This window comes from [Haemophilus] ducreyi (genome assembly GCF_900109315.1).
In the GTDB taxonomy this organism is placed as follows: domain Bacteria; phylum Pseudomonadota; class Gammaproteobacteria; order Enterobacterales; family Pasteurellaceae; genus Haemophilus_B; species Haemophilus_B ducreyi.
This window is the reverse complement of the sequence record NZ_FOJC01000003.1, coordinates 115343-173013: the sequence shown is the minus strand read 5'-3', so window position 1 is coordinate 173013 and position 57671 is coordinate 115343. Positions and strand designations below refer to the sequence as shown.

The window sequence follows — 57671 nt, the reverse complement described above, 5'->3', positions numbered from 1 at the left end:
ATCATCAAGACGCACACGGCATTGACCATCGTCAGTTTATGAGTGGTGTGCTTGCTGAATATCAGTTGATTTTAAGCGAACTTAAAGAACGTTTTAACTTAACTGATGAGCCGATAGGCGATAACTTACCTGAATGGGCAAGAAATGAATATGCTGACGAGCCTACCGTTGAACCGAGCTTAGCGGCGATTTTAGATGAAGTCAGTGAAGCGGAAATTGTGGAGTAAGGACAATGCAATGGCAATTTTACCAAGTGTGCTATCCCACTGGGCAAACCGTGTGGAGACAGCAAAGTTTGGCGAGACGGAGAAAGAGATTCGTGCTGGCTGTGAGCAAACAGGGTTAAGTCGAGCGACTTTCTTACGCCAAATAAAACCCTACCGCCCGAAAAGTAATCGTAAAGTGCGGTCGGATAAAGGCAAACATCAGCTGGAAAAAACTGAACTGGATTTGATTAGTGCCGCTTGGCTGCACCTTAGACGGAAAAACGGCAAGACGATGAACACTAGAACGAGTGTTGGATATTCTGCGAGCGAATCAGCGTATTAAAGCAGAATTTATTGACGAGAATACTGGTGAAGTTCGTCCTTATTCGGCAAGTTCTGTAGAACGTGCATTACGCAATGCCAATTTACACCCCGACCAGTTGTTACGCCCAACGTCTGTGGTGCAGTTGCAAAGTAAGCACCCGAACCACGTGTGGCAAATCGACCCGTCGTTGTGTGTGTTGTATTACTTAAAAGAGACAGGCAAAGGTAATGGCTTGTGTATTATGGAAGAAGGTGAGTTTTACAAAAACAAGCCTGCTAATGTAGCGAAAGTAGAACCGCAACGAGTATGGCGATATGTGATAACGGATCACACATCAGGCGTGATTTATGTGGAGTATGTGTATGGAGGTGAAACAGCAGAAAACGTGAGCCAGTGCTTTATTAACGCTATTCAGCCGAAAGCCAACAAAGCTGAACCGTTTTTCGGTGTACCCAAATTTTTAATGTTTGACCGTGGTACCGCGAATACTTCACAAATGTTCAGCCACTTATTGCATCAACTTGATGTAAAAGTGGAAATTCCAAAAGCCCATAATGCCCGAGCCAAATGGCAAGTGGAAAAAGGCAACGACATTGTTGAACGGCAATTTGAGAGTGGGCTGCGGTTTATGAATGTATCGGGGCTGGATGAGTTAAATCAACTGGCTCACCAATGGATGCGGTATTTCAATGGGAAAGCAGTGCATTCACGCCACGGGCGAACACGTTATCAAATGTGGCAACACATTAAAGCTGACGAATTGATTATTCCACCCAGCCGTGAAATTTGCCAAGAATTGATGATTACTGCTCTTTCGGAACGAACGGTATCAGACAAGCTCGAAATCAGCTTTGAAAGCCGTCGTTATGATGTGCGAAATGTGCCTGATGCTCGTGTTGGGGAGAAAATCACAGTAGGCAAAAATCCATATCGCCCTGAATGTGTACAAGTACAATGTTTTGAGCGTGTCGTCGATGAAGGCGGCTTGGAAAGCGTGAAACCTTACTGGGTAGTCGTTGAGCCTATTGAAGTCAATGAATATGGCTTCAGAGTGGATGCGGCAATGATTGGCGAAGAATATAAGGCACAACGCAAAACAGCATTTGAGACCAACAAAGAACAGGCTGAAAAATTGGCTTACGGTGTAGACAACGAAGACGATTTGAAACGAGCTAAAAAGGCAAATAAACCGTTATTTAACGGTGAAATTAACCCTTATAAGCATATCGAAGAAACCGATCTAAATTGGGTTATGCCGAAAAAAGGACAAGAACACGAATTGACTACTAATGCTCGCAGAGTTGAGCAGAAGCCGATGTCAGTTGTGGAATTTGCTAAAGCGGGTAAAGCCCGGTGGGGCAAATTATGGACTGGAATCAGCTATCAATGGGTGGCTGGGCGTTATGGCAAGAATGTATCAATAACTGAAGCAGAACGCTTATTAAGCTTAGATTTCCCTGCTTTTAAAGCGGAGTTTGCTGCGCCAACGCCTGAAAACAAGAGCAAAATTGATCGTAGTTTGCGATTGTTAGCCGCATAAATTTTGATGAACGGAGCCGAAGATGTGTTGAAGTTAAAACAGGTGCTAATTGATAAAGGTATAAGCCTGCGTGAATTGGCAAAGAATATGAATGTGTCGCCTGCAACGGTATCACAGTTGATTAATCATAATCAGCGGGTGAAACAATGGGCGGAATTTGAAAAGAATTTGGCAACGAATTTAACCGCTCTTGGGGTGACCCAGCCGTTAAATGAGTTGTTGAAAAACGAAGCGGCAGGGGCAAGTTTGGCGACCGAGCCTGCCGCTTCCATCCCTAAAACCATAGATGAAATTAAGGACGAGATTATGTTACTCGCAAAACAAACTTTATTTCCAGCCACAAAGAAACATTTTGGCTTATTTCGTGATCCGTTTGCTGAAGATATACGCAGTGCGGATGATGTTTTTGCCACGCCGGATATTCGTTATGTACGTGAAGCTCAATTCCAAACCGCTAAGCACGGCGGTTTTATGGCAGTTGTTGGTGAAAGCGGTGCCGGCAAATCTACTCTGCGCCGTGATTTGATTGATCGTATTAACCAAGAGAACGCCCCGATTGCAGTAATTGAGCCGTATATCATCGCAATGGAAGATAACGATGCCAAGGGTAAAACCTTGAAAGCAGCACATATTGCCGAAGCAATTATTTCTACCCTTGCCCCTTTGGAAGGTGTGAAACGTTCGCCGGAAGCACGATTCCGCCAGTTGCATCGAGTTTTGAAAGAGAGTTGCAAGGCAAGGTATAGCAATGTGTTGATTATTGAAGAAGCACATAGCTTACTGATTCCTACTTTGAAACATTTAAAACGCTTTTTTGAATTGGAAGACGGCTTTAAAAAATTGCTTTCCATTGTTTTGATAGGTCAGCCGGAGCTGAAATTAAAACTCTCGGAACGCAATACCGAAGTCCGTGAAGTAGTACAGCGCTGTGAAATTGTGGAGTTAATGCCCCTTGATGCAGAGTTAGAAGCTTATGTGGCATACAAACTGGAACGAGTGGGCAAAAAGCTAAGTGATATTTTTGAGGAAGATACCTTTCTTGCTGTTCGCCAACGTTTAACTGCAACCAACCACAACAAAACCACCACAAGCCTGCTTTATCCATTAGCAGTAAACAATTTACTGACAGCATCAATGAATATGGCAGATAGTTTAGGTATTCCTAAAGTAGACGGACAGGTGGTGATGAATGTGTAACAAAGTATTAAAAACGATTTCTCGTCGAGATAAAAATCAGTTTTTGGCGTGTTGCAATGAGTTTGCTGAGCTAACCAAAGATTCGCCTGAGGCTATTGCTGCTGCCTTAGCACAAGGCATTCAGCAATTTGATTTTATTGAAGATAAAGACGGCAAATTGAATATTCGAGCTGAACTTTATGATAAAGATGCAGCGTTTTATCCCAATGCTAGTGAAATTAAGGAGACAGAAAATGGCGAAGAAAGCAGTGAGAATTAAAGCAGATGTTCACGAATTGAACTTACAAACTCAAGATGAAGTGGCATTGGCAATTAAGGAAATCGGTGATTTAGAACGTGAGCAGGTAAGACTTTCTACCCTACAAGCGGATGAGAAAGCAGCGATTGATGAAAAATATACGGCTGAATTGACCGCACTTAAGGAGAAAGTGAAGCCATTACAAAAGGCGGTACAGGCTTATTGTGAAAGCCGTCGGGACGAGCTAACCAACGGTGGCAAGCAGAAGACGGCTTATTTCAACACAGGTGAAGTGCAATGGCGTGCGAAGCCGCCAAAAGTTAGCATTGCAAGTGTGGTAAAAGTGATTGAAGCCATTAAAAATACGGGCTTTTTACAGTTCTTGCGTGTGAAAGAAGAAATCAATAAGGAAGCGTTGCTTGCTGACCCCAAAACGGCTCGCTCAATTAGTGGTATTTCAATTCGTGAGAATGAAGAAGAGTTTGTGATTAAACCTAATGATGAAGAGATTCGGAAATGACGGACAGAAATGCAATTAAAGCCATATGGCAGCAAGAATATGATGATGCTTCACTTGCTGCCGCAGAAATGGAACGCAAGGGCGATTATTACCTAGCAGTCAATTTGTGGAAAGTGGCACAGGAAAAAACGCTGAATTTAACACAGAAAAACTGGTGTAAACATCGAGCAAAATACTGCGAAAACTGGGCAGGAAAAAAGGAGAAAGACAATGATTGATACCCTTGAACAACTCAAACTACAAATTCACGAAGCCGTGGTGCAGTTACAACAAGCGGAAAAATCCTTGGATAAGCAAGAAATGATTCGCGCTTCTATTTATGTGGGGAATGCGAAGGGGATTTTGATGAAGTTAGGGGGGAAGTTGAGATGAAAAAATATAGTGTTAAATTCCATGTTAACGTTCAACCTGAAGAAGATAATTTAGGGATCAAAGCAAGTATTGGAAACGCTACTTTGCCACCGCAACTTACAGAAATTATGTCAGATTTTTTGGTTAAAATCCCCGTTCTGATTAGAACAGGTTGGTTTATTATCATTGATAAATATCCTGAGGCTGAAAATGACTTTGATGTTGAACTTAGTTTTGATTTTGAAAAAGATGAAGACAATGAATGGGCTGCTTCTGGTCATGTGGATAATGTTGATAAAGTGGATTGCCTAATATTTGGGATGGCGAAAATGATTATGCAAGAAGATCCTATTATTGATGAACTCATTGAAAAGAATTTGGAAGAATTAGATTTGCCCGATCACATACAACACTTTGACCCTACTTGTTAAACGATAAAAACCACCTTCGGGTGGTTTTTTCATATATGGAGAACAAAAATGAAAGTGAAATGTAGTGCCTGTGGTGCGGTGCATTCGTTAGATGCATTAGTAGCAAATCAGGCGGCAAGTGATGCTTTAAATACGGCGTTAATGGTGAATGGCGAATTGGGCAAGGCGTTAATTGGTTATTTGGGCTTGTTTCGCCCTACCAAAACATCTCTTACTTTTGACCGTGTCGCAAAGCTCTTAAATGAGCTTACGCCGATGATTCGTGAGGGCAAAATTCAACGTGATGGATGTGAGTTTTCAGCCCCCTCGGAAAGCTGGATTTATGCGATTAATCAGATGTTGGCAAGTCGGCAGACGTTGAAATTGCCGATGAAATCTCATGGTTATTTGTTAGAGATTATTGCCAGTTACAAGCCTGCTAGCACAACAGTGGCTTTGCACAATTTTGAGCAAAATCGACCGCTTGCAAGCAGTAAAATGAATGCAGTGAAAGGAGCGTTGGAATGGGGAACGAATGGATAAAACCGATTTTAGGCAAAGGATTTGCCGTGTTGCTAACGTTACGGCTGAAAAATTCGCCAACGGAGGATATGGTGAAGCCAACACTAGAAACGTGGTTTCAGGTGCTGACTTATAAGAAAAGCTGGGTGCAGGAACTAGACCAAGTGCGGTTTGAGCAGGCTTTTATGTGGATTTCGCAAAATTGTGATTGGTTTCCAACGCCTAAAATATTTTTAGATGCGATGCCACGGCGTGCAGTGAAAGAACTTCCACCCCCCACCGCCAAAAACAGCTGAAGAACAGGCTAAATTGGACGAAATTGCAGTGAAAAATATTCAGAAATTGAAACGATTATTAAGGGGATGTTATGCGAAATAAACTGTTGCAATTAGTACATATTGGGAAGAGTCAGTTAGGAATGGATGATGAAACTTATCGTAGCCTACTTTCTCAACAATTCTACCAAAATTCTGCAAAAAATATAAGCTATTCAGAGCTGATTAAATTAGTAAAATTATTGCAGGATAAAGGGGCTAAAATTCAGCTACCAAGAAGCAAATCATCGCTTTCACCTATTCAGCGTAAGTTGTGGGCGATGTGGAAACAAATGTACGCTGATGGAGTAATTGATGATGGTTCTTCTCGTGGGCTGAATAGCTTTGTGAAGCGGTCGTTAAATGATGATGCGCCGTGGAACGAGCTGACAAATTCACAAGCCACCTTGATTTTAGAAAATTTGAAACAATGGCAAAAACGAGTAGGTAAATAAAATGAATATCGCCAAATTTGACAACAATACTCTTTAAGCTACAAGCTCTAAGTTGTTGGCAGATTTGGCGAACCATATCTCTAATATTATTGGTTTATATAAATTAGGAAAAACAAGATGATTACTCAAATGGAAATAGCACGACATGAGCTTTTACGGGATATTGAAGATAATGTGAATACGCTATGCCAAAATTACAATCTTGATGTAGAAATTTGTGAACAAATTTCAACTGGTGTTACTGATTTCTTAGCTGAACATTATGCTGGACAAGTCATTTCTTTTCCTAAAGATTTTTATTATAAAATCGCTCAACGAGATTTGGATATTTATAATGATTTTACCGGTAATAATTGGTTCTTTTTAGTTAAAAAGTATGGTATGACGAAATCAGGTATTCGTAAAGTCATTAATCGTGTACGAAAACGTATAGTGAAACATCAACAACCAGATTTATTTTGCGAATAAAAAAACAGCTTCACTATTCTAAAATGAAGCTGTTTTACTAAATTTACTTTCTAATTTCCTTTTTCATATTTTGTAATAGCCTTTCATTTTTCTTGTCCCACTACTACACGTTGCTACCCACCAAGTCCCATTTATCTCAGTTAGATTCTATTATTTATATTACTTAGTTTTAGCGGTTTAAATTTGAAAGAATTTTGCTAAATTAGTCCGCTTGCTGATTTTTATCATAGCCAAAAAATAGATTTTAGTGTAGAGTAAGCTCCCGTCCTGATAGTTTGATTAAAACTATTCATTCCTATTTTCTTATCTATTTATTAATCATCGAAGGCAATAAAATGGCAACGAATTATATTTTCGTGACGGGCGGTGTTGTTTCATCTTTAGGCAAAGGTATTGCCGCGGCATCACTCGCATCTATTCTTGAAGCTCGTGGTTTAAATGTTACCATTATGAAGCTTGATCCTTATATTAATGTCGATCCAGGCACTATGAGTCCTACCCAACACGGTGAGGTTTTTGTTACTCAAGATGGTGCGGAAACTGATTTAGATTTAGGCCATTATGAACGTTTTATTCGCTCAAAAATGAGTAAAGCAAATAATTTTACTAGCGGTAAGATTTATTCAGAAGTATTACGTAAAGAACGGCGTGGTGATTATCTCGGTGCGACGATTCAAGTGATTCCGCATATTACTAATGAAATTAAAGCGCGTGTAATTGAAGGTGGTAAAGGTCGCGATGTTGTGATTGTGGAAGTGGGGGGCACTGTTGGCGATATTGAGTCCTTACCATTCTTAGAAGCATTACGTCAGCTTGCTGTAGATGTAGGCCGTGAAAAAACATTGTTTATGCATTTAACGCTAGTGCCATATATTCCAACAGCGGGTGAAGTCAAAACTAAACCAACGCAACATTCCGTGAAAGAATTACTGTCAATTGGTATTCAACCAGATGTGTTAATCTGTCGTTCAGACCGTACAATCCCCGCAAATGAACGTAAAAAAATTGCTTTATTCTGTAATGTGCCAGAACGTGCGGTGATTTCATTAAAAGATGTTGATTCGATTTACCGTATTCCAGAATTATTAAAATCACAAGTTTTAGATAGTTTTGTTTGTGATCGCTTCCGTTTGGAATGCTCAGAAGCAGATTTAAGTGAATGGGAACAAGTGCTTTATCGTCAAGCAAATCCAACCGGTGAAGTGACCATTGGGATGGTCGGCAAATATGTTGAATTACCCGATGCGTATAAATCGGTAAATGAAGCATTAAAACACGCCGGTTTAACCAACCGCTTAAGCGTTAATATTAAATATATTGATTCACAAGATATTGAAACAAAAGGCACAGAATTATTAGATGGCTTAGATGCGATTTTAGTCCCGGGTGGTTTTGGTTATCGTGGTGTGGAAGGTAAGATCCGTACAGCGCAATATGCAAGAGAAAATAATATTCCTTATTTAGGTATTTGTTTAGGTATGCAGATTGCATTAATTGAATATGCGCGTAATGTAGCGGGCTTAACTGAGGCAAATTCATCGGAATTTGATCCTGCGTGTAGCCAGCCAGTGATTGGTTTAATTACGGAATGGCAAGATGAATCAGGCAATGTTGAAACACGTACAGATAAATCAGATTTAGGTGGTACAATGCGTTTAGGTGCACAGCAATGCCATTTAATTGAAGGAACTAAAGCTCGAGAAATCTATGGCGCAGAAGCGATTGTTGAACGTCATCGCCACCGCTATGAAGTGAATAATGTATTATTGCCAACTATTGAAGCGGCGGGATTAAAGGTAAGCGGTGTCTCAGCGGATCGCAAATTAGTTGAAATTATTGAAGTGCCAAACCATCCTTGGTTTATCGCTGCTCAATTTCATCCAGAATTTACTTCGACTCCTCGTGATGGGCATCCATTATTTGCAGGTTTTGTTGCCGCAGCAAAAGCATATCAAGATTCTCGTAAAGCATAATAGTTAAGTGAGGTTGCACAAGCGGTCTGAAATATACTTTTTGGTTAAAAAAGCAAATATTTCGACCGCTTTTGTGATCTAGAGGTTAATTGACAGGTAAAAGGAGCATTTATGTCAGATCCACATATTACATCACCAATGGATTTTTGGGATTATCTTACTGTGATTACTTATCGACTTGGTTTTGTCTTAGCGAGCATAGCATTATTACTTTTTCCTTATTATATTGAGCTTGCGTACTCTGGATTATTAATCGCCGGCACAATGTTAGCATCATCATTGCATTTATATATGAAAAATATTCGGTTGGTTTTTCAATTTAGTGTATGGATCGGCTTGCTATGTCAGGTGTTTGGCTTACCAACGTTAGCTTTGGGCGCAATACTATTAGTGATCGGTGGCTTAAGTTATAAAGAATATTTCTGTTTCCGCATTTGGGGATTGAATTTTCAACCCTTATTAATGGCGTTGCTTTGGTTGGCGGAGTGTTTATCTCAATCGATGTTGATTAACCTTAGCAGTTTAGCGAGTGGTATTTTACTGATTCTACTCAGTATTCAAAAATGGCGTATGCCGTTACATTTTGATATTGGTGATAAGACTAAGTATCAAATTTAATTATTATTTAAGCAATATTATGGATTAACAACGGTATGTTAACGAAAAGTGTCGCAGTTATCACCTCCACCATTGGTCGCCCAGAGTTAGAAAGAGCGATTCAATCAGTACAGCAACAGACTTATCCCTGTCAGCATTATGTATTTGTTGATGGTGTGCAGTTTGCTGAGCAAGCAAAGCAAATTTTAGATAAATATCCACAAGTAATTGTTACTTATCTCCCGATGAATACCGGTGCAAATGGTTGGTCGAATAGCAGTATTAATGCGATAGCGCCTTTTTTAGCCAAAGAGGATATGATTTGCTATCTTGATGATGATAATTGGTATGAGCCAAATCACGTAGAGACTTGTTTAACTTGCCTGATGCAAAACCAGTTAGACTATGTTTATAGTTATCGTAACTTAATTAATTCAGTGAATAATCATTTTATTTGCCGGGATACGTTTGAATCTGTTGGGCCTAATAAAGCCTTAAAATTAGACATAAGCTCAAATATGTTGAATATTGCCGGCAGTATTCAACTTCATAATGAAAATCATATTGATACTAATACCTATTTTTTAACCAGAAAAGTGGCGCTTGAAGCTAGTCAATATTGGTATTCTGGTCGTTCAAATGATAATAATGTATCAAATTGGTTATTGTTTTCTGCCTATAAAGGTATTTGTACTAAAACCTATAGCGTGAATTATCTTTTTGATCCAACAACGTTTTTTAATACGTTTTATCAAATGATTTGCCAAAATGCACCGCTCAATAGTAGCGAACAAGACAAAATGGCGATCTTAGAAGCATTAATTCGTGCAATTAGTGATAGTCAAGCGAGTGATTAATTATCAAAAATTGTTAAAGCAATACTAACGTTGGCGAGCATACCCAATTGCCGTCCCTTAAATTAAGGGAAATAGTAATTATTCAGTGACAAAACGAAGCGCTTGTTCGACAACTTCAATCCCTGCGCCTTGTTTACAAGCGTTTTCACTTAAATGCCGTCGCCATTGACGCGCACCTTTACAATTTTGGAATACGCCTAACATATGTCGCACAATATGATTGAGGTAAACGCCTTTTGATAATTGTTGTTCAATATAAGGCAACATATTTTCTACAGCGGTACGTGCGGTGATAAGCGGTTGGTTTTGATCAAATAATTGTTGATCGATCTCCCCTAATAATGCCGGGTTTTGATAAGCTTCTCGCCCAACCATCACACCGTCAACTTTGGTTAAATGTTGTTTTATTTCATCAATTGTCTTAATACCGCCATTGATTGAAATATTTAACTGCGGAAAGTCACGTTTTAGCTGATACATTCGTTCATAATCAAGCGGTGGAATTTCTCGGTTTTCCTTAGGGCTTAAACCAGATAGCCAAGCTTTACGTGCGTGGACAATAAAATCTTGCGAATAAGGTTGGATTTTGTCAATAAAATCACATAAAAAAGCATAGCTGTCTAATGTATCAATACCAATCCGATGTTTAACGGTCACCGGAATATCGACCACATCTTGCATTGCTTTAATACAATCCGCGACTAAATCAGCATTAGCCATTAAACAAGCACCAAACATACCATTTTGAACCCGATCAGATGGGCAACCAACGTTTAGGTTAATTTCTGTATAACCACGTGCTTGTACTAATTTTGCACAATTAGCCAGCTGAGTTGGATCACTGCCGCCTAATTGTAAGGCAACAGGCTGTTCTGCGGGATCATACTCAAGTAAATCATATTTAGCGTGAAGAATCGCCGGCGCAGTAATCATTTCCGTGTAGAGTAAAGCTTGTTGGCTAAATTGACGATGAAAATAACGACAATGGCGCGTTGTCCAATCTAACATTGGCGCGACCGCAAAACGGCCGCGATAAAATTTGTTATGCATAAATTTAAACGTATACTAATAATAAGCGGGCTTATTTGCTGATTTTTGGCACAAAAAGCGCGCTTGACTTCATTAACTAACAGTCGATTATACGCTAAAAGCTTATTGATTTCATCGCCTTATCAACATAAAGCAATGCGCTATAAACTCAGTCTAAAGCGATATTTTAGATTTATCATAATGCTAACTTGCGTTAAAATAAGATAAATTTGACCGCTTTATGCGTGGAATGATGGATAATCAGGGAGATAAAAATGGTTTCAGGTTTAGCACAATACGGTGTGATTGATTTACACTTACATTTAGATGGTTCTTTATCACCTGCGTGGATGATTGAATGGGCTAAAAAACAAGCGGTTAATTTACCCGCGAGTACAGCTGAAGCATTAACTGCTTATGTATCAGTCCCACAAGATTGCAGTGATTTGAATGAGTATTTACGTTGTTTTGACTTGCCACTTTCTTTATTGCAAACACCAGAAGCATTGAGCTCAGCCGTTACGGATTTGATTCAACGTTTAGATCAAGATGGTTTAGTCTATGCAGAAATTCGTTTTGCTCCACAACTACATACACAACGATCAATGTCACAAGAAGATGCGGTTAAAGCCGCATTACGTGGCTTACAAGCGGGCTTGGCTAGTACAAGTTTGTTTAAAGCAAATTTAATTTTATGTTGTATGCGCGCGGCAGATAATAGATCAGTAAATTTAGAAACAATTTGCTTGGCTAAACAGTATTTAACTAAATATGAAGCCGGCGTGGTCGCGATTGATTTAGCCGGTGCAGAAGGATTGTTTGCTACTCAACATTTTCAGCAAGAATTTGATTTTGCTAATCAACATGGTGTGCCATTTACCATTCATGCAGGCGAAGCTGCCGGTGCAGAAAGTGTCCAACAAGCGCTAGATTTTGGCGCTACTCGCATTGGTCACGGGATTCGGGCTATTGAAAGCGAAACGGTAATGAAGCAGTTAATTGATAAAAGAACACCGCTAGAAATGTGTCCTTGTAGTAATTTGCAAACTAAAACAGTCGCACAATTAGCAGACTACCCATTACGTACTTTTTTAATGCGTGGCGTAGTAGCCACTTTAAATACTGATAATATGACCGTTTCACAAACCTGTATTCAGCAAGAATACCGTTTATTGGCTGAACAATATCAGCTGTCAATCTCAGAAGCAAAACAGCTACTATTAAATAGTATAGCGGCCGCTTTTTTATCAAATGAAGATAAAAAAGCCTTGTTAGCGCATATTCAACAACGTTACCCTCACTCATTTAAATAATAAAGCGGTTATTTTTATTGATTTAGGCAACAGAAAGCACGCTATTGCTGATATGCATTAGCGTGCTGTTTTATTTGCGCATCCAGCGGATTAGTAGTAAGAGTGTTCACCTCGTTGATGCTCAGTTACATCTTTCACACCCTTGAGTTCAGTTGGAAAGGTTGCTAATAATTGCTTTTCTATTCCTTCTTTCAAGGTCACATCAACCATTGAACAACCATTACAACCACCGCCAAATTGTAGAATGGCATATTTATCTTCAGTTACTTCAATCAAGGTAACTTGTCCGCCGTGACTGGCTAATTGAGGATTGACTTGTGTTTGAATAACATAATCTAACCGTTCAATGAACGGTGCATCGTCTGCAATTTTACGCATTTTTGAATTTGGTGCTTTGAGCGTTAGCTGAGCGCCCATTTGATCAGTTACATAATCAATCTCAGCATCGGCTAGAAATGGCAAACTAAGCTCATCAACAAAAGCAGAAAAACCGGTAAATTTAAATTCTGTATCGGTTTCTTCAACCGCATTTGATGGGCAATAGGACACCCCGCATTCAGCACTTGGTGTGCCGGGATTGACTACGAAAATGCGAATATGGGTATTAGGTTCTTGCTGTTCTAATAGACAGCGGAAATGTGCTTGCGCAGCCTCTGAGATTGAAATATGAATGATTTCTTGTTGTTCCATTTTTGTATCCAAACGATGAGATTAACTTGACTAAAATTATCAGCCATTGTACGTCTTGTAAGCGACTTTTTCTAGCCAAAATTTTGCAAATCGACAGGTTAAAGGCTATGGCATAAGACTATGCGAAATATTAAAAGGGAATAGTGCGTATTTAAATCAACGTTATTTACTACTTTTGAGTTATGGTTAAGCTATGCCCGTAATAAATATTTGATTTATTTCAAATTTTCAAGGGCTAATCGGCAAAAATAGCCGGTTTTTGTAGAAACTTAACCGCATTTTAAGGTAAAATAGCGCCTTTATTTTTGCTTGTAAAATAATTGCAAGATAACAACTAAGATTTGAGAGCTTTATGTAACTTTTTAGAAACAGGTAGGGGAATTCATTTGTTACTAAATGACCGTTACGACTCAATAGAAGCGATTGCGATTTTCGCAATCTTATTTTTTAACCCAAAAAAGTAGTGCAAATAATATGATTACAATTAAAAAAGGCTTGGATTTACCTATTGCAGGTTCGCCAGCACAAGTAATCCATAACGGCAATACCGTTAATGAAGTTGCGATGCTTGGTGAGGAATATGTGGGTATGCGTCCTTCAATGAAAGTACGTGAAGGAGATGTAGTGAAAAAAGGTCAAGTACTTTTTGAAGATAAAAAGAATGCTGGCGTAGTTTTTACCGCACCTGCAAGTGGTACTGTGGTTGCGATTAACCGTGGTGAAAAGCGTGTTCTTCAATCAGTCGTGATTAAAGTTGAGGGTGATGAACAAATTACCTTTACTCGCTATGAAGCAGCTCAGTTAGCTTCTTTGTCAGCAGAGCAAGTGAGAGCTAATCTTATTAACGCTGGTTTATGGATAGCGTTCCGTACTCGTCCATTCAGCAAGGTTCCTGCTGTAGATGCGACACCTGCCTCGATTTTTGTGAATGCAATGGATACTAATCCATTAAGTGCAGATCCTGCCGTCATTATCAATGAATATAAAAATGATTTTGAATATGGTTTAACTGTATTAACTCGTTTAGGTGTTAAGGTGAATTTAGTCAAAGCAGCGGGTGTAAATATTCCTACTGTAGATGGCATTACTGTACATGAATTTGCAGGTAAACATCCGGCGGGCTTAGTGGGTACACATATTCATTTTATTGATCCTGTTAACTTAACTAAAACTGTGTGGCATCTAAATTATCAAGATGTAATTGCTTTCGGTAAATTATTCACAACCGGTGAGTTATTTACTGATCGTGTAGTTGCTTTGGCAGGGCCACAAGTGAAAACACCTCGTTTAGTGCGCACTCGTTTGGGTGCAAACCTTTCTCAATTAACGACCGGTGAATTAAACGCGGGCGAAAATCGTATTATTTCTGGTTCAGTATTAAGTGGTGCTACTGCAAGTGGCCCTGTGGATTTTTTAGGTCGTTATGCATTACAAGTGTCAGTGTTATTAGAAGGGCGTGAAAAAGAGCTATTGGGATGGGTTATGCCTGGCTCGGATAAATACTCAATTACGCGTACTGTATTAGGACATTTTGGTAAAAAATTATTCAATTTTACGACGGCTGTCCACGGTGGTGAACGGGCAATGGTGCCAATCGGTGCTTACGAACGTGTAATGCCGTTAGATATTATTCCAACGTTATTATTACGTGATTTAGCTGCTGGCGACACAGACTCAGCCCAAAATTTAGGCTGTTTAGAACTAGATGAAGAAGATTTAGCTCTGTGTACCTATGTTTGTCCGGGCAAAAATAACTACGGTCCTATGTTACGAACAGCGTTAGATAAGATCGAGAAGGAAGGGTAATAAAATGGGTTTAAAAAATCTTTTTGAAAAGATGGAACCTGCGTTTCACAAAGGTGGAAAGTATGAAAAATGGTACACGCTTTTTGAAGCCACATATACTATTCTTTATACACCGGGTACAGTGACTAAAAAAGACTCACATGTACGTGATGCGTTAGATTCTAAGCGAATGATGATTCTCGTATGGTTAGCGTTATTTCCAGCCATGTTCTGGGGAATGTATAACGTCGGTGGACAAGCTATTCTTGCTACAAGCCATCTAGGTTCATTAACAGATTCAATTACAAATAACTGGCATTATGCTTTCTCCGAGGCTGTGGGGGCTACATTAACTGCTGATGCAGGTTGGGGAAGTAAAATGTTGCTAGGCGCAACCTATTTCTTACCAATCTATTTAACTATCTTTTTAGTTGGTGGTTTTTGGGAAGTTGTCTTTGCGATGGTTCGTAAGCATGAAATTAATGAAGGCTTTTTTGTTACCTCAATATTATTAGCATTAATCGTGCCACCTACATTGCCATTATGGCAAGCGGCGTTAGCGGCTACTTTTGGTGTCGTGGTCGCAAAAGAAGTATTTGGTGGTGTGGGTAAAAACTTTATGAATCCGGCGCTTGCGGGGCGTGCGTTTTTATTCTTTGCTTATCCTGCACAGATTTCGGGCGATTTAGTATGGACAGCCGCTGATGGTTTTTCAGGCGCAACTGCACTTTCACAATGGGCACAAGGTGGCCAAATTGCACTTAAGCATGCAGTAACCGGTCAAGAAATCACTTGGATGGATGCTTTCTTGGGGAATGTTCCTGGCTCTATCGGTGAGGTTTCTACCTTAATGTTGATGATCGGTGCGGCAATTATTGTGTTCGCTCGTATTGCATCTTGGCGTATTATCGCCGGTGTGTTAGTCGGTATGGCTGCAACGGCAACCTTATTTAATTTAATCGGTTCAGAAACAAACCTATTATTTGCAATGCCGTGGTATTGGCACTTAGTGTTGGGTGGTTTTGCATTAGGTATGTTCTTTATGGCGACTGACCCTGTGTCTGCTGCGTTTACCAATAAAGGTAAATGGTGGTATGGCGCTTTGATTGGGGTAATGTGCGTGGTTATTCGAGTAGCGAATCCAGCATATCCAGAGGGTATGATGTTAGCAATTTTATTCGCTAACTTGTTTGCTCCTATCTTTGACTATTTAGTTGTTCAAAGCAATATCAAACGTAGAAAGGCAAAGGCGGCATAAAATGGCTAAATTTAATAAAGATAGCGTAAGCGGTACTTTAACGGTTGTTGTGTTATTAAGTTTAATTTGTTCTCTGATTGTAGCAAGTGCTGCCGTGTTGTTAAAACCAACACAAAATATTCAGAAACAACTTGATAAACAAAAAAATATCTTACAAGCGGCAGGTTTAATGCATGAAAATACCAATGTGCAAGAAACCTATGCTAAGTTCATTGAGCCAAAAATTGTTGATTTGGCAACAGGTGATTATGTTGAAGATGTAGCAAATTTTGATGCAAAAGCATTTGCAAAAGATCCCGCAACAAGCGTAGCAATTAAACCAGAAGACGACAAAGTAAATATTAGAATGCGTGCTAAATATGCGGAAGTATATTTAGTTAAAGATGAAATGGGCCAAACAACGCAAGTAGTGTTACCTATGTATGGTAATGGTTTATGGTCTATGATGTATGGTTTTGTGGCGGTGCAACCTGATGCGAATACGGTGAATGGTATTACTTATTATGAACAAGGTGAAACAGCCGGTTTAGGTGGGGAAATTGCTAATACTAATTGGCAAAAAAACTTTGTTGGTAAGAAATTATTTAATGCCAATAATGAAGTTGCTTTAACGATTGGGAAAGGCGCTTCAGCAGATAAAGAGCATGGTGTTGATGGTTTATCCGGTGCAACTTTAACGTCTAAAGGTGTCGATAATTCATTTAAATATTGGTTCGGTACAAATGGCTTCGGTCCATATTTAGCTAAATTTAAAGCAACTGCAGGGGCGAACTAATGGCAAATAACAATCTTAAAAAGTTATTGTTATCTCCAATCTCAGATAACAATCCAATTGCATTACAGATCTTAGGTATTTGTTCTGCGCTTGCTGTAACTACACAGTTACAAACAGCATTCGTAATGGCCATTGCGGTGAGTTTAGTAACCGCATTCTCTAGTATGTTTATTTCAATGATCCGTAACTATATTCCAAATAGTATTCGTATTATTGTACAAATGGCAATTATTGCTTCTTTGGTTATTCTTGTAGACCAAATATTGCGTGCCTATGTTTATGACTTATCGAAACAGCTTTCTGTTTTTGTTGGTCTTATTATTACTAACTGTATCGTTATGGGACGTGCAGAAGCATTTGCAATGAAATCAGCTCCGCTTGAAAGTTTTGTAGATGGTATTGGTAATGGCTTAGGTTATGGTGCGATGTTAGTTATTGTCGCTTTTTTACGCGAATTAATTGGTTCAGGTAAAATCTTTGGTGTTACTGTTTTACAAACTATCCAAGATGGTGGTTGGTATCAAGCGAATGGTTTATTCTTATTAGCACCAAGTGCGTTCTTTATCATCGGTTTTGTGATTTGGGCGATCAGAACTTGGAAACCAGAGCAAGTGGAGAAATAAGATGGAACATCTTTTAAGTATCTTCGTTAAGTCCGTATTTATTGAAAATATGGCGCTTTCTTTCTTCCTTGGCATGTGTACATTCCTTGCGGTGTCTAAGAAAGTTTCGACCGCTTTTGGTTTAGGGATTGCGGTTATTGTAGTATTAGGCATAGCTGTACCTGTAAATCAACTTGTTTATACTCATATATTAAAAGACGGTGTATTAGTTGATGGCGTAGATTTAAGTTTCTTAAACTTCATTACTTTTATCGGGGTCATTGCCGCACTTGTTCAAATCCTTGAAATGATTTTAGACAAGTTCTTCCCTGCGCTTTACAGTGCACTAGGGATTTTCTTACCGCTTATTACGGTAAACTGTGCGATCTTTGGTGGGGTATCATTTATGGTTCAACGTGAATATGATCTAGTTGAATCAGTAGTTTATGGTATTGGTGCCGGTACGGGGTGGATGTTAGCAATTGTTGCCCTTGCTGGTTTAACCGAGAAAATGAAATATTCAGATGTACCAGCAGGGTTACGTGGTTTAGGCATTACATTTATTACTGTTGGCCTAATGGCATTAGGTTTTATGTCTTTCTCAGGCATTCAATTATAAGGAGCATATCGTGGATAATAATTTTATTTTCGGTATTATCGCATTTACTGCTCTTGTGTTAGTGCTTGCAGTGATTATCTTATTTGCGAAATCAAAATTAGTCGATTCGGGCGATATTACTATCTCAATTAATGATGACCCTGAAAAAGGCATTACCCTACCAGCCGGTGGTAAATTATTGGGCGCGTTAGCTAGCAAAGGCATTTTCGTTTCATCCGCTTGTGGCGGTGGCGGTTCATGTGGCCAATGTAAAGTACAAGTTAACTCCGGCGGTGGTGAAATTTTACCAACTGAGCTATCACATATTTCTAAGAAAGAAGCAAAGGAAGGTTGGCGTTTAGCTTGTCAGGTTAATGTTAAATCCTCAATGGATGTTGAATTGCCTGAAGAGATCTTTGGTGTTAAAAAGTGGGAATGTACAGTTATTTCTAATGATAACAAAGCAACTTTTATCAAAGAGCTTAAATTACAAATTCCTGAAGGGGAAGAAGTACCATTCCGAGCAGGTAGCTATATTCAGATTGAAGCTGAACCGCATACAGTTAATTATAAAGACTTCGATATTCCAAAAGAATATCACGAAGATTGGGATAAATTTAACTTATGGAGCTATGTTTCAAAAGTCGATGAGCATATTATTCGTGCTTACTCAATGGCTTCCTATCCAGAAGAAAAAGGCATTATTATGCTGAATGTACGGATTGCAACTCCGCCACCACGCCAACCAGATGCACCTCCAGGTCAAATGTCTTCATATATTTGGTCATTAAAAGCGGGTGATAAAGTAACTATTTCAGGCCCATTTGGTGAGTTCTTTGCCAAAGAAACCGACAATGAAATGGTATTTATTGGTGGCGGTGCAGGTATGGCACCAATGCGATCGCATATTTTTGACCAGTTAAAACGTTTAAAATCTAAACGTAAAATGTCATTCTGGTATGGCGCACGTTCTAAACGTGAAATGTTCTATGTAGAAGATTTTGATCAACTACAAGCTGAAAATGACAATTTCAAATGGCATGTAGCACTTTCAGATCCACTCCCTGAGGATAATTGGGACGGTTACACAGGCTTTATTCATAATGTGCTTTATGAGAACTACTTGAAAAATCACGAAGCACCGGAAGATTGTGAATACTATATGTGTGGTCCACCAGTGATGAATGCCGCAGTGATAGGTATGCTGAAGAGTTTAGGTGTTGAAGACGAAAATATCTTATTAGATGATTTCGGTGGTTAATTTGCTTTAATACACTATGATAAAGCGGTACGATTTGTAAACTTTTTTGCATATCGTACCGCTTAACGCATTTAATGGCTAATAGATAATTGATTATCAATTAATTTTATATGAGGAAATCAGGTGAAACTTAAATCTCTAATGTTGGTATGTGTCGCGAGTTTATCGTTTATTCTGACCGCTTGTAATAAATCTGCAGAACAAATTACTTTACAAGGTAAAACAATGGGGACCACTTATACAGTCAAATATATTGATGATGGTAAGATCGCTAATTTACCTACCGCTGAACAAGTAAAAAAACAGTTAGATGATGTTCTTAAAGTCGTTAATGATGAGATGTCTACTTACCGACTTGATTCACAAATCAGTCGCTTTAATAAATTACGTGAAGTTAATACTCCGTTTGAGATTTCACCAGACTTTGCTACAGTGGTGGCAGAAGCTATCCGCTTGAATAAAATTACAGAGGGCGCATTAGATGTGACTGTAGGGCCTTTGGTAAATTTATGGGGTTTTGGACCTGATCGGCGGTTAGATAAACAGCCATCAGCTGCACAAATTAATCAACGTGCTGCTTTTGTGGGCATTGATAAATTAGCCTTGAATATTGAGCATAAACCAACATTGACTAAATCAGTCCCCAATTTATATTTAGATTTATCTTCGATTGCCAAAGGGTTTGGTGTAGATAAAATTGCGGATCAACTAGAAATGTTAGGCTTAGAAAACTATTTAGTTGAAGTGGGCGGTGAATTACGTGGCAAAGGAAAAAATTTGCAAGGCTTAAATTGGCAGATTGCGATTGAAAAGCCAAATTTTGAGCAAGGGCAAGCGGTGCAAATAACGGTGCCATTACATAATTTAGGCATGGCAACGTCAGGTAATTATCGTAATTATTTTGAAGATGAACAAGGTAATCGTTTATCGCATATTATTGATCCGAAAGCATTAAAGCCAGTGAATCATAAATTAGCGTCCATTACGGTGTTAGCCCCTACATCGATGACAGCGGATGGTTTATCAACAGGCTTATTTGTTTTAGGTGCAGAAAAAGCGTTAGAAGTTGCAGAGCGTGAAAAATTAGCGATTTTTTTAATTATTAAAAATGGTGACGGCTTTGAAACACAAATGTCGAGTCAGTTTAAAAAATTAATAGATCAAAAATAGTTGGAGTAACAATGGAAACATTATTATTAACGTTTGGTTTTTTTATTTTAGTGATTTTTGCGATGTCGATCGGCTTTATTATTAAAGGTAAAATAATCAAAGGAAGTTGTGGTGGTATTACGGCATTAGGTATGAAAAAAATGTGCGATTGTGAAGAGCCTTGTGATAATTTGAAAACAAAAATTATGGAAGGCAAAGCTGATCCAGCAAAAATCGCACAGTTTAAGAAAAAAGTAGCGTCGTTTTACGAAGTCAAATAGTTTATTGATTCATTTAAATTAATATTAAAAGCGTGGATTTTCCACGCTTATTATTTTAGAACTGTTTACTGATACTTAATTTAATATTTCGTCCAGTACCCGCCGCTAACTCACTAAGATAAGGACGATATGATCGATTTAATAAGTTATCGACAGTGAATTGAATGCGTAAATGTTTGATTTGTTTAGGTTGCCAAGTCGCGAAGATGCCGTGTAAAGCATAACCGCTTGATTTAGGTAATGCCCAATGGCTTGCCTCTTTATCTTGATCTGTAGGGGAACGATCTTGACGTCGAACAAACTCACTTTTCCATCCTAACGTTAAATTTGTATCAGGAATATGGCTACCTAAAGTAACAACGGCTTTACGCGGAGGAATTTCTGCAATCCAGCTTGTACTGGCTAGCCAAGGGTTTCTTGGTGATGCTAATCGTTTTCCTATTGTATGTGAATAGCTAAGATTGGTGAACCAATAAGTTGAATCATAATTCGCTTCTAACTCAAATCCTTTAATTTGATAGCCGGGTAAATTGCGGTAATTGCCGATTTTTTTGCTACAAACATCATTCTTAGCACCTTGTGCACTTTCAAAGCAGCGGATTCCTCGAGTTTTAAAAATCTCATCTTTTCCTTTATAGTAAAAGAAAGTTGAGTTAAAACTTAATTGATCGTTGTTTGATAAAATGTGATCGAAATGTATCTGCTTTCCTACGCGTAACTGTGTGATACGTTCTTTTTTGAGGTCTAACGAGCTTGCTGTCGGGCTTGAAGTTGCTTTTGCGTATTGTGTTTCATATTGTTCATCGATAACGGGTGCGCGCCAAGTGTTACTTATATTGCTGAATAAATTTAAGTAAGGAGTTAGTTTATAATTCAAACCTAAGTAAGAAGACCAGCCCGGATAATGTTTACTGCTGTAATCATGCCCTGCGGCCGGATCATTATAAATAGTAGCTATATTAGGGTTGCCTATATTTTTCACATAATCATAACGAGTACCTATGCTAACCGTTAGGTTGTGAATTTTTATCTTATCCTGTGCGTAAAATGCGTGTGTGTATTGACGCCCTGATGGCATATAATAGGGTTGGAAATATCCATGGTTATATTCTGCATTTTTGATTTTACTCGGATCAAAAATAAGCGTTTGTCGTTTATGTTTTACCCATTGTAAACCGACTAAAAGTGTATGAGATGTTTTTGCCACATTAAACAAACTAGTATTGTTAACATCGAATGTTAAATCGGTATAACGCGTCCAGCTTTCATTACCTAAGGAAGCTGAGAATAATTTTGAAGCTTCTTCTGGACGTGTATCATGTTGAGCTGTGCTCGAGTGGCTGAGCTGTGCGACAGTATTAATCCAAGGGTTATTTTCAGGTAAGAATTGGTATTGTAATGAATAGCTTCTATCTTGCTGTTCTCGTGCGACAAGTTTACGTTTCCACGCCAAGTCTAAGCCATATTTAGTAATTTCTGCTTCAGTTGGACCCGGTAAAAGATCACGTTTGGCTGCAAAAGGCTCCCAACCATTATGATTTCCGTGTACTTTAGAAAAAGCCAGTAGTTGCGATGGTGTTAACCACCAATTGACTTTAGCTAAGAAATTCGCTTGATTATTTGCAGAATATTTGATCGGCGTTTTATCTGCGCGTTTGTAATCATGAGCACGTCGTACAGTCGCGTAAACTAAAGCATCTATATTCTTTTGATCATTTTGCATGAATATAGCGCCGCTAAAGGTTCTTTGATTATTGTTGGTGTTATACCCATATTTTAGTAATCCGCCTAACAGCTGATTTTCTTGTAGGAAATCTTTTGCATTTTTTGTCTCAAGTTTAATGGTCCCAGCAAAACCGCCATTGCCATATTGTGGGTAGTGGTTGCCTTTATCAATAGAGACGCGACGTAATAATTCTGGCTCAATAAATAATGATCCTTGTTGGTATTTTTCAAAATTTTTTGTGGTACCATCGACTTGAACTCTAATGTCTTCGGTATCGCCCATTCCTCGAATATTGAGTGTTTGCCCACTTGGGCGGAATCCACCAGCCATACTGACACCAGGTACTGTATTCACCAAATCAGCCACATTGTCTGATTGCTTTTGATCAATTTCATTTTGAGTAATGATTGATCGATCAGGTTGTCGTTCGTGATGGCCGGGCACGGTAATGACAGATAGAGATATATTTTTGGGATTATCCTCGGCTATAGTATAGCCGTGCAATCCAATAAAGAATGTTAGCGTAGCGCATTGCTTTTTCATCTTCATTTTATGTTTCCTTTATGTATGAATAAAACGTATTTTGTCAATATATCATTAAATTGGTAACAATTATCATTTTTATCCATAAATGCAAGCTTTTTTCAATCCGGGTCAAGAATGTATAGCGGTTTTTTAACCTAAAATAAGATATAATGAGGAATGAGAATACGTATAGGTTCATATATCAATGAGAAAACATATGGCATTAAATTCTATTACTTATCAAAAATGCTTTCATACTTCTGCGCAACAATATGCGGACAATAAAAATAAGAAAGTGATTATTGGCATGTCAGGTGGTGTAGATTCTTCGGTTTCTGCCTTTATCCTTCAGCAACAAGGTTACCAAGTTGAAGGTTTATTTATGAAGAATTGGGAAGAGGATGATGATACCGATTATTGTACCGCAGCGGCGGATCTAGCGGATGCACAAAATGTGGCAGATCGCCTAGGCATTAAGTTGCATAAAATTAATTTTGCGGCGGAATATTGGGATAATGTTTTTGAACATTTTTTAGCAGAATACCAAGCAGGTCGAACGCCAAACCCTGATATTTTATGTAATAAAGAGATCAAATTTAAGGCATTTTTAGAATATGCTGCGGAGGATTTGGGGGCAGATTATATTGCAACAGGGCATTATGTCCGCCGTTCGGCAGATAATGAAAATGCACAATTATTGCGTGGTTTAGATGCAAATAAAGATCAAAGTTATTTTTTGTATACGTTAAGCAATCAGCAAGTGGCGAAAAGTTTATTTCCAGTAGGTGAGATTGAAAAACCGATTGTTCGTCAGATTGCAACTGATTTAGGATTGGTCACCGCGAAGAAAAAAGATTCAACGGGGATCTGCTTTATCGGTGAGCGTAAATTTAAGGAATTTTTAGCGCGTTTTTTGCCCGCTCAACCAGGTGATATTAGCACGGTGGAAGGAGAAATTGTAGGTCGGCACGATGGCTTGATGTATTACACCTTAGGGCAGCGTAAAGGGTTAGGGATCGGCGGTGTAAAGGGGTTGAGTGAAGATCCTTTTTATGTGGTTGAGAAAGATTTAGTGAACAATGTATTAATTGTTGCACAAGGGCATGATAATTCAGCGTTATTATCGACCGGTTTAATTGCTAATCAATTACATTGGGTCGATCGTCAAACTATAGGTGACACACTACGTTGTACGGTCAAAACTCGTTATCGTCAGACGGATATTGCTTGTCTAGTCGAACCCATCGATGCTGAAAATATTCGTGTTATTTTTGATGAACCACAAATTGCGGTAACGCCAGGGCAATCAGCCGTATTTTATCAAGGTGAAGTATGTCTTGGTGGGGGAGTGATTGAAGAGCAACTTAAATAATTACTTTCGTTAACAAGCGGTTGGATTTTGCAAATAATGAGTAAAATCTGACCGCTTTTTTATTGCCTTAACGTAAATTTACCGGAAATTGTTTGGGAACAATAAAAATGGCAGGCGCTACGATAATTGCCATCAGCCAAAAAGCAAAATTAGGCAAGTCTTGATAAATAGTGCCAATGCTAAAAGTAAAAATCGCCATAAAACCACAATTAGATAAGGCAAAGTAAAGCCCTTGTAATTTGGTTACTTTTTCAAAAGGCTGCGTTGAAATGTAACAAATCATTGCATAATGTGCTACTCCAAAAGTTAAGGCATGCAATGTTTGCGAACAAAACAGTGCAACAATATGGGTTGTAGAGGCTAAGATCGACCAACGAATAATTGCTGCGATTGAGCTTAAAATCATCAAATGTTGAATTCGCCAAGATTTGAATAACTGATTAGCAAATAAGAAAAAGATGATCTCTGAACAAACAGCAGTACCCCATAAAAAGCTACTTGTTTGGGTTGAAATGCCCACAGTAGACCAATGAATGGTGCTATAAGTGTAATAAGCAGCATGCGATCCCATAATTAATGAAATAGCAATCATCATTCGTAAAGTTGTGGGTTGTTTTAAAATTTGCCAATAAGTTAAGTGACAAGCGGTCTGATTTTGTGCATTTTTTACAAAATGTTGTTGCGGAGTAAGTAATTGACCGCTTCCTAGTAAAATGAAAAAGCCTGCCATAATCCAAATGATCACTTGTTCACCCCACCAGTTTGCTAAATAACCGGTGCTTAATGAACCTACTACAAAAGCAATCGAACCAAACAGTCTAGCTTTGCCATAATCTAAGCCAATTTGTTTCTGCCATAAAGAGGCAATGCTATCGCTAATCGGCATAGTTCCAGCATTGAAAATATGAAATAGCATTAATGCAGGAAAAAGTAACCAAACTGAATCGACAGTATAGGCAAGCAAGATAATTGTCACGATATTGAGCAAAGTTAAACGGCGTAAAGTCGGAATTAATTGATTAGCTTGTTTTGCCCATTGTGATGACAACATACCGCCCGCGAAGCGGAATAAATAACCAAATGAAGCCAATAAGCCGATCATTTCAGTGGTATAGCCGTGGTGTTTTAGCCAAACCGGTAAAAAGGGCATTAATACCCCATATGCACAGAAAAAGCCAAAAAAGTTAAAGGCTGTCCATTGAAAAGGGGGTCGGTTTGATCATAATACGTGTTCCATTTGGGTGATTTGATGAAATGCAGACTAGCAATTGTTATTCACGACTCAGGAAAAATTTTGCTTTCTACGATTTTTAATGGCGATATGCTAAACTGATACTATTCTACACCCTAAAAGGATTCTCAAAAATGTTTTGGTTTAAAAATGTTATGATTTACCGCTTAACAAATGCGCTGCAATTAGCAAGTAATGAGTTGGAACCATTATTGCAACAACATCGCTTTATTGGGTGTTCTCAAAGTGAGATGAGTAAATTTGGTTGGACAGCACTGCTTGCGAAGACTGAACAATTACATTTTTGTCAGGCAAAACAATTTCTACTGATTTCACATAAAGAAGATAAATTATTACCGGCTAATGTGATTAAAGCAGAAACGAAAGAACGTATTGCACTTTTGGAAGAAAAAGAAAATCGTAAACTGAAAAAGACAGAAAAGCAGGCGATTAAAGATGATGTCATCGCCATGTTATTACCACGGGCTTTCAGTAAGTATCAATTCACCGCTATTTGGTTAGATTTAGATGCACAATTGGTTTATGTTGATGCGGCTTCAAGTAAGCGCACGGAAGCCAGCTTAGCATTATTACGTAAAACATTAGGCTCATTACCGGTTGTCCCCCTTTCATTTGTGCAGTTACCTGCCGAAGTTATGACAAATTGGCTAGCTAAAGGGCATACGCCAAACTGGCTAACGTTATTAGAAGAAGCAGAATTAAAATCTTTTGAAACAGAGAGTGTGATTCGTTGTAAAAAACAAGAGCTTGAGTCAGATGAAATTTGTTACCATCTACAAGCGGGTAAATTAGTGACTAAATTAGCGATTGAGTGGGAGAACCATTTTTCTTGTGTATTAAATAATGATGCAACACTCATTCGCCTTAAGTTTGCCGGTGAGATAATCGAAAAAAATGATGATATCCTCAAAGAAGATATTGCTCAGCGTTTTGATGCTGATTTTTTATTAATGACAGAAGAACTTAGGTTATTTACGCAAAAACTCATCGAAGAATTTGGTGGCATTAAAGAATAAAGTAAAGAAAATAGCAGAAAAGTATCGCTTAATATCAAGCTTTTATTATGCTTGATTAGATCAAAAGCGAAGTGTTGCCCACTGCTTGAGTGGGCATTTACTCATGAGCATTATGCCGCTTGACGATGATAAAAGCGTAAACTATGTTCCTGTTGGCGGGCAGAACTAAAGGCGGAAACCCGTTTTAAATAGCCAATGACGCGTGTGCCGTAGTCAATATTTGCTGAACCACATTTTCCACAATGATGCAGTGTTCGTTTATCAATATAATGGCATTCATTACAGATAGTTATTTTGACATTGACACAAAAGTAATTACAGCCAGTTTTTGCTGCAATATCTAATAGTGAGCGATAGCCTACTTTAGAAAGTGATTCATCTAAATTGAGATGAAGTGCAGAGCCACCATCTAACCACTCAATTAATTGCTTACCATGTAATAAGAATTTATCGAGCGCATTAATTTGTTGATCTTCGACTAAGTAGAAATATGAATTATAGCAATCACGAGGAACGAAATAGCCGTCTTGTTTATCCCATTTAGCGTTTTTCACGCCTAGATTTTCAGCAGGTACAAACTCCGTGTTAAATTTTACTCCATATTGTTGTGAAGCGGTTTGATTTGCTACAAAAATAACGTTTAAACGGCTTTGCACAAAATCAATATATTCTTGATTATAACCAACGGTTAATCCTTGGGATTCTGCCGCTTCTGCCATACCATTTATGCCGATCGTTAAGAATTGTTTATCTAACGTAATAAAACCCGCATCATACGCCGGCAACATACCTGCGGCTAAATAGTCTTCCATTAATTTACGGTAAGCGTATTGATATTTATGAATTTTTTCCACTTCTTTTGCCAGATCGCGTTTATCTTGCACTAAGCGGTTCATATTGATGGTAATTACGTTAATTGAACCAGTAGCAACACCGCCCGCACCAAGCGAATAGGAAAATGTATGATCCGCGATTTCATTGCGTAAACGACAGCAAGACGCTAAAGAGTCAGGATTATCTGATTGGTAGATAAAGAATGAATTACCTTGCGAAAGTTCTTCTGCCATTTGATCAGCAAATTGATTATCTTTGCATTGGCCGTGCTCTGTGAGCATAGCTACGGTGATAACAGGAAAAGTCAAAATGGCTTTAGTTCGTTCTTGGTTAAACCATTTCATAAAGAAAAGTTGTAATTTCGCGGTTGTTTGCCAGTTTGGTCGTTCAAAATCAGGGAAAACAAACTGGCTAAACATAGCTTCAAAATAATATTTATCATATAAGGAAATATTCCAAAAGACGCTTTGATAACCACGCGCAGCGGCGGGTTGGTTAATACTATAGACAACTTGTTGTAGGTGGTTACAGATTTCTTGCTTATGCGTTTCAAGATAGTCATCGCCAAAGTCTTTACGTGCAAAATAGTCAAAGTAAGTCAGAAATTCAACCGTGGCCACTGCACCAGCAAATTGTGAACTCACGGCAAATACAAAGTTAACAAATGAACCACAAAATGAAGCCAAATGTTTCGGTGCTTTTGATTCTCCGCCAAATTTAGTTAAACCATATCGCAAAAAAGGATACATAGTAACGGAAACACAATAAGGCTTGAGACTGGTTTCATCATGGACATAGATTTCGTGATGTTCAATTTGACGTAAGTACTCACTCGCTAATTCAGCATCAAATAATTCAGCAATTTTATTGCTTACTTTGGCACGATTAATCTGTACGAAAAAATCTTTCATCATTTCGTTTTCCATCGTGGCAATATTTTTTTGTGTAATGTTCGCATTTGCATCCATTTTCGAACCGTCTGCTGCATTTTTGGCATTCAAATATTGTTCAATAAAGTTTAATTTGTCTTTGAGTTGATTTGGTTGTAAACGAATCATTAGCGTTCAAACTCCTTGATAAATAGATGGTTTAGATTCTCGCCCGTGCGTAAATCTATAAAATGTTGATTAGTTGTCAGGCTTGTTAAGCCACCACGTTCTGCAATCCAACGACCTGTTTTCAAATAGGTTAATTCAGCTAACAAGTCGGCAGGCAATTCGAATTGTTCTAAACCAGTGTAAAGGCAAGTGTGTAAACCTTGTGCTTTGACTAACTTGAGTAGCGATAATAATTTTTGGAGGTGCCATTCACCTCCCATAAACAATACACAACTAATTAAGCGATCATATTTTGCCAAACATTCAGCCAGGTAACTTTCAGTTAAAATTTGCCCGCTACCAGCTTTCCAGCTATCGCTACTATGGCAACCTTTGCAACCTAATGGACAGCCTGTAATTAAGAATGCGAGTGACGTTTCTCGTGGCACTTCTTGCCAAACGATTTGTTCTGAACAAAATCTGATGCTATTCATTTGTTATAAAATTGTTACTATATATAGTTATTTGGTTTGTGTTTAAACACAATATATTGTGTATTTTAGGTGTTTTTGGCAAAAATGAAATTGGAATATTTTACGTAAAGGGCTTGCAATTTTTTTAGATAAATAAAATCAAACAGATAGAAAATTGTAAATTTTGCAGATCTAAAACCGTTGTGTGCCGAATAAACAGACTTTGTTTAAAAAACGAAATGGCGATACCGCATTATTTTTATTGTCGTAGGTAGCAAAAAACGGGATAATAACAACCTTTTTTAGCTAATTATCTTGAAGCGGTCAGATTAGTAAATAATCACAAAATGGCCTCATAGTTTTTGCTTGCTAGATTTTAATTGTGGATTTTATGGTCGATTATATTCTGTTAGTGATCAGTACAGCCTTAATTAATAACTTTGTACTTGTGAAGTTTTTAGGGCTTTGTCCATTTATGGGCGTATCAAAAAAAGTGGAAACCGCAATTGGTATGGGAATGGCGACTACTTTTGTGTTAACACTTGCTTCGTTATCTGCTTATTTAGTTGAAACGTTTATCTTGATCCCATTAGATGCACAATTCTTGCGAACTTTAGTGTTTATTTTGGTTATTGCAGTTATTGTGCAATTGACGGAAATGATCGTACATAAAACGAGCCCAACGCTATATCGTTTACTCGGGATCTATTTACCCCTGATTACTACAAATTGTGCTGTGCTTGGTGTCGCATTATTGAATGTGAATTTATCGAATAATTTAATTGAGTCTGTCTTATATGGTTTTGGTGCAGCGGTTGGTTTTTCATTAGTGTTAGTCTTATTCGCAGCATTACGTGAGCGTTTAGCTGCCGCGGATGTGCCTCGTCCTTTCCAAGGAGCGTCGATTGCCTTGATCACGGCAGGTTTGATGTCTTTGGCGTTTATGGGCTTTACGGGCTTGGTGAAACTCTAATGTTAGATCTTTCAATTATTGCTTACCTTTTAATTGCAATTTGCTTAATTGCACTGATTTTTGGTGCGTTATTAGGCTATTTTTCCGTTAGATTAAAAGTAGAAGCAGATCCTATTGTCGATCAAATTGATGCTATCTTACCACAAAGCCAATGTGGGCAATGTGGATATCCCGGCTGTAAGCCCTATGCAGAAGCCATTGCTAATGGTGATCAAATCACTAAATGTGTGCCGGGTGGACAGCCATTAGTGGTTAAAATTGCTGAATTGATGGGCGTTGATGTCCCGTCAATGGATAATACCGCTGTACCAGAAGTAAAAGTTGCGCTGATTCACGAAGATATGTGTATTGGTTGCACTAAATGTATTCAAGCTTGCCCGGTAGATGCGATTATCGGTACTAATAAAGCAATGCATACTGTCGTGGCAGATCTTTGCACCGGTTGTGAATTATGTGTTGCCCCTTGTCCGACAAATTGTATTGAAATGATAAAAGTCAAACAAAATCCACGTTCTTGGAATTGGCAATTTAATCCAGATTTAATTATTCCGATTGTGAATACTACGGAATTACAAAAAAAAATGATTGTGGGTAGCGCTAAAGGAGAGATACAGAATGATTAATCCAAATTTAGTGCTTGAACGTATTCGCCAAAATAAAAAAACGGGTCAATTGTGGACATATCCGGGCGGTATTCACCCCAACCAAAATAAATTGCAATCCAACCAAAAACCGATTCGTAGCTTGCATTTACCTAAATTCTTTTATGTTTCTACAGTGCAACATTCTGGTTGGAGTGGTGAATTAATTGTCAAAGTAGGCGATTATGTATTAAAAGGCCAACAATTGACTCAAGGTGAGCATTATCGTCAATTGCCGGTTCATTCCCCCACTTCAGGTAAAGTGGTTGCAATTGAGCCTTATGTATCCTCTCATCCGTCAGGTTTACCTGAAACCACTATTATTATTGAAACAGATGGCAAAGATGAATGGATTGAACGCCACCCGATAGAGGATTTTTTAACACTAACAAGCGATCAAATTATCCAAAAAGTTTACCAATATGGCATAGCAGGATTAGGCGGTGCCGTATTCCCTACTGCTTGCAAATTAAGTCTGGCAGATAAACGCTGTAAAGCCCTGATTATTAACGGCGCAGAGTGTGAACCTTATATCACTTGCGATGATCGCCTAATGCAAGATTTTACCGCTGAATTGCTAGAAGGCATTCGTATTTTACGCTATGTATTACGCCCAGAAGAAGTTGTGATTGCCATTGAAGATAATAAACCACACGCGATTGCAGCCATTGAACAAGCACTCAAAGGCGCAAATGATATGTTTGTGCGGGCTATTCCAACCAAATATCCTTCAGGTGCCAGTGATCAACTCGTACAAATTCTAACCGGATTAGAAATTCCACAAGGCAAACGCACCATTGAAATGGGAATCGTCATGCATAATGTTGGAACAGCTTTTGCGATCAAGCGGGCAATTATTGATGATGAGCCCTTGATTGAACGCGTGGTAACTTTAACCGGTGATAAAATTCGTAATAAAGGTAACGTATGGGCACGGCTTGGCACGCCAATCATTCATTTATTAGAACAAGTAGATTATCAAGCCGACCGCCGTTTACCTGTTTTTTTAGGCGGCCCAATGACAGGTTTTATTTTACCATCATTACAATCACCCGTAACGAAAACAGCTAACTGCATTATTGCGCCTGATCATTTTGAATATGCGCCCCCCGAGCCTGAACGAAACTGTATCCGTTGTTCTAATTGCTCCGATTCCTGCCCTGTCAGCTTATTACCGCAACAGCTTTATTGGTTCGCGCGTGCTGAAGATCACCAAAAATCGATGGAATACCATTTAGATGCTTGTATTGAATGTGGTGTTTGTGCTTATGTATGCCCAAGTTATATTCCACTCATTCAGTATTTCCGCCAAGAAAAAGCCAAAATTAACGAAGTTGAACAAAAGGCTAAAAAAGCAGAAGAAGCAAAATTACGTTTTGAAGCTCGAGAAGCACGGTTACAAAAAGAAAAAGAAGCACGCACTGCTCGTATTTCACAAGCAGCAGACAAACGACGCGAAGAAATTGCCCAAAATCAAGGTGCCGATCCTGTTGCTGCCGCATTAGAACGTATTAAAGCGAAACAGGCAGCGATTGAAGCCGTAAAAACTAAAGAGAACGGTGAGCCTGATAACAGTGAATTAATGGCACAACGTCGAGCCAGACGTTTAGCAAAACAAACAGCAACAGAAAATGATTCACGAACAGAGAAACAAACAGATAATATTAAAACAACAAATGTCGTACCAGAAAATGAAATAAGTGATCCACGTAAAGCTGCAGTGGCTGCTGCATTAGCGCGAGCGAAAGCGAAAAAAACGGCGCAACAAGCGGGCGAAGTAGCGACAGAAGTTGCAGCAGAGAATGAAATAAGTGATCCACGTAAAGCCACAGTGGTTGCAGCGTTAGCGCGGGTGAAAGCGAAAAAGGCGGCGCAACAAGCGGACGAAGTAGCGAAAGAAGTTGCACCAGAGAATGAAATAAGCGATCCACGTAAAGCCTCAGTGGCTGCGGCATTAGCGCGGGCGAAAGCGAAAAAACAAGCTCAGCAAAAAGGTTTAGAGGAATAAAACGAATGTTTAAAATGGTTAGTTCTCCTCATACACATGGCACCAATCTTACAGCCAAGTTTATGTTGTGGGTAATAGTAGCAATGTTGCCAGCACTGATTGTACAGATCGCTTTTTTTGGTACGGGTGTAGTTATTCAGTTGGTAATTGCATTGAGTATGGCGATCGTTATTGAGATAGTGGTGGCAAAATTACGGCATAAATCAACGACTTTCTATTTGGCAGATTTAGCAGGTGTGGTAACCGCAACCATTTTAGCTATGGCTATTCCGCCTTATGCGCCTTATTGGGTCGTTATGATTGGTATGATCGTTGCGTTGTTACTTGCTAAGCACTGTTATGGTGGTTTGGGGCAGAATCTGTTTAATCCAGCGATGGTGGCTTATGCTTTTTTATTGATTTCTTTTCCGGTACAAATGACGTCTTGGTTACCTTCATTTGAGTTATTAGCTGAGCCACCAACCTTTAAAGATGCTTGGCTTTTGATTTTCAAAGGCGTGACTAGCGATGGTTTTACTTCTCGGCAGTTATTAAATGGGATTGACGGTATAGCACAAGCAACGCCATTAGACAGTGCTAAAACTAGTATTGCTAAACTTGGTTTTGATGGTGTTATTCAATCGCCTATTTTTTCCGGTATTTTTGCGCGTGGTTGGTTACAGTTAAATTTAGCTTTTTTAGCAGGCGGGCTGTTTTTATTGTATAAGCGTATTATTCATTGGCAGATCCCGGTTGCAATGTTAGTGGTGTTTAGTGTCTTGAGTGCGTTAACAGATTTAGTGGCTATGCATACACATTTGAATGTATTGAGTCAATTATTTAGCGGTGCAATGATGTTTGGTGCTTTCTTTATTGCAACAGATCCGGTTTCTGCATCGATCACGCCTAAGGGTAAATTAATTTTTGGCGGTTTAATTGGGTTATTAGTCTATTTAATTCGTTATTATGGGAATTATCCTGATGCGATAGCCTTTGCGGTGTTACTTGCAAATCTTTGTGTGCCGTTGATTGATCATTATACACAACCTCGTTTGTATGGGACCCACAGATAATGAATACCACCAAGATTACACTCAGATATGCATTAATATTAGGCATTATTGCTTTACTTTGCACTGCAATTTCAACCGCTATTTATTGGTTAACAAAAGATAGAATTGAGAATGTGATTGCAATGCAACAACGTTATTTGTTACAAGAGGTTGTGCCTATTGATTATTTTGATAATGATTTATTGGCTACGTGTAAAATGGTGCAATTAGCGGATAAACCTTATGTAAATCGGATTTATCTTGCTAAAAAAGCAGATAAATTAACCGCTTATGCACTTCAAACTACGGCACCTGATGGCTATTCTGGCAATATTGTATTGTTGATGGGGATTCAGCCAGACGGTAAAGTCCTAGGCGTTCGCACTGTAGATCATAAAGAAACGCCCGGGTTAGGAGATAAAATTGATTTACGTGTGTCTAATTGGATCTTGAATTTTATGGGTAAACAATTTAGCCCTGAAGATGAAGCGAAATGGTATGTTAAAAAAGACGGCGGTCATTTTGATCAGTTTACCGGTGCAACAATTACACCACGTGCCGTGGTAAATAATGTCCGTAAAAGTGCTAAATGGGTCATTACTGAATTAGCAGAAAATCCAACAATAATTGAGCAGTTTGAGGTATGTAAATAATGGCGGATAATCAAATTCCAATTACTCAGATTGAAGATGGCGCAGTAAAACAGCCGTCTGTTTGGCGAAATTTATTGATTGATGGATTATGGAAAAATAATGGTGCCTTAGTGCAATTGTTAGGCCTTTGCCCTTTATTGGCTGTATCGAATAGTGTGACTAATGCACTAGGGCTTGGGCTAGCAACCTTATTTGTATTGTTGTGTACTAATATAACTATTTCTTTATTTCGTCAAATGATCCCGCATGATATTCGTATTCCTATTTATGTGATGGTGATTGCAACAGTGGTAACGGCGGTGCAATTGTTGATGAATGCTTTTGCGTATCCTGTTTATCAATCATTAGGCATCTTTATTCCATTAATTGTGACTAATTGTATTGTGATTGGTCGAGCAGAGGCTTATGCATCTAAGCATCAAGTTCATCATTCTGCTTTTGATGGGCTAGCAACAGGCTTGGGAATGACACTAAGTTTAGTGTTGCTTGGTGCAATCCGTGAATTAATTGGTAATGGCACATTATTTGATGGATTAGATTTGCTGTTTGGTAATTGGGCAAAAGTGTTACGGCTTGATCTCTTACAGTTAGATTCAGGTTTATTGTTGGCCATTTTGCCACCGGGTGCTTTTATTGGCCTTAGTTTAATTTTAGCGGTCAAAAATCTTTTTGATCATAAATAACATGATTTGATTAAGTATAATTAACGATAAAGATAACAAATTATGGAACAGATTACAGAAAAAACGGGTTATACCCATAAATTTTTATGGGTGTTTTTGCACCCTAGGTATTGGGTGGTGTGGTTAGGTGTATTGGGATTACTCATTTTAGCCTATGTGCCTTATCGTTTACGCGATAAATTGGCAACTATTGTGGGCAGAGTGGTAAGCAACTATCTGAAAAAAAAGGGTAAAAAGCAATATTACCGCGCAGATATTAACTTATGTTATTGCTTCCCAGAATGGTCAGCGGATAAGCGTGCGCAAGTGATCGAACAGATGTTTATTAATGTCGCTCAAACGATGTTAGGAATTGGTGAAATTGCTGTGCGTTCGGTCGCACATTTGCAAAAACGCAGTGAATTTATCGGTTTAAATTATTTGAAACAGGCTAAAGCTAAAGGTAAAAATATTATTTTATTAGTACCGCATACGTGGTCAATTGATGCTTCAGGTATTATTTTGCATACGTATGGAATGCCAATGGTGTCAATGTATAATCCACATCGCAACGCGCTTGTTGATTGGTTATGGAATGCGACACGTGAACGTTTTGGCGGAAAAATGCATACTCGTCAAAATGGTATAAAACCTTTTTTAAATGATATTCGCAAAGGCAATATGGGATATTTTTTGCCAGATGAAGATTTTGGTGAAGAATTAAGTGTCTATGCAGATTTTTTTGCAACTGAGAAAGCGACTTTACCGGGCTTAAATAAAATGGCACGTGTGGCAAATGCAGAGGTTATCCCTATGTTTCCTATTTATAATGCTGAGAAAGGTGTTTATCAAATGGAAATTTTACCGGCGATTGAGTTTTCGGGATCTTCTGAGCAATCGGCGAGGGAAATGAACAAAGTGATTGAGTATTTTGTGCATAAAAATCCCGCACAATATGTTTGGATTTTGCGGTTACTGAAAACACAACGAAACGGACAAGATATTTATAAACGCTCATAACAGAAGCGGCTAAATTTTGTTAAAAATTTAGCCGCTTTTTCTTTATTTGGCAATTGTAGTTTGAATTAATTTTTCTGCTTTTGCTAAGCTATTTTCCACTTCTTTATATGGTGTATTGGTGTGTGCTACAATTTGTTCAGCATTATTTAAAATCACTTCGACATGCCTTGCATTTGCTTCAGTAACCAATACTTTTAAAGGTAATTGTAATGCCAGTAGCGGATCTTTGATCATCAATGCAGTGCCTACTTGCGGCGTGCCATAAATCAGTACAGTTGCAGGTTGCATAGTTAATCCCACTGCTTTTGCAGCAGCTTGATGATCGATTTTAGTAAAAATTTTCATGCCTTTTTGCAGGAAAGTTTCTTCTAAGGTAGATAAAGTTTGCTGAAAATCGAATTTGCTTTCAAATACTTGAGGTTTTAAATTTTGCTCTGCCATTGCAAATGTTGGCAAGAGTAATGACATAATGCGATTTTTTTTAGTTTCATAAAGCACCCTTAGTGAATAGAAATAGGTTAGTGATATGTTCGACAGTTTAAAGCCTATTTGCTTACAGTGAGCCAATTCGATAACATTCTTTGACCAAATTCAGTAAGAAAAGATTCTGGGTGAAATTGCACGCCATATATGGGTAACGCATTATGTTTAAAGGCCATTAATACATTTTGATCACAGACAGCGGTTGCGATAAGCGGTGTATTAATAAGAGAAATTTGCGAAATAGCCCAAGAATGATAAAGCCCAACCTTGAATTGTGGCGGTAAGCCATCAAATAGTGGATTTGGTGCAATTTGTTGGATCAAACGTTGTTGGCCGTGTCGAACATTGGTCAAATTATACAGTGTACCCCCAAAAAATTCGCATAATGTCTGATGACCTAAACAGACGCCTAAAATAGATTTATGTTGATAAAAGCGAGCCAACATCTCTAATGTATTAGGATATGCAGAAGGCGTATCTGGCCCCGGTGAAATTAAAATATGGCTAAATGATTCTACGTGGTTTAAGTCTAATTGTTCGACGGACACTACTTGCATCTCAACTTTTATTTTGCGCAATAAATCGACCAAATTAAATGTAAAAGAATCGTGATTATCAATAATGAGTAATTTAGTTTGGTTGATCTTCATTTGTTTCTTCAACTCGTTCTGCAATTAACGTTAATTTATTTGTTTCAAAGTCGTTACTCAGCATATCAACTTTCGGAATTATTTGATTCGCTTTGTTGGATAGTTGTTGGAAACGTTCGACTTTACCTACTAGGCCTTGGCGCCCGGCTAACGCAGTAACTGTTTGATTATATTGAGTATTAACAGTATTCAAGGTATTGCCTAATTTATTCAAGCGCTCAGCAATCATACAGACTTGATTATAAATATCGCCCGCTTTTTCGCTAATCTCTTGCGCTTCAATATTGCTTCGTTCAGTTCGCCATAAGTTGGCGACAGTGCGTAAAATGGGCATTAAGGTGGTATGCGAAACGAGAACGACATTACGTTCATAGCCATAATTGAATAATTGTGGATCTTGCTTCATTGCTTCAATATAAGCCGGTTCGATTGGCACAAACATTAAGACAAAATCAGGGCTAGAGACTTTCGGTAAACTGCTATAATTTTTCTTGGAAAGGCCATCAATATGTATTCGTAGTGATTTACAGTGCTCAGTCAATGCTTGGTTTATCGCTAATTTTTCTTCTGATCTGACCGCTTGATCGTAAGCTAATAAGGATACTTTGCTATCAATAATTAAATGTTTATTATCGGGTAGATGAATGACAAAATCGGGTGTAAAGCGTTTACCTGTTTGATCACGGAAGTTTTCTTGCGCGACATAATGTTCATTGGCTAAAAGTCCGGCAGCTTGTAAGGCACTTTCTAATTGCATTTCGCCCCAATTACCCACGACTTTATTATTGCCTTTTAAGGCTGTGGTTAGATTCTGAGCTTCTGTTGACATTGAAATACCAATTTGTAACACACGTTTAATTTCTGCTTCAAGGTTTGTGTTACCTTTGACAGACTCACTATGCATTTCATTCACCCGCTTTTGAAAACCATCAATTTGTTCTTTAAAAGGTTTAAGTAAAGCGTCTAACGATAATTGATTGGTTTGAATAAAAGATTTACTTTTTTCATCTAAGATTTGTTGTGCAAGGTGTTGAAATTCAACGTTTAATTGTTGTTTAACTTCTATAAAATTGCGTTGCTGTGTTTCAAAGTTTGCTTGTTTTTCTTGCAAGGTGGTTCGTAATTCAGTTAATTCATTGCTAGTTTGCCGAATTTCTTGAATAAGCGATTGATTTTCTTGATTTTTCTGTAAGAGTGATTGTTGTTGATGGGCTAATTGTTCTTCTACATTATCCGCTTTAGTTTGTAATGAACCCATACGTTCTTTAAGGGCATGGGTATATTGATGTTGTTGATGCTGTTGTTGTTCATATTCCTCAATTTTGGTTTGTAATCGGTTGATTTGGTTATCTTTTTCAGTGATACGTTCAACACTTGCTTGCAATTGTGTTTTATATTGAATGTTCCAGTGTTCCACCTGATTTTTTTCTTGCATCAGTTGGTCGAGCTTTTGGTTGCTTTCAACCGTATCCGTTTCAGCTTTTATTAAATCTTGTTGGAGCTCAAATGCATCTCGTTGATAGCGAGATTTTAAGAAAAATAAATAAACCGCGATTGCGCTTAACCCGCCTAATGCAATATATAACCACATTACTTCGATAACCATCATTTCTTTCCTTCTATAAAAATATACAGTAGTATTATAACAATAATTTTTCTGATTGTGTTTAGGTAAGAAATTATTATGATAACTATCTTAATAAGCAGATAAGAGTGATAAAATTAATGCCTTTTTTAGCCAATGCAATGCAACAATTTATTCAGACTGCCAATGATTTTGGACAGCAGAAGCACCCCTTTTTCTTTTTAATTGATTTTGAGCAGCAAAAACCAATAATTGTACCGCTTGAGCAAGCACAAGTAAGTGGGCTATTTTTTGATTTTACCGGAAAAACAAATTATCAAGCTAAGCCCGTTACAGCGGCTTGTCAATTTAATTATCAAGCTATTCCATTAGCCCGTTATCAACAAGGCTTTGAGTTCGTACAACAACAAATACAAGTCGGTAATAGTTATTTATTGAATTTAACTTATCCAATGGCCATTCACACAAATTATGATTTAGCTCAGCTATATTCTACGTGTTCTGCAAAATATAAATTATGGTTTAAAGATCAATTTGTCTGCTTTTCGCCAGAAACCTTTGTACGAATTTACGACAATAAAATTTATGCTTATCCAATGAAAGGTACAATTAACGCAGATTTCCCCAATGCTGAACAGCAATTAATGGTGTCTGAGAAAGAGTTTACCGAACATAATACGATTGTTGATTTAATTCGCAATGATTTAGCATTAGTGGCAAAAAATATTCAAGTAACAAAATATCGTTATGTCGAAAAAATTAATACTTATCGAGGCGCTATTTATCAAACTAGTTCTGAAATTTGTGGCGAATTATCAGCAACGTGGCAAGCCGGTGTAGGGACCTTATTAGCTAAATTATTGCCAGCAGGATCGATTAGTGGCGCACCAAAACAAAAAACCATTGCCATTATTCAGCAAGCTGAATTGGACAAACGTGGTTATTATACGGGGATTTTTGGTTATTTTGATGGTAATCGGTTAGAAAGTGCAGTGGCGATTCGTTATATCGAACAGCAAGAACAACAACTGATTTTTCGTAGTGGCGGCGGTATTACAGCTAAAAGTGAATTAACTGCTGAATACCAAGAATTATTAGAGAAAGTATATGTGCCAATTTCCACTGTTTGAAACTATTTTGATTATAGATGGCGTTGCACAAAATTTGGCTTATCATCAAGCTCGCCTCAATAATACCATTGCACACCTTTTTCAACGTGAAAAGGTGTACTGCTTGCAGGAAATCATTCAAGTACCTCGCGAATTTCAACAAGGCATAGTACGTTGTCGGATAGATTACCACCAAACAGCCTATCAATTACAGTTCTCTCATTATTTACCTAAAGTCATCCGGCGTTTTCAGTGCGTTTATACACAGGATTTTACATATTCATTTAAATATAGTGATCGAAAGCGATTAGATTTACTCAATAATCAGCAAGCGGATGAAATTATTATTGTCAATAATGGCTGGATCAGTGATGGTAGTATTGGTAATTTACTCTTTTTAAAAGCAGGTCAATGGTATAGTTCGCAAGATTATTTATTAAAAGGCACACAATTAAGTTATTTAATCGATAATAAACAAGTGAAATTGACCAAAATCGCAGTACAGGATCTCCTTCAATATGAAAGAGTAATGTTGATTAATGCGTTAAATCGTTTTGAATTGTTAAGATCTTTAACCATTTCAGCGATTCAATTTTGAGAACTGGATCGAAAAACAGTAAAAAAACACTTGCAACTGTATAAGTAAACACTATAATAAAACACAGTTAATTGACGACAAATAGTCGTTTTATCAAAAATTTGCAAAGGATAACATTATGGCAGCGGATAAAAAAGCCCAAAAGAATACAGCAACTAAACAGGTTGATCCCGAACAAAAAGAAAAGGCATTAGCAGCAGCACTGGCTCAAATTGAAAAGCAATTTGGTAAAGGATCTATTATGCGTTTGGGCGATACGCAAGCACTTGATATTGAAGCTGTTTCCACCGGTTCAATTGGTTTAGATGCTGCATTAGGTATTGGTGGTTTGCCAATGGGACGAATTGTAGAAATCTATGGCCCCGAATCATCAGGGAAAACCACGTTAACTTTATCTGTCATTGCTCAAGCGCAAAGAATAGGCAAAACTTGTGCATTTATTGATGCTGAACATGCGCTGGATCCCGTTTATGCACGTAAATTAGGCGTAGATACCGATGCCTTACTTATTTCACAACCTGATAATGGCGAACAAGCGCTTGAAATTTGTGATGCATTGGTCCGTTCAGGCGCGGTTGACGTCATTATTGTTGACTCAGTTGCCGCATTAACACCAAAAGCTGAAATTGAAGGCGATATGGGTGATTCGCATATGGGCTTACAAGCTCGTTTAATGTCACAAGCATTACGAAAATTAACTGCTAATATTAAAGCCACTAATTGCCTAGTTGTTTTCATTAACCAAATTCGGATGAAAATTGGCGTAATGTTTGGTAATCCAGAAACGACGACAGGCGGTAATGCACTTAAATTCTATTCCTCTGTCCGCCTTGATATTCGTCGTTCGGGTGTTGTGAAAGATGGTGATGAAGTGGTTGGCAGTGAAACCAAAGTTAAGATCGTTAAAAATAAAGTAGCACCGCCATTCCGTGAAGTACAATTTGATATTATGTACGGAGAAGGCATTGCTCGAATGAATGAATTACTTATTCTTGCTGAAGCGAATGGCTTTATTCAAAAAGCAGGAGCATGGTTCTCATATAATGGTACTAAAATTGGTCAAGGCAAAAATAATGCAATTAAATGGTTGAAAGAAAATCCTGAAGTGGCAGAGAAAATTGAACAAGAGATTCGCAATTTATTAATTTTAACACTGGATCAGCCAGCTTCTGGAAAACTTGAGTTAGATGTAAATGATGAAAGTAATTTTGACGAAGCGTTTGAGGAGCAAGAATAAATAAAGTGCGGCTACTATTCAAATAGAGCCGCATTTTAGTTTATTGCTTAGCATTGAATTTTTTTAGTATTATTTATGATGCCTAAATATACTGCAGTCAACTATTTAATCTATTTACTTTCTAAGCGTGATTACAGTGAATATGATCTACGTAATAAGCTTATTCAAAAACAATATGAGACGGATGAAATTGAACACGCTATCCAACAAGCTCAGCTTAATAATTGGCAAAATGATGAACGTTATTGTGTGAGTTTTATTCGTTACCGTTCACAGCAAGGTATAGGACCAAGACGCCTAAAGCAAGAATTACGTTTAAAAGGTATTAAGGATTATCTGATTAGCGAACAATTACAGAATACAGAAATTGATTGGTTTAGTTTAGCCGAACAACTATTTGAAAAAAAACGACCGCTTGATTGGAATATAAAAGTGAAACAAAAAATGTGGCGTTTTATGTTAAGTCGAGGGTTTTATAATGAACATTTTAGTCATTTAATGGATCTAGAGGAGGTAAGCAAAGAATATGAATAAAATTACTTTTTTTAGTCGATTTGAAGCAGATATTTTAGGTGGTAAAAAAACCATTACCATTCGTGATAAAAGTGAATCTTATTTTCAACCACAACAACAATTAAACGTTTTTACACATGAAACTGACCGCTTATTTGCTCAAATTCGTGTATTATCCGTTGTGGCAATTGATTTTGATGATTTAAATGAACAACATGCACAACAAGAAAATATGTCATTAGCTGAATTACGTCAAGTTATTCGTGAGATTTATCCAAATGAACAAAAATTCTTTGTGATTAAGTTTGCACTAATTGAATGAGTCTATTTACTTCAACAAAACACGCTGAAGTTTGTCCTGATTGCGGTGCTGAATTAAAATTAAAACGCGGTAAGCAAGGGCTATTTTGGGGATGTACTGGTTATCCTGCTTGTCGCTATATTAGGCCGTTACAACAAATGTATCAGGTTATTAAAGTGTTAGCTGAAAGTTGCCCGGTTTGTGGATATGCTTTGCAATTAAAACAAGGTCAATTTGGGATTTTTATTGGTTGTAGTCATTATCCACAATGTACTTTTACGGTTCGTAATGAAATAGACAGCGATCACGCGATCTTTGATTGTCCTGCTTGTAATAAGCATAAATTAGTGGCACGTAAAAGCCGTTTAGGTAAACCATTTTATGGTTGTAGTGGTTTTCCTGAATGTAAGTTTACCTTGCCGAGTGAGCCAATCGCTAAAATCTGTCCTAAATGCCATAGTAAATTAGCGATTGTCAAAAAACAACGAGGCAAAATGTGTTATTTATGTATAAATAAGGGATGCCAACATTTATTTAGTGAAGAAAATGAATAATTTATTAGCAGTTATTGAATTATTAAAGCAAAACCAAGTAGTTGCTTACCCAACAGAATCAGTGTTTGGATTAGGTTGTAATCCAAATAATGAAGAGGCGATTCGCCAATTATTACAATTAAAAAATCGCCCAATAGAAAAAGGATTAATTTTGGTTGCACCCACTAAAGAATTATTATTACCTTACATTGATGAAAGCAAATTAACAGAAAAACATTGGCAATGTTTTGACACTATTACTGAGCAAGCGGTGACTTGGATTATGCCAGTACACAAAAATGTGTCTCATTATTTAACAGGTAAATTCAATACTATTGCTGTACGTTTATGTCGTGTCCCTGCAGTCGTGAAGCTATGTGAGTCGCTAGGGTTTGCGTTAACTTCTACTAGTGCAAATCTCACGGGATTACCACCTTGTCGGACAGCTTTAGAAGTTAAACAACAATTTGGCGATCATTTTCCTGTATTAGAAGCTGAAACGGGTAATAGAATGAACCCCTCGGAAATTCGTGATATTTTTACTCAACATATTTTTAGGCAAAGATAATGGCACGTCAATATGCAGTGTGGGGTAATCCTATTGCGCATAGTAAATCTCCATATATTCATCAGTTATTTGCTCAACAGACAAATCGTCGTATTGAATATGTCGCGAAATTAGGGGATAAAATTGCGTTTGAAAAGCAACTTGTACAATTTTTTACTGATGGTGCAAATGGTGTAAATATTACTTCACCATTTAAAGCACGCGCGTTCAGATTAGCGGATGTATGCAGTGAAAGTTGCTTATTAGCAGGCGCGGCTAATACACTGAAGCGTTTAGATGATGGTCGTTTGTTTGCAGATAATACAGATGGCAAAGGGTTTTGTGCCGATTTAGCTCGATTAGAGTGGCTAATTCCTGAACAGCGAGTGCTAATTTTAGGCGCGGGGGGCGCCACTAAAGGGGTGTTACTTCCCTTATTGTTGGCTAAGCAGAAGGTTACTTTATCTAACCGCACGCACATTAAAGCGGTTGAATTAGCTCAGCAATTTGCTAAATATGGCGATATTCAAGCGGTCTCTCTATCTGAAATTGTTCAGCATCCACCATTTGACTTAATTATTAATGCAACATCTTTAGGTCTACAAGGCGGATATATAGCTTTGCCTAATCATTTATTTGAGAAGAGTGCTGTCTATGATATGGAATATGCTAGCAATATGTGTACTCCATTTTTAAATTATGTTCGTACACAAGGCGTTACACGTTATCAAGATGGTTTGGGTATGTTAGTAAGTCAAGCCGCTTTTTCTTTTCAGTTATGGGAAGGGGAATTGCCAAAGGTGGAAAATGTACTTAAACAACTGAGAGCAGAAATGGGTTATGTTAAATAACGGTTATAAGATAATTTTTTGTTGCTTCTTGAGTATGATGTTTAATATTTAGACAAATAATTAAGAATGTAAAATTTTTTGCAAAAAGTGTTTGACGACTAGCAATAAAGTAAGCATAATACGCTCCGTAAGCCAATATGGTGAACGTAATAATGTAGGCTACATAGCTCAGCTGGTTAGAGCACAACACTCATAATGTTGGGGTCGCAAGTTCGAATCTCGCTGTAGCCACCAAAGTTGCGGGAATGGCGAAATTGGTAGACGCACCAGATTTAGGTTCTGGCGCCGAGAGGTGTGTGGGTTCAAGTCCCTCTTCCCGCACAATTTATTGTCTTACAAATTAATTTAATGTTGGGGTATCGCCAAGCGGTAAGGCACCGGGTTTTGATCTCGGCATCCCTAGGTTCGAATCCTAGTACCCCAGCCATTCTCAGCTATCCTTTCAGTTAATTTATCGTCAAATATTTTCTTTTTGATTCATTACTAATTTTTATTATTTATTCTTTTCTTTTGCTTTATCAGAAAATTAAATTAAAATTACTAATTACTCATAAGGAGAAATTGAATGTTAAATCCAAAGAATTTTGAATCACTTGCACAGCAGTTACATAATGCATTGCCACAGCCATTGAAAAATGTTGGTAATGAGCTTGAAGAGAAGTTTAAACAGATCCTTCAAGCACAATTAGTAAAACTTGATGTCGTTACTCGTGAAGAATTTGATGTGCAGTCCCAAGTGTTATTGCGTACACGTGAAAAGCTTAATGAATTAGAGAGTCGCTTAGATCAATTAGAGAAACATTCAAGCGAAGACTAATTTTATTCTTGACGTTAATCATTAAAAGGAGCTTGAAAATGCGAAATATTAATCCAACAGATACAATGGCTTGGCAAGCGTTAGTTCAACATAAAGCTGAGCATCTTAGTATTCCTCAGCTTTTTGCAGAAAATGAAGATCGTTTTGCTACATATAATTTATCTTTTGAAGATCAAATTTTAGTTGATTATTCAAAGAATGCGATTAATCAAAAAACATTAACTTTGCTACGTCAATTAGCGAAAGAATGTGATGTTGATGGTGCACGTCAAGCAATGTTTTCTGGTGAGAAGATCAACCGGACAGAAAATAGGGCTGTTTTGCATATTGCGTTGCGTAATCGTGCAAATAAAGCTATTTTCGTTGATGGCAAGGATGTGATGCCAGCAGTCAATGCAGTATTAGCTAAGATGAAAACGTTTAGTGAAAAGGTGATTAAGGGGGATTGGAAAGGCTATACGGGTAAAGCAATTACGGATGTGATTAATATTGGTATCGGTGGATCTGATTTAGGTCCTTATATGGTGACGGAAGCATTACGGACTTATAAGAATCATTTAAATATGCATTTTGTATCTAATGTAGATGGTACACATATTGCGGAAGTATTACGTAAGGTTAATCCAGAAACTACTTTAGTGTTAGTGGCATCTAAAACCTTTACCACACAAGAAACAATGACGAATGCTTTTTCTGCACGCGAGTGGTTGTTAGCGGATGCTAAAGATCAATCAGCAGTGGCGAAACATTTTGTTGCATTATCAACCAATAGTGAAGCGGTCGCTAAATTTGGAATTGATACAGAGAATATGTTTGAATTCTGGGATTGGGTTGGTGGGCGTTATTCATTATGGTCTGCGATTGGTTTGTCTATCGTCCTTTCTATTGGCTTTGATAATTTTGAGCAATTGCTTGAAGGTGCTTATGCAATGGATAAGCATTTTTATCATACAGCGGATGAACAGAATATTCCGCTTACGTTAGCGTTAGTTAGTATTTGGAATAATAATTTCTTAGGTGCACAGACGGAAGCAATTTTACCTTATGATCAATATTTACATCGTTTTGCGGCTTATTTCCAGCAGGGGAATATGGAATCAAATGGTAAATATATTGGGCGAGATGGCAAAGCCGTAAATTATCAAACTGGGCCTATTATTTGGGGAGAGCCGGGTACTAATGGTCAACACGCTTTTTATCAGTTGATTCATCAAGGAACAACATTAATTCCTTGTGATTTTATTGCACCTGCTCAGACACATAATCCATTATCAGATCATCATAATAAGCTATTATCAAACTTTTTTGCTCAAACAGAGGCATTAGCATTTGGTAAATCAAAAGCGCAAGTAGAATCAGAATTTACTCAACAAGGTAAATCGCTTGATGAAGTGAAAGATATTGTGCCATTTAAGGTATTTACGGGTAATAAGCCGACAAATTCAATTTTATTGAAAAAAGTGACCCCTTATAGTTTAGGGGCGTTAATTGCTATGTATGAACACAAAATTTTTGTGCAGGGTGTGTTATTCAATATCTATAGTTTTGATCAATGGGGCGTTGAATTAGGCAAACAATTGGCTAATCGTATTTTGCCAGAACTTGAAGATGATCAGCCTGTTGTTAGTCATGATAGTTCAACAAATGGCTTGATTAATCAATTTAAAGCGTGGCGTGAGTAAATAAGCGGTTTAATTTATATAATGTGTCGTACAGTTTTATAAGCTAAAATGAAAAAAGGCTATTCAGTTGAATAGCCTTATTAATTGAAAGTAAGCCGTGCTAGAGTGAGTTAAAAAAGATAACAATAATAATAATTGGGATTACAAATCGAACATAATTAAACCAAATGGTCGTCAGTGTTTTATTGGCGCCAAGCTCGGCTTTCGCTTCATCTTTCAATACATAACCAACAAAAATGGCGCTTCCTAATGCGGTTAAAATAAATAGAATATTACCGCTAATATAATCAAAAGCATCAAAAATACTTTTGCCCATAATAGTGATATCTTTCCAGATATTATCACCTAGTACAGATGGGATATTACCGATTAAAAATGTGCTACTGAGTGTGATTCCAATGGCAGTTTTGCGACTGATTTTGGTTTTCTCTTGTAATGCCGTGATAATGACTTCATAAATAGTGAGAGAAGTGGTTAGGGCAGCAACAATTAATAAACTAAAGAAAATAATAGCGAAAATCGTCCCGCCCCACATATTTGAGAAGACGATCGGCAAACTTTGGAAGACAAGTGTTGGGCCTGAGTTTGGTGCAACCCCAAAGCTGAATAAAGACGGGAAAATCATAAAACTAGCTAAGACAGCAATAAAGGTATTCATTATGCCGGTGATTGTGGCTGTTTTAATGAGGTTTTCATTTTTATCTAAATAACTTGATAGCGTGATTAGTACCCCAAAACCTAAACTTAATGCAAAGAACACTTGGCCAAGTACAAAAACAAATAATTTTGGAGTAATTTTAGAAAAGTCCGGCATTAAGTAAAATGAAATGCCATCAGTTGCACCGGGTAATGTTACATTTCGAACGACCATGACAAGTAAAAAGATAAATAAAATAGGCATTAAATATTTTACTGAACGTTCAATGCCATCTACAATGCCTTTCGTCAGAATAAAGAAATTAATTAATACAAATAGTGCTGCATAGCAGAGGATTGTGATAGGACTATTTTGGATACTGTTTTGATAATATGCTGTAGTTGTTTCAACCGTGATTGGTGATGATAAGTCTAAATTACCACTGATTAAACTGCCAATATAATTCAGTACCCAGCCACCTAGTACCATATAGTAAGATAAAATACCAAAAGCACCGAGTAAGCCCATATAGCCAAGAATTTTCCAACCAGAAGCAATATTTTTGCCATTAGCTTGGCCTGAAAATGCATCAATGACGTTTACTTTCATACGACGACCAATTACATTTTCAACTAAAATCATTGGGATTCCAATCACAATCATTGCGATACAAAATAAAAATACATAAGCACCCCCACCATTTTCTCCTACGAGGTAAGGAAAACGCCAGGTTGCGCCAAAGCCGACCGTCGCACCTGCAACAGTCATTATATAAGCCAATCTATTTGACCAAGATTGGCGTTCTACAGTTTGATTTGCCATTATTACTCCCAAGTCTGGCTAAATAAAAGAATTGCCGCTAAAAAGCGGTAATATTTTAATAAATTTTAGTTCAGTAATGATTAGCTAAAAAGTGCTAAAAGTTCGTTCACTTTGATCCGAGATTTCGCATTTTTGCCAATAGAACGTTGCACTTTGATTTTTTTTATTTGAGCACCGTGATAAATTTTACGTGTGAAAGCGGTATCATGGTTAGAGATCAGTACCGGAATTTGTTTTTGTTGTGCTTGCTTTGCATGCTTTGCCAATAATTCTTGTTGGGCTAGGCTAAAGCCACCGCTAGCATAGTGAGTAAAATTGCTTTCTTGTTCCAATGGAGCATAAGGCGGATCGCAATAGACAATATAATTATCAGGGTTTTGGTAAATATACTCAAATATATGCTCGAAGTTAGCACAAATGAATTGTGCTTTTTGGGCTTTGGCAGCAAAGAAACGTAATTCCTTTTCTGGGAAATAAGGTTTTTTATAGCGCCCAAAAGGAACATTATATTCGTTTTGTTTATTGTATCGGCAAAGCCCATTAAAACCAAAGCGATTTAGATAGAGAAAAAGCACCGATCGATGAAAAATATCAGTAGAATGATTAAATTCTTGACGTTTTGCATAATAATATAGTGCAGTATTGGCATTAGGTGAAAGAAAAATGAGTTTACTTTGAGTAATGTACCGCTCTACATCTTGTTTAATCGTGTTAAATAGATTAATCAGATCAGGGTTAATGTCTGCGAGTAAATAACGATCATAATGCGTGTTTAAAAATACTGAACCTGCACCAACAAAAGGTTCAACGAAACAAACCCTCTGAGTTGACTGAGGGGGTAGGAATTTTCGTATTTCTATGGAAAGCCGGTATTTTCCGCCCGCCCATTTTAAAAAAGCACGTTGGTTATTGTTCATTCAAAATTAGTGTTGTGTGAAGCGTTGAATCGCTGTCAGAATTTGTTGTTCTGTTGCTTCAGTTGTTATATAAGCTTGACCAAATGATTTTAGAAGAACAAGGCGTAATTGTCCGTTTAATACTTTTTTATCTCGCCACATATAAGGTAAATATTGATCAGCTGTCATTCCATCGGGAGAAGTAGTGGGTAAAACAGCGTGGGCTAACAATTTTTCTAGTCGAGCGAGCTGATCTTCCGTTAAATTGCCTAATATTTTTGATAATTTAGCCGCTTCTAGCATACCAACAGCAACACTTTCGCCATGTAACCAAGTACCATAACCTAAATGTGCTTCAATTGAATGACCGAAAGTATGCCCAAAGTTGAGAAGTGCGCGTTTACCTTGTTCAGTTTCATCTTGTGCAACGATCGCCACTTTTAATTGACAACAGCGTTGGATACAATGTGCTAATGTTTCTGGATCTAATTGCATTAATTGATCAATATGTTGCTCTAGCCATTCAAAAAAGTGGCTATCAAAAGCAACGCCGTATTTAATCACTTCTGCTAGCCCGGCGCTGACTTGGCGTTTTGCCAGTGTATTTAGTACTTGTGTATCAATAATCACGGCAGCAGGTTGATAAAACGCACCAATCATATTTTTGCCTAATGGGTGATTAATCGCAGTTTTACCACCAATAGATGAATCAATTTGTGCTAATAACGTGGTGGGGATCTGTATAAAGCGAACACCGCGTTGATACGACGCAGCCGCATAACCGGTTACATCACCAATTACACCACCGCCGAGTGCGACTAATGTAGTATCGCGATGATGATCATTTTCCAATAAAGCGGTAAAAATTTGGTTCAACGATTCAAAAGTTTTGTATTGCTCACCATCAGCGAGTAAGACCGTATCAACTTTACAACCTATTGTGATTAGCGTGTCACGGACTGTAGCAAGATAATATTGTGCTATAGTTGGGTTAGAAACAATCATCACATTATCACCAGCTTTTAGTGGTGCATAACTTTGAGGATTGGTAAGTAATCCTTGACCAATCTTAATGGGGTAATGATGATGTTTTAATTCAACATTAACTTGCAGCATGTTTTATTACCTTATTGTAAATTATCAATTAGCTCAATGATATGCGTAGCTACGACTTTAGCACTTTGTTTGTCAGTTTGGAGGGTAATATCTGCGATTTCTTCATAAAGTGGATTACGTTCTTTCGCGATAGCTTCTAATATTTTACGCGGATCTTCTGTTTGTAAGAGCGGACGTTTTTTATCTCGTTGTGTACGCTCAAACTGTTTATCTACCGTTGTTTCTAAATAGATAACAATTCCACGTGCCGACAAAGCATTACGGTTTTCTTTTGATAAAACAGATCCACCACCGGTAGAAAGGACAATACCTTGTTGACCTTTAGTTAATTCATTAATAATACGTTCTTCACGTTTACGGAAACCTGCTTCACCTTCAATATCAAATATCCAATCAATGCTTGCGCCAGCGCGTTCTTCAATAACTGCATCGGAGTCAATAAAATCCATGTTTAACATCTGGGCAAGCTGACGACCAATAGTGCTTTTGCCTGCACCCATAGGACCAACTAAGAAAATATTACGTTTTTCAGCCATTATTTCTTCTTCATTTTTAGAAATTAATTTAACAATTCGATTTGTGGAAAAAAATGACCGCTAATGCCTTTGTTCCAACCTTAAATGGAATGGCAAGCGGTCCGTTTTGCGAAAAATTCTGATTTTCCGATGGAATAAAAATAGATAAAGTACCACAAATCGCCCAAAATAAAATTAGTACGATTATCGCAAGAAACCACACTTAATTTCAACCTACTAAGCCGCTATAAATTTAAAATTTTGCATTATTTTAAAATAATTCACTACTTGTTGTAGGACTCGTTCCTTCTGGTAGAAAACTAGGGCTTTCTTGTCCTTGCAGACCATCAGGAATTTGATAAGCTTTTTCGACAATATATTTTTTTGTCGGTTCAGTGCCTTTAATAAAGTATTCCGTTAAATGATCACCTAAAAAGCCTGTCGTGGCATCAATTTTAGCTTCAATAATGTTCGGTGGTATTGGCGAGATACGTTCTTTTTTATCAGCTAGTGCGACTTTCATATATTTAATCCAAGCTGGCATTGCTGTTTTTGCACCCGCTTCACCTTTACCTAAATCCCGTTTATTGTCGTCAAATCCAACATAAACAGTAGTAACAATATTAGCACCAAAACCAGCATACCAAGTAACTTTGGAATTATTCGTTGTGCCTGTTTTACCGCCAATATCTTTACGTTTAAACGCATTTGCAATTGCTCTACTTGTACCATACCAGGTTTGTCCAGGTTCACCATAAATTGCACTATTTAATGCGCTACGCATTAAGAAAGCAAGCTCTCCACTGATAACCCGCGGGGCATAGCGCATACTTGCATCATTTTGGATAGACTCTGTCATCAAACTTGGCGCCTGAGGTTTAATTGTGGTTGCAATTTCAGGTTCCTGATCATCTTCAATTTGGGTATTGTTTGCTGTTGGATTAGCATTTAATTCATCAATTTCTGCTCTTAATTGATCTTCATCGTGAATTTTAACACCATCAAAATAGGTGGGGTCTTGGTATGCTAAACCAATGTTATCGCATTCTAAGCAAGCTAATGCAGGATTTGCTTTAAATAATTCATTGCCTTGGTTATCTAAAATACGATCGATAATATAAGGCTCAATTAAATAGCCACCATTATCAAATACAGCATAGGCACGAGCCATTTCAAGCGGTGTAAAAGAGGCTGCACCTAGCGCAAGTGCTTCTGTTGCCATAAACTGATCTGGATTAAAGCCAAAACGACTTAAATAATCTGCTACATAATCTACACCTGACATTTGTAATGCCCGAATAGCGACCATATTTTTTGACTTACCTAATGCAACACGTAAACGTAAAGGACCTTCGTAACGTTTATCGGCATTTTTAGGCTCCCACGGTTTTTGTCCTTGTTTATTAATCGTGATGGGTGTATCACTTAAGGTCGTAGAAAGGCTTAAACCTTTATTCATTGCAGCAGCGTAAATAAAAGGTTTAATCGATGAACCAACCTGTACTAATGATTGTGTTGCACGATTAAAACGGCTTTGTTCAAAACTAAAACCACCTACAATTGCTTCAATTGCACCGTTATCACTGTTAAGTGAAACTAATGCTGAATTGACTTCAGGAATTTGCCCTAACAACCATTCCTTTTTTTTACCTTGGTAAATCCAAATTTGCTCACCTAAGTGTAAGCTAATTTCTTTGCCAAATATTGCATTTGCTTTTTTCAATTCAGCTTTATCGCCATTAGGTAACATAATCGTGTAGCTATTTTTATTGATCCCGATAATCGCTGCACCAATAAAAGGTTCTGAATGTGGCAATTTGCTTAAATGTTCAATGATTTTTTCATCATCCCAAGCATTACCCGTCCACAGTATTTCAGCACCACGCCAGCCATGACGGCGGTCATAATTAATTACATTTTCACTTAATGCGTCTTGCGCGGCTTTCTGATCGGTAGAGAGTACCGTGGCATAAACTTTAAAACCTTTATTATAAGCAACATCTTCACCGTAGCGTTTGACCATTTCCTGACGGATCATCTCGGTCACATAATCAGCACGAAACTCTAGTGCAGTGCCATAGAACATCGCAGTAACTGTTTCAGCTTTAGCTTGTTCATATTGCTGTTGAGTAATTTTACCGACCTCTAACATTCTACCTAATACGACATTCCGGCGTTTTTCTGCGCGTTTAACGGAATAGAGCGGATTCATCGTAGAAGGTGCTTTAGGTAAGCCAGCAATAATCGCAATTTCACCGAGGGTTAATTGATTTAAACCTTTGCCAAAATAAGTTTTTGCTGCTGCGGCTACGCCATAGGAACGATAGCCTAAATAAATTTTATTGAGATAAAGTTCAAGGATCTCTTCTTTACTTAGCACGTGTTCAATTTCAAGCGCTAAGATAGCTTCTTTTATTTTACGTTCTAAATTACGTTCAGGCGTTAAAAAGAAATTACGTGCTAATTGTTGAGTAATGGTACTTGCGCCTTGAGTATCTCCTTGGCTTGAACGCCATACAGCACGAATAATCCCTTTTGGATCTACGCCTTTATGTTCATAAAAACGTACATCTTCAGTGGCAATAATGGCATCAATTAACGTTTGCGGTATCTCTGCTAATTTAACAGGGATTCGGCGTTGTTCACCCACTTCACCAATTAATTTGCCATCGGCAGTAAAGATTTGCATAGGTTGCTGTAATTCAACCGTTTTTAATGTTGATACATCCGGCAAACTTTGTTTGATATAAATATATGTAAGTCCTAGAGCGACTCCTCCTAAAATAATGCAGGAAAGAATTGCACTTAGTATTATTTTTGCGATCTTCATCGAAAAATTCTCTTTGGATAAATGACGAAATAAAAATTTATAGCCAAAATAGGCTTAACAAAACGTTAAGTATAAGCTAAAAATGCTGAAAAAACTGCTTAAAAAACACTTATTTTTGGGAGATAACAGCTATAAATGAATATCTTTAGCAAAATATACAAGAAAGAAACAAAAAAACGGCAAATTGGTCTTGCCGAAAATGCTGAGTATTGCGTTGTCTACCAAAATAGCGATCAAATAATCGCTGATTGGCATATTAAACCTTTTAATCTTCAAGCGTGGTTAACGCAAACGATTCCATTTGATGAAGTCGCTACATTTATTCGTCCGATTCCATTTAGCTATATTTGGCGTAAATATCTCTTTTTTCCACTCAATCTGGATAAAAATATGCTTTACCGTCAGCTATTGCACATTTTACGGCAAGAATTACCGCTTAATTTAGAAGAAATTTATTTTGATTATCAAATTTTTCCGCTAACTGATGATGGATTACAAAAAGTGATTGTTTATGCTGTTCGTAAGCATTATGCGGACAGTTTAATTTGTATGCCAAATACTATTTTAGACTGTGAATTACTTTGTTTTGCTCGAGGCATGGACTATCTAATGGCGGATAACGACACAAAAACGCATGTTGATTATGTAATGAATGACACATTATTCCGCTTTTCAGGCAAAGAGATTGAGGTTGAAAAAGGGGCTGAAAAGCCATTACCTTTAGTCTTTTCTGACGATATTCTAGACCCTCATTTGTATATTACAACGGTTGGAGGCGCTTTATGGAAAGGTGTGGTGTAAATTTAACCGGGCAGAAAGTAATTGAATGGCGAAGAACAACACTCAAAAATATATCTTTGATTTTAATAATGCTGTTATTGAATTTATTTATTGCAATATTGTTTTCTATTCGAACCTTACAAATTGATAAACAAAATAGACCGATTATTACGCAAAATCAACAGGCTGAAAATGAAATAAATAAGCTGATGCAAAAAATTAATTTGTTAAAGTATAATGGTAATCATCTCAAACAGTCTTATTTAAAAACAAAAGAAATACAGTATTTTATACAATTAATTAATAATTTACCCTTACGTCAAGGCGGTATTGAATGGGTGCATCTAGAAAACAAAAATAAACCTATATTAAAGATGACAGGAAAGTTGGCTCAGCAACAAGCATTCGGCGCTTTGGAAAATTATTTGGCAGGGCAAGTTAATTTAATATTGACGATTGATGATTTCCATATTAATGAAAATAAACAAGTTGAATTTAGTTTAAATGTTGAGTGGCAAGAGTAGCGTAATGAATTGGTTAACTAAATATTATTTATATCCTAATAGCTTTGTTTTCAGCATGGCAGAGTTTATGGAGAAATATTTAAAATGGATCTTAATTTCTTTAGTTGTTTTTATTTTAAGTTATCCAATCACTGCTTATGTTAAGCATTATCAGCAAGCGGTTGAATTACAGCAAGAAAAAGCAAAATTATTGAACCAGCTAACACAATATAACAAGTTATATCGTTCAATTAAGGAACATAATCAACAACTACAACTGCAAGATAGCCAAATTAGCCATATCAATCAACAGCTACAAACCGTGTTAGACAGTGAAAAAATGAAGTTAGCACAAATTCAATGGAGCTTAGACAGTGGTAAAGTTGTTTATTTATCTGCTAGCTAACAAGTAAAGTCCGTGTTTAACTTTATTGAGAAGATTAATCAACTAGGCTATCTGAAATTTAAAGAATTAGAATTAATTAAACAGAATGAGAATAATTTATTACAGATTAATGCTACTTTGTTAGTTAAAGGAGAATAGTAATGAGGAAATCGAGTAATCTATTTTTATTTTTCACGATGTCGTGTATTGCCGATCCCTTTTATGGAGATGTCACAAAAAATAGAGATAAAGTAATAATAGAAAATAATGTTTTAACGGAAAATATTACGCCCTGTGCATTACCTAATACGTTATCAAATATTAGTTTGCCTGTAAAATTTGAACAATTAAAATTGATTGGTGTATTAAAGAAAGGTCAGCAGGCTAAAGCAATTTTAATTAATGATAAAAAACAGATTTTCTATTTAAAAGTTAATGATTTTTTATTAGACGAGCATATACAAATAACTCGCATTGATTTGAAGTCGCTACATTATATTGATTGGCATAAAGAGAAAGATTGTCAACATCCAAAAGAAAATGTGATGAAGTTATAAGGAATTACGATGAGAATACTTTTTTCTTTATTCTTTTTATTTCATTATCATTATTAGCACAACCGTTATCGCTGTCTTTAAAAAATGCACCTACTGCAGAAATATTAAGTTATTTGGCTGAAGAAAATATGAAAAATATCGTATTGAGTGATCAAATAGACAAAAATACGACTCTTAGAATTGAAAATAGTCATTTTGATGAAATTATTGAAAGTATTGTGCGTGCTAATCAATTATCAAAACGAAAAGAAAAACAAATTTATTTTATCGGGCATTTAAAAGAAGATAAGGCAATAGATAATGATGATAAGCCTAAGTTAATCACTCAAACTATTAAGTTGGATTATGCTAAAGCTTCAGAAGTGATTGAATCTCTTACCAAAGGTAATGGTAATGTATTGTCAGAACAAGGGTATTTATATTTTGATGAGCGAAGTAATAGCTTAATTATAAAAGATAGTCCTGATTCAATGAAGCATATTTTGGCATTAATAAAAAATTTAGATAAGCCAACAGAACAAATTGCAATTGAGGCTAGAATTGTGACGATTAGTAGTCAAGATTTACAAGAACTTGGTGTCCGTTGGGGAATGTTTTCTCCTTCTGACGATTATCATAAGGTGGCCATTAGTTTAGAAACTAAGGGTTTAACAACAGCAAATCATTTAAATGTTAACTTCCCGGTAAATAATGCAACTTCACTTGCTTTGCAAGTTGCAAGAATTAATAGTCGCGTATTAGATTTAGAATTAACGGCATTAGAGCAAGAGAATAATGTAGAAATTATTGCTAGCCCTCGTTTACTGACCACTAATAAAAAGCCTGCAAGTATTAAACAAGGCGCTGAAATTCCTTATGTATTGTATAATCGTAAAGATGAAGTAAAAAATATTGAATTTAAAGAAGCTGTATTAGGATTACAAGTTACACCGCATATTTCGGCGGATAATCAAATTTTATTAGATCTAGTGGTTACACAGAATTCACCAAATTTAAATAATACGGCAGTGAATGGTTTAATTACGATTGATAAACAAGAATTGAATACTCAAGTATTTGCTAAACATGGTGAAACCATTGTGCTTGGCGGTATTTTTCAACATTTGACTGCAAAAGGTGAAGATCGTGTGCCTATTTTAGGTTCAATTCCTGTTCTTAAGAAGCTATTTAGCCATTCCACAGATAAAATCACTAAGCGTGAGCTTGTCATTTTTGTCACGCCTTATCTAGTGCAAGATAAATATAAAAAATAGTAATTTTCTATCATTTTAGTTTAAAACTGCAATATTATAGAAAAATATGTTAAAATTCACTACTTCTCATTGTAACGAAGTAACGAGCTAAAGTGTTTGGCTTATGTATTGATTAGCTGATGACTTATCATCAGCTTTTTGCTCTTTATGATATAAACTCAGAGGTTTTATGAAAGTTTCTCCACGCCGACGTGCAAGAGAATGTGTGGTACAGGCACTTTATTCTTGGTACATTTCACAAAATAGCATAGAAGAAGTTGAATTAGCATTTGTGACGGATCAAGATATGAAAGGGGTTGATTTACCGTATTTCCGTAAATTATTACGTGGTACAGCATTATATGTTGAAGCAATAGATCATGATATTAGGCCCTATTTAGATCGAATGGAGAATGATGTTGATCCAATTGAGCGGACGATTTTACGTTTAGCGACCTATGAATTAAAATATGAATTAGATGTGCCTTATAAAGTCGTTATTAATGAAGGTATTGAAGTTGCAAAAGTATTTGGATCGGATGATAGTCATAAATA

The 57671-nt window shown here is 37.4% G+C and carries 61 protein-coding genes, 3 tRNA genes and 2 pseudogenes (2 of these 66 running past the window's edge); 52 read left to right on the top strand and 14 right to left on the bottom strand.

Going from position 1 to position 57671, the window contains the following annotated elements; genetic code table 11:
* The 15 genes and pseudogenes from BMX01_RS03100 to BMX01_RS03035 all read left to right on the top strand — a co-directional run.
* Positions 1-227, top strand: partial view of a hypothetical protein gene (locus BMX01_RS03100; RefSeq protein ID WP_074647747.1) — the end only. It extends 763 nt beyond the left edge of the window; 227 of the gene's 990 nt are visible here — the last part of the coding sequence; its start codon lies off the left edge, out of view; it ends in the stop codon at positions 225-227.
* 10 nt (positions 228-237) lie between these two features.
* A pseudogene (locus BMX01_RS03095) lies at positions 238-2071 on the top strand (transposase family protein).
* A 24-nt stretch (positions 2072-2095) separates the two neighbouring features.
* Positions 2096-3268 carry an AAA family ATPase gene (locus BMX01_RS03090; protein ID WP_064083030.1) on the top strand — a complete coding sequence of 391 codons (1173 nt, stop codon included), beginning with the start codon at positions 2096-2098 and terminating at the stop codon, positions 3266-3268.
* Positions 3261-3527, top strand: a complete 267-nt coding sequence (locus BMX01_RS03085; protein WP_064082576.1) for a hypothetical protein — start codon at positions 3261-3263, stop codon at positions 3525-3527. The genes BMX01_RS03090 and BMX01_RS03085 overlap by 8 nt, the downstream gene beginning before the upstream one ends.
* Positions 3502-4026 carry a host-nuclease inhibitor Gam family protein gene (locus BMX01_RS03080; protein ID WP_064082577.1) on the top strand — a complete coding sequence of 175 codons (525 nt, stop codon included), beginning with the start codon at positions 3502-3504 and terminating at the stop codon, positions 4024-4026. Before BMX01_RS03085 ends, BMX01_RS03080 begins: the two co-directional genes overlap by 26 nt.
* Positions 4023-4244 carry an ANR family transcriptional regulator gene (locus tag BMX01_RS03075; protein WP_064082578.1) on the top strand — a complete coding sequence of 74 codons (222 nt, stop codon included), beginning with the start codon at positions 4023-4025 and terminating at the stop codon, positions 4242-4244. The genes BMX01_RS03080 and BMX01_RS03075 overlap by 4 nt, the downstream gene beginning before the upstream one ends.
* Positions 4237-4398, top strand: coding sequence for a hypothetical protein (locus BMX01_RS07845; protein WP_169828944.1), 162 nt, complete (start codon positions 4237-4239; stop codon positions 4396-4398). The genes BMX01_RS03075 and BMX01_RS07845 overlap by 8 nt, the downstream gene beginning before the upstream one ends.
* Entirely contained in the window at positions 4395-4808 is a 414-nt protein-coding gene (locus BMX01_RS03070) for a hypothetical protein (protein ID WP_064082579.1), read from the top strand. The genes BMX01_RS07845 and BMX01_RS03070 overlap by 4 nt, the downstream gene beginning before the upstream one ends.
* 48 nt (positions 4809-4856) lie before the next feature.
* A complete protein-coding gene (locus tag BMX01_RS03065; RefSeq protein ID WP_064082580.1) occupies positions 4857-5330 on the top strand; it encodes a hypothetical protein in 474 nt (157 codons plus the stop codon).
* Positions 5312-5605 (top strand): hypothetical protein, encoded by a 294-nt coding sequence (locus BMX01_RS03060; RefSeq protein WP_231087446.1) that lies wholly within the window; start codon positions 5312-5314, stop codon positions 5603-5605. The genes BMX01_RS03065 and BMX01_RS03060 overlap by 19 nt, the downstream gene beginning before the upstream one ends.
* Positions 5606-5676: 71 nt before the next feature.
* Complete coding sequence (locus BMX01_RS03055; protein ID WP_064082581.1) at positions 5677-6078, top strand: regulatory protein GemA; 402 nt, start codon at positions 5677-5679, stop codon at positions 6076-6078.
* A gap of 117 nt (positions 6079-6195) precedes the next feature.
* Positions 6196-6546 carry a Mor transcription activator family protein gene (locus BMX01_RS03050; RefSeq protein WP_064082582.1) on the top strand — a complete coding sequence of 117 codons (351 nt, stop codon included), beginning with the start codon at positions 6196-6198 and terminating at the stop codon, positions 6544-6546.
* A gap of 335 nt (positions 6547-6881) precedes the next feature.
* On the top strand, positions 6882-8519 hold the full coding sequence (pyrG, locus tag BMX01_RS03045; RefSeq protein WP_064083234.1) for a glutamine hydrolyzing CTP synthase: 1638 nt from the start codon (positions 6882-6884) through the stop codon (positions 8517-8519).
* A gap of 111 nt (positions 8520-8630) precedes the next feature.
* Entirely contained in the window at positions 8631-9137 is a 507-nt protein-coding gene (locus BMX01_RS03040) for a DUF2301 domain-containing membrane protein (RefSeq protein ID WP_064082584.1), read from the top strand.
* A gap of 35 nt (positions 9138-9172) precedes the next feature.
* Complete coding sequence (locus tag BMX01_RS03035; RefSeq protein WP_064082585.1) at positions 9173-9973, top strand: glycosyltransferase family A protein; 801 nt, start codon at positions 9173-9175, stop codon at positions 9971-9973.
* Between the two features lie 78 nt (positions 9974-10051).
* On the opposite strand, the gene dusA is transcribed toward BMX01_RS03035, so the two are convergent.
* Entirely contained in the window at positions 10052-11023 is a 972-nt protein-coding gene (gene dusA, locus BMX01_RS03030; protein WP_064082586.1) for a tRNA dihydrouridine(20/20a) synthase DusA, read from the bottom strand.
* Between the two features lie 254 nt (positions 11024-11277).
* Here dusA and add point away from each other — a divergent pair, with 254 nt between their 5' ends.
* Positions 11278-12315 carry an adenosine deaminase gene (gene add, locus BMX01_RS03025; RefSeq protein ID WP_064082587.1) on the top strand — a complete coding sequence of 346 codons (1038 nt, stop codon included), beginning with the start codon at positions 11278-11280 and terminating at the stop codon, positions 12313-12315.
* 90 nt (positions 12316-12405) lie between these two features.
* Here the strand turns inward: add and nfuA are convergent, their stop codons facing one another.
* A complete protein-coding gene (gene nfuA / locus BMX01_RS03020; protein ID WP_010944401.1) occupies positions 12406-13005 on the bottom strand; it encodes a Fe-S biogenesis protein NfuA in 600 nt (199 codons plus the stop codon).
* Between the two features lie 474 nt (positions 13006-13479).
* Here nfuA and BMX01_RS03015 point away from each other — a divergent pair, with 474 nt between their 5' ends.
* The 8 genes from BMX01_RS03015 to nqrM all read left to right on the top strand — a co-directional run bounded on the left by BMX01_RS03015 (position 13480) and on the right by nqrM (position 20714).
* The gene (locus BMX01_RS03015) at positions 13480-14811 is read left to right on the top strand and encodes a Na(+)-translocating NADH-quinone reductase subunit A (RefSeq protein WP_064082588.1); all 1332 of its coding nucleotides are present in this window, start codon (positions 13480-13482) and stop codon (positions 14809-14811) included.
* A 4-nt stretch (positions 14812-14815) separates the two neighbouring features.
* The gene (locus BMX01_RS03010; RefSeq protein ID WP_074647744.1) at positions 14816-16048 is read left to right on the top strand and encodes an NADH:ubiquinone reductase (Na(+)-transporting) subunit B; all 1233 of its coding nucleotides are present in this window, start codon (positions 14816-14818) and stop codon (positions 16046-16048) included.
* A 1-nt stretch (position 16049) separates the two neighbouring features.
* Positions 16050-16823, top strand: a complete 774-nt coding sequence (locus BMX01_RS03005; RefSeq protein ID WP_064082590.1) for a Na(+)-translocating NADH-quinone reductase subunit C — start codon at positions 16050-16052, stop codon at positions 16821-16823.
* A complete protein-coding gene (locus BMX01_RS03000) occupies positions 16823-17446 on the top strand; it encodes an NADH:ubiquinone reductase (Na(+)-transporting) subunit D (protein WP_010944405.1) in 624 nt (207 codons plus the stop codon). The genes BMX01_RS03005 and BMX01_RS03000 overlap by 1 nt, the downstream gene beginning before the upstream one ends.
* 1 nt (position 17447) lies before the next feature.
* Positions 17448-18044 carry an NADH:ubiquinone reductase (Na(+)-transporting) subunit E gene (gene nqrE / locus BMX01_RS02995; protein ID WP_010944406.1) on the top strand — a complete coding sequence of 199 codons (597 nt, stop codon included), beginning with the start codon at positions 17448-17450 and terminating at the stop codon, positions 18042-18044.
* Positions 18045-18054: 10 nt separating this feature from the next.
* Complete coding sequence (gene nqrF / locus BMX01_RS02990) at positions 18055-19284, top strand: NADH:ubiquinone reductase (Na(+)-transporting) subunit F (RefSeq protein ID WP_074647741.1); 1230 nt, start codon at positions 18055-18057, stop codon at positions 19282-19284.
* Between the two features lie 123 nt (positions 19285-19407).
* The gene (locus BMX01_RS02985; protein ID WP_074647738.1) at positions 19408-20454 is read left to right on the top strand and encodes an FAD:protein FMN transferase; all 1047 of its coding nucleotides are present in this window, start codon (positions 19408-19410) and stop codon (positions 20452-20454) included.
* A gap of 11 nt (positions 20455-20465) precedes the next feature.
* A complete protein-coding gene (gene nqrM, locus BMX01_RS02980) occupies positions 20466-20714 on the top strand; it encodes a (Na+)-NQR maturation NqrM (RefSeq protein ID WP_010944409.1) in 249 nt (82 codons plus the stop codon).
* A gap of 55 nt (positions 20715-20769) precedes the next feature.
* On the opposite strand, the gene BMX01_RS02975 is transcribed toward nqrM, so the two are convergent.
* Positions 20770-22989: a TonB-dependent hemoglobin/transferrin/lactoferrin family receptor gene (locus tag BMX01_RS02975; RefSeq protein ID WP_074647735.1), complete on the bottom strand. Its 2220-nt coding sequence runs from the start codon at positions 22987-22989 to the stop codon at positions 20770-20772.
* 193 nt (positions 22990-23182) lie between these two features.
* Between BMX01_RS02975 and mnmA the strand changes: the two genes are divergently transcribed.
* Positions 23183-24337 (top strand): tRNA 2-thiouridine(34) synthase MnmA, encoded by a 1155-nt coding sequence (gene mnmA, locus BMX01_RS02970; RefSeq protein WP_126497634.1) that lies wholly within the window; start codon positions 23183-23185, stop codon positions 24335-24337.
* 67 nt (positions 24338-24404) lie between these two features.
* Here mnmA and BMX01_RS02965 read toward each other — a convergent pair.
* Positions 24405-25544, bottom strand: a pseudogene (locus BMX01_RS02965) (3-phenylpropionate MFS transporter); the annotation flags it as partial.
* A gap of 158 nt (positions 25545-25702) precedes the next feature.
* Here BMX01_RS02965 and rdgC point away from each other — a divergent pair.
* Positions 25703-26605, top strand: a complete 903-nt coding sequence (rdgC, locus tag BMX01_RS02960) for a recombination-associated protein RdgC (RefSeq protein ID WP_074647732.1) — start codon at positions 25703-25705, stop codon at positions 26603-26605.
* 110 nt (positions 26606-26715) lie between these two features.
* Here rdgC and nrdD read toward each other — a convergent pair whose 3' ends face one another.
* On the bottom strand, positions 26716-28497 hold the full coding sequence (gene nrdD / locus BMX01_RS02955; RefSeq protein ID WP_064082596.1) for an anaerobic ribonucleoside-triphosphate reductase: 1782 nt from the start codon (positions 28495-28497) through the stop codon (positions 26716-26718).
* A complete protein-coding gene (nrdG, locus tag BMX01_RS02950) occupies positions 28497-28970 on the bottom strand; it encodes an anaerobic ribonucleoside-triphosphate reductase activating protein (RefSeq protein ID WP_064082597.1) in 474 nt (157 codons plus the stop codon). Before nrdG ends, nrdD begins: the two co-directional genes overlap by 1 nt.
* 370 nt (positions 28971-29340) lie before the next feature.
* Here nrdG and rsxA point away from each other — a divergent pair, with 370 nt between their 5' ends.
* The 7 genes from rsxA to lpxM are packed head-to-tail and all read left to right on the top strand — an operon-like array spanning position 29341 to position 35937.
* On the top strand, positions 29341-29922 hold the full coding sequence (rsxA, locus tag BMX01_RS02945) for an electron transport complex subunit RsxA (RefSeq protein ID WP_064082598.1): 582 nt from the start codon (positions 29341-29343) through the stop codon (positions 29920-29922).
* A complete protein-coding gene (rsxB, locus tag BMX01_RS02940; protein WP_064082599.1) occupies positions 29922-30545 on the top strand; it encodes an electron transport complex subunit RsxB in 624 nt (207 codons plus the stop codon). The genes rsxA and rsxB overlap by 1 nt, the downstream gene beginning before the upstream one ends.
* Complete coding sequence (rsxC, locus tag BMX01_RS02935) at positions 30538-32571, top strand: electron transport complex subunit RsxC (protein ID WP_064082600.1); 2034 nt, start codon at positions 30538-30540, stop codon at positions 32569-32571. The genes rsxB and rsxC overlap by 8 nt, the downstream gene beginning before the upstream one ends.
* Before the next feature lie 5 nt (positions 32572-32576).
* Positions 32577-33623 (top strand): electron transport complex subunit RsxD, encoded by a 1047-nt coding sequence (gene rsxD, locus BMX01_RS02930; RefSeq protein ID WP_064082601.1) that lies wholly within the window; start codon positions 32577-32579, stop codon positions 33621-33623.
* Complete coding sequence (gene rsxG, locus BMX01_RS02925) at positions 33623-34255, top strand: electron transport complex subunit RsxG (RefSeq protein ID WP_064082602.1); 633 nt, start codon at positions 33623-33625, stop codon at positions 34253-34255. The genes rsxD and rsxG overlap by 1 nt, the downstream gene beginning before the upstream one ends.
* On the top strand, positions 34255-34938 hold the full coding sequence (locus BMX01_RS02920; protein WP_064082603.1) for an electron transport complex subunit E: 684 nt from the start codon (positions 34255-34257) through the stop codon (positions 34936-34938). The genes rsxG and BMX01_RS02920 overlap by 1 nt, the downstream gene beginning before the upstream one ends.
* Before the next feature lie 42 nt (positions 34939-34980).
* A complete protein-coding gene (lpxM, locus tag BMX01_RS02915; protein WP_064082604.1) occupies positions 34981-35937 on the top strand; it encodes a lauroyl-Kdo(2)-lipid IV(A) myristoyltransferase in 957 nt (318 codons plus the stop codon).
* A 42-nt stretch (positions 35938-35979) separates the two neighbouring features.
* Here lpxM and BMX01_RS02910 read toward each other — a convergent pair whose 3' ends face one another.
* From BMX01_RS02910 to BMX01_RS02900, 3 genes are all read right to left on the bottom strand, one after another.
* Entirely contained in the window at positions 35980-36405 is a 426-nt protein-coding gene (locus tag BMX01_RS02910) for a DUF302 domain-containing protein (protein WP_074647729.1), read from the bottom strand.
* 77 nt (positions 36406-36482) lie between these two features.
* On the bottom strand, positions 36483-37070 hold the full coding sequence (locus BMX01_RS02905; RefSeq protein WP_064082606.1) for an anthranilate synthase component II: 588 nt from the start codon (positions 37068-37070) through the stop codon (positions 36483-36485).
* Positions 37051-38679 (bottom strand): DNA recombination protein RmuC, encoded by a 1629-nt coding sequence (locus BMX01_RS02900; protein WP_074647727.1) that lies wholly within the window; start codon positions 38677-38679, stop codon positions 37051-37053. The genes BMX01_RS02905 and BMX01_RS02900 overlap by 20 nt, the downstream gene beginning before the upstream one ends.
* 137 nt (positions 38680-38816) lie before the next feature.
* Between BMX01_RS02900 and BMX01_RS02895 the strand changes: the two genes are divergently transcribed.
* The 13 genes from BMX01_RS02895 (at position 38817) to pgi (ending at position 46843) form a co-directional block, all read left to right on the top strand.
* Positions 38817-39785: an aminodeoxychorismate synthase component I gene (locus BMX01_RS02895; protein ID WP_064083031.1), complete on the top strand. Its 969-nt coding sequence runs from the start codon at positions 38817-38819 to the stop codon at positions 39783-39785.
* Entirely contained in the window at positions 39763-40362 is a 600-nt protein-coding gene (locus tag BMX01_RS02890) for an aminotransferase class IV family protein (protein ID WP_064082608.1), read from the top strand. Before BMX01_RS02895 ends, BMX01_RS02890 begins: the two co-directional genes overlap by 23 nt.
* A 118-nt stretch (positions 40363-40480) precedes the next feature.
* Positions 40481-41599, top strand: coding sequence for a recombinase RecA (gene recA, locus BMX01_RS02885; protein WP_064082609.1), 1119 nt, complete (start codon positions 40481-40483; stop codon positions 41597-41599).
* 78 nt (positions 41600-41677) lie between these two features.
* The gene (gene recX, locus BMX01_RS02880) at positions 41678-42133 is read left to right on the top strand and encodes a recombination regulator RecX (protein ID WP_064083032.1); all 456 of its coding nucleotides are present in this window, start codon (positions 41678-41680) and stop codon (positions 42131-42133) included.
* Entirely contained in the window at positions 42126-42434 is a 309-nt protein-coding gene (yqfB, locus tag BMX01_RS02875) for a N(4)-acetylcytidine aminohydrolase (protein WP_010944430.1), read from the top strand. The genes recX and yqfB overlap by 8 nt, the downstream gene beginning before the upstream one ends.
* Positions 42431-42967: a DNA topoisomerase family protein gene (locus tag BMX01_RS02870; protein WP_064082610.1), complete on the top strand. Its 537-nt coding sequence runs from the start codon at positions 42431-42433 to the stop codon at positions 42965-42967. Before yqfB ends, BMX01_RS02870 begins: the two co-directional genes overlap by 4 nt.
* Positions 42960-43514: an L-threonylcarbamoyladenylate synthase type 1 TsaC gene (locus BMX01_RS02865; protein WP_064082611.1), complete on the top strand. Its 555-nt coding sequence runs from the start codon at positions 42960-42962 to the stop codon at positions 43512-43514. Before BMX01_RS02870 ends, BMX01_RS02865 begins: the two co-directional genes overlap by 8 nt.
* Entirely contained in the window at positions 43514-44344 is an 831-nt protein-coding gene (gene aroE, locus BMX01_RS02860; RefSeq protein WP_064082612.1) for a shikimate dehydrogenase, read from the top strand. Before BMX01_RS02865 ends, aroE begins: the two co-directional genes overlap by 1 nt.
* Before the next feature lie 157 nt (positions 44345-44501).
* Positions 44502-44578, top strand: a tRNA-Met gene (locus BMX01_RS02855).
* 5 nt (positions 44579-44583) lie between these two features.
* A tRNA-Leu gene (locus BMX01_RS02850) sits at positions 44584-44665 on the top strand.
* 31 nt (positions 44666-44696) lie between these two features.
* A tRNA-Gln gene (locus BMX01_RS02845) sits at positions 44697-44771 on the top strand.
* Between the two features lie 138 nt (positions 44772-44909).
* A complete protein-coding gene (gene ubiK / locus BMX01_RS02840; RefSeq protein ID WP_064082613.1) occupies positions 44910-45161 on the top strand; it encodes a ubiquinone biosynthesis accessory factor UbiK in 252 nt (83 codons plus the stop codon).
* A 38-nt stretch (positions 45162-45199) separates the two neighbouring features.
* A complete protein-coding gene (pgi, locus tag BMX01_RS02835) occupies positions 45200-46843 on the top strand; it encodes a glucose-6-phosphate isomerase (RefSeq protein WP_064082614.1) in 1644 nt (547 codons plus the stop codon).
* Positions 46844-46943: 100 nt separating this feature from the next.
* On the opposite strand, the gene BMX01_RS02830 is transcribed toward pgi, so the two are convergent.
* The 5 genes from BMX01_RS02830 to BMX01_RS02810 all read right to left on the bottom strand — a co-directional run bounded on the left by BMX01_RS02830 (position 46944) and on the right by BMX01_RS02810 (position 53659).
* Entirely contained in the window at positions 46944-48302 is a 1359-nt protein-coding gene (locus BMX01_RS02830; protein WP_064082615.1) for a sodium-dependent transporter, read from the bottom strand.
* A gap of 80 nt (positions 48303-48382) precedes the next feature.
* Complete coding sequence (locus BMX01_RS02825; protein ID WP_064082616.1) at positions 48383-49219, bottom strand: Dam family site-specific DNA-(adenine-N6)-methyltransferase; 837 nt, start codon at positions 49217-49219, stop codon at positions 48383-48385.
* 6 nt (positions 49220-49225) lie between these two features.
* On the bottom strand, positions 49226-50314 hold the full coding sequence (gene aroB / locus BMX01_RS02820; protein ID WP_064082617.1) for a 3-dehydroquinate synthase: 1089 nt from the start codon (positions 50312-50314) through the stop codon (positions 49226-49228).
* A gap of 11 nt (positions 50315-50325) precedes the next feature.
* Complete coding sequence (gene aroK / locus BMX01_RS02815) at positions 50326-50850, bottom strand: shikimate kinase AroK (protein ID WP_064082618.1); 525 nt, start codon at positions 50848-50850, stop codon at positions 50326-50328.
* 250 nt (positions 50851-51100) lie between these two features.
* On the bottom strand, positions 51101-53659 hold the full coding sequence (locus BMX01_RS02810; RefSeq protein WP_064082619.1) for a penicillin-binding protein 1A: 2559 nt from the start codon (positions 53657-53659) through the stop codon (positions 51101-51103).
* Positions 53660-53794: 135 nt separating this feature from the next.
* Between BMX01_RS02810 and BMX01_RS02805 the strand changes: the two genes are divergently transcribed.
* The 6 genes from BMX01_RS02805 to nusB all read left to right on the top strand — a co-directional run.
* Positions 53795-54460 carry a type IV pilus biogenesis protein PilM gene (locus tag BMX01_RS02805; RefSeq protein ID WP_064082620.1) on the top strand — a complete coding sequence of 222 codons (666 nt, stop codon included), beginning with the start codon at positions 53795-53797 and terminating at the stop codon, positions 54458-54460.
* Positions 54442-54963: a hypothetical protein gene (locus BMX01_RS02800; protein ID WP_064082621.1), complete on the top strand. Its 522-nt coding sequence runs from the start codon at positions 54442-54444 to the stop codon at positions 54961-54963. Before BMX01_RS02805 ends, BMX01_RS02800 begins: the two co-directional genes overlap by 19 nt.
* 67 nt (positions 54964-55030) lie before the next feature.
* Positions 55031-55348: a hypothetical protein gene (locus tag BMX01_RS02795; protein WP_143413414.1), complete on the top strand. Its 318-nt coding sequence runs from the start codon at positions 55031-55033 to the stop codon at positions 55346-55348.
* Between the two features lie 140 nt (positions 55349-55488).
* Complete coding sequence (locus BMX01_RS02790) at positions 55489-55884, top strand: hypothetical protein (RefSeq protein ID WP_064083238.1); 396 nt, start codon at positions 55489-55491, stop codon at positions 55882-55884.
* 29 nt (positions 55885-55913) lie between these two features.
* Positions 55914-57137, top strand: coding sequence for a type IV pilus secretin PilQ (gene pilQ, locus BMX01_RS02785; protein WP_231087463.1), 1224 nt, complete (start codon positions 55914-55916; stop codon positions 57135-57137).
* A gap of 169 nt (positions 57138-57306) precedes the next feature.
* On the top strand, positions 57307-57671 hold the 5' portion of the coding sequence (gene nusB, locus BMX01_RS02780) for a transcription antitermination factor NusB (protein WP_064082624.1). 49 nt of this gene lie beyond the right edge of the window; 365 of the gene's 414 nt are visible here — the first part of the coding sequence; it begins with the start codon at positions 57307-57309; its stop codon lies beyond the right edge, outside the window.

What these genes read in the sequence shown, in the direction of transcription:
- BMX01_RS03085 (WP_064082576.1), top strand. Translation starts at nt 3,261, where the DNA reads ATGTGTAACAAAGTATTAAAAACGATTTCTCGTCGAGATAAAAATCAG.
- BMX01_RS03080 (WP_064082577.1), top strand. Translation starts at nt 3,502, where the DNA reads ATGGCGAAGAAAGCAGTGAGAATTAAAGCAGATGTTCACGAATTGAAC.
- BMX01_RS03075 (WP_064082578.1), top strand. Translation starts at nt 4,023, where the DNA reads ATGACGGACAGAAATGCAATTAAAGCCATATGGCAGCAAGAATATGAT.
- BMX01_RS07845 (WP_169828944.1), top strand. Translation starts at nt 4,237, where the DNA reads ATGATTGATACCCTTGAACAACTCAAACTACAAATTCACGAAGCCGTG.
- BMX01_RS03070 (WP_064082579.1), top strand. Translation starts at nt 4,395, where the DNA reads ATGAAAAAATATAGTGTTAAATTCCATGTTAACGTTCAACCTGAAGAA.
- BMX01_RS03065 (WP_064082580.1), top strand. Translation starts at nt 4,857, where the DNA reads ATGAAAGTGAAATGTAGTGCCTGTGGTGCGGTGCATTCGTTAGATGCA.
- BMX01_RS03060 (WP_231087446.1), top strand. Translation starts at nt 5,312, where the DNA reads ATGGGGAACGAATGGATAAAACCGATTTTAGGCAAAGGATTTGCCGTG.
- BMX01_RS03055 (WP_064082581.1), top strand. Translation starts at nt 5,677, where the DNA reads ATGCGAAATAAACTGTTGCAATTAGTACATATTGGGAAGAGTCAGTTA.
- BMX01_RS03050 (WP_064082582.1), top strand. Translation starts at nt 6,196, where the DNA reads ATGATTACTCAAATGGAAATAGCACGACATGAGCTTTTACGGGATATT.
- pyrG (WP_064083234.1), top strand. Translation starts at nt 6,882, where the DNA reads ATGGCAACGAATTATATTTTCGTGACGGGCGGTGTTGTTTCATCTTTA.
- BMX01_RS03040 (WP_064082584.1), top strand. Translation starts at nt 8,631, where the DNA reads ATGTCAGATCCACATATTACATCACCAATGGATTTTTGGGATTATCTT.
- BMX01_RS03035 (WP_064082585.1), top strand. Translation starts at nt 9,173, where the DNA reads ATGTTAACGAAAAGTGTCGCAGTTATCACCTCCACCATTGGTCGCCCA.
- dusA (WP_064082586.1), bottom strand. Translation starts at nt 11,023, where the DNA reads ATGCATAACAAATTTTATCGCGGCCGTTTTGCGGTCGCGCCAATGTTA.
- add (WP_064082587.1), top strand. Translation starts at nt 11,278, where the DNA reads ATGGTTTCAGGTTTAGCACAATACGGTGTGATTGATTTACACTTACAT.
- nfuA (WP_010944401.1), bottom strand. Translation starts at nt 13,005, where the DNA reads ATGGAACAACAAGAAATCATTCATATTTCAATCTCAGAGGCTGCGCAA.
- BMX01_RS03015 (WP_064082588.1), top strand. Translation starts at nt 13,480, where the DNA reads ATGATTACAATTAAAAAAGGCTTGGATTTACCTATTGCAGGTTCGCCA.
- BMX01_RS03010 (WP_074647744.1), top strand. Translation starts at nt 14,816, where the DNA reads ATGGGTTTAAAAAATCTTTTTGAAAAGATGGAACCTGCGTTTCACAAA.
- BMX01_RS03005 (WP_064082590.1), top strand. Translation starts at nt 16,050, where the DNA reads ATGGCTAAATTTAATAAAGATAGCGTAAGCGGTACTTTAACGGTTGTT.
- BMX01_RS03000 (WP_010944405.1), top strand. Translation starts at nt 16,823, where the DNA reads ATGGCAAATAACAATCTTAAAAAGTTATTGTTATCTCCAATCTCAGAT.
- nqrE (WP_010944406.1), top strand. Translation starts at nt 17,448, where the DNA reads ATGGAACATCTTTTAAGTATCTTCGTTAAGTCCGTATTTATTGAAAAT.
- nqrM (WP_010944409.1), top strand. Translation starts at nt 20,466, where the DNA reads ATGGAAACATTATTATTAACGTTTGGTTTTTTTATTTTAGTGATTTTT.
- BMX01_RS02975 (WP_074647735.1), bottom strand. Translation starts at nt 22,989, where the DNA reads ATGAAGATGAAAAAGCAATGCGCTACGCTAACATTCTTTATTGGATTG.
- mnmA (WP_126497634.1), top strand. Translation starts at nt 23,183, where the DNA reads ATGGCATTAAATTCTATTACTTATCAAAAATGCTTTCATACTTCTGCG.
- rdgC (WP_074647732.1), top strand. Translation starts at nt 25,703, where the DNA reads ATGTTTTGGTTTAAAAATGTTATGATTTACCGCTTAACAAATGCGCTG.
- nrdD (WP_064082596.1), bottom strand. Translation starts at nt 28,497, where the DNA reads ATGATTCGTTTACAACCAAATCAACTCAAAGACAAATTAAACTTTATT.
- nrdG (WP_064082597.1), bottom strand. Translation starts at nt 28,970, where the DNA reads ATGAATAGCATCAGATTTTGTTCAGAACAAATCGTTTGGCAAGAAGTG.
- rsxA (WP_064082598.1), top strand. Translation starts at nt 29,341, where the DNA reads ATGGTCGATTATATTCTGTTAGTGATCAGTACAGCCTTAATTAATAAC.
- rsxB (WP_064082599.1), top strand. Translation starts at nt 29,922, where the DNA reads ATGTTAGATCTTTCAATTATTGCTTACCTTTTAATTGCAATTTGCTTA.
- rsxC (WP_064082600.1), top strand. Translation starts at nt 30,538, where the DNA reads ATGATTAATCCAAATTTAGTGCTTGAACGTATTCGCCAAAATAAAAAA.
- rsxD (WP_064082601.1), top strand. Translation starts at nt 32,577, where the DNA reads ATGTTTAAAATGGTTAGTTCTCCTCATACACATGGCACCAATCTTACA.
- rsxG (WP_064082602.1), top strand. Translation starts at nt 33,623, where the DNA reads ATGAATACCACCAAGATTACACTCAGATATGCATTAATATTAGGCATT.
- BMX01_RS02920 (WP_064082603.1), top strand. Translation starts at nt 34,255, where the DNA reads ATGGCGGATAATCAAATTCCAATTACTCAGATTGAAGATGGCGCAGTA.
- lpxM (WP_064082604.1), top strand. Translation starts at nt 34,981, where the DNA reads ATGGAACAGATTACAGAAAAAACGGGTTATACCCATAAATTTTTATGG.
- BMX01_RS02910 (WP_074647729.1), bottom strand. Translation starts at nt 36,405, where the DNA reads ATGTCATTACTCTTGCCAACATTTGCAATGGCAGAGCAAAATTTAAAA.
- BMX01_RS02905 (WP_064082606.1), bottom strand. Translation starts at nt 37,070, where the DNA reads ATGAAGATCAACCAAACTAAATTACTCATTATTGATAATCACGATTCT.
- BMX01_RS02900 (WP_074647727.1), bottom strand. Translation starts at nt 38,679, where the DNA reads ATGATGGTTATCGAAGTAATGTGGTTATATATTGCATTAGGCGGGTTA.
- BMX01_RS02895 (WP_064083031.1), top strand. Translation starts at nt 38,817, where the DNA reads ATGCAACAATTTATTCAGACTGCCAATGATTTTGGACAGCAGAAGCAC.
- BMX01_RS02890 (WP_064082608.1), top strand. Translation starts at nt 39,763, where the DNA reads ATGTGCCAATTTCCACTGTTTGAAACTATTTTGATTATAGATGGCGTT.
- recA (WP_064082609.1), top strand. Translation starts at nt 40,481, where the DNA reads ATGGCAGCGGATAAAAAAGCCCAAAAGAATACAGCAACTAAACAGGTT.
- recX (WP_064083032.1), top strand. Translation starts at nt 41,678, where the DNA reads ATGCCTAAATATACTGCAGTCAACTATTTAATCTATTTACTTTCTAAG.
- yqfB (WP_010944430.1), top strand. Translation starts at nt 42,126, where the DNA reads ATGAATAAAATTACTTTTTTTAGTCGATTTGAAGCAGATATTTTAGGT.
- BMX01_RS02870 (WP_064082610.1), top strand. Translation starts at nt 42,431, where the DNA reads ATGAGTCTATTTACTTCAACAAAACACGCTGAAGTTTGTCCTGATTGC.
- BMX01_RS02865 (WP_064082611.1), top strand. Translation starts at nt 42,960, where the DNA reads ATGAATAATTTATTAGCAGTTATTGAATTATTAAAGCAAAACCAAGTA.
- aroE (WP_064082612.1), top strand. Translation starts at nt 43,514, where the DNA reads ATGGCACGTCAATATGCAGTGTGGGGTAATCCTATTGCGCATAGTAAA.
- ubiK (WP_064082613.1), top strand. Translation starts at nt 44,910, where the DNA reads ATGTTAAATCCAAAGAATTTTGAATCACTTGCACAGCAGTTACATAAT.
- pgi (WP_064082614.1), top strand. Translation starts at nt 45,200, where the DNA reads ATGCGAAATATTAATCCAACAGATACAATGGCTTGGCAAGCGTTAGTT.
- BMX01_RS02830 (WP_064082615.1), bottom strand. Translation starts at nt 48,302, where the DNA reads ATGGCAAATCAAACTGTAGAACGCCAATCTTGGTCAAATAGATTGGCT.
- BMX01_RS02825 (WP_064082616.1), bottom strand. Translation starts at nt 49,219, where the DNA reads ATGAACAATAACCAACGTGCTTTTTTAAAATGGGCGGGCGGAAAATAC.
- aroB (WP_064082617.1), bottom strand. Translation starts at nt 50,314, where the DNA reads ATGCTGCAAGTTAATGTTGAATTAAAACATCATCATTACCCCATTAAG.
- aroK (WP_064082618.1), bottom strand. Translation starts at nt 50,850, where the DNA reads ATGGCTGAAAAACGTAATATTTTCTTAGTTGGTCCTATGGGTGCAGGC.
- BMX01_RS02810 (WP_064082619.1), bottom strand. Translation starts at nt 53,659, where the DNA reads ATGAAGATCGCAAAAATAATACTAAGTGCAATTCTTTCCTGCATTATT.
- BMX01_RS02805 (WP_064082620.1), top strand. Translation starts at nt 53,795, where the DNA reads ATGAATATCTTTAGCAAAATATACAAGAAAGAAACAAAAAAACGGCAA.
- BMX01_RS02800 (WP_064082621.1), top strand. Translation starts at nt 54,442, where the DNA reads ATGGAAAGGTGTGGTGTAAATTTAACCGGGCAGAAAGTAATTGAATGG.
- BMX01_RS02795 (WP_143413414.1), top strand. Translation starts at nt 55,031, where the DNA reads ATGGAGAAATATTTAAAATGGATCTTAATTTCTTTAGTTGTTTTTATT.
- BMX01_RS02790 (WP_064083238.1), top strand. Translation starts at nt 55,489, where the DNA reads ATGAGGAAATCGAGTAATCTATTTTTATTTTTCACGATGTCGTGTATT.